This window comes from Caballeronia mineralivorans PML1(12) (assembly GCF_001028175.1).
Taxonomy (GTDB): domain Bacteria; phylum Pseudomonadota; class Gammaproteobacteria; order Burkholderiales; family Burkholderiaceae; genus Caballeronia; species Caballeronia mineralivorans.
Genome location: NZ_AEJF01000115.1, coordinates 1 through 57,671 on the forward strand (window position 1 = coordinate 1; position 57,671 = coordinate 57,671).

Below are 57,671 nucleotides of genomic sequence, written 5' to 3' on the forward strand. Positions count from 1 at the left end.
ATCGAAGCCGGCGAACGCGCGCAGCGCGGCTGGCGCACGCTCACCGCGGCGCAGCGCGCGGTGGTCCTGAAGCGCTGGTACGCACTGATAGTCGCGAACACGGACGACCTCGCGGCGATCATGTCGGCCGAGCAAGGCAAACCGCTCGCGGAAGCGAAAGGTGAGATCGGTTATGCGGCGTCGTTCATCGAATGGTTCGCCGAGCAGGCCAAACGGATCGACGGCGACGTGCTCGCCTCGCCGGCCGCCGACAAGCGGATGCTGGTGACGAAGGAGCCGATCGGCGTCTGCGCCGCGATCACACCGTGGAACTTCCCGGCTGCGATGATCACGCGCAAGGTCGCGCCCGCGCTCGCCGCCGGCTGCGCAATGATCGTGAAGCCGGCTGAAGCCACGCCGTTATCGGCGCTCGCGCTGGTCGAGCTTGCGCATCGTGCGGGCGTACCGGCCGGCGTGTTCAGCGTCGTCGTCGGCGACCCGCACTCGATCGGCACGGAGATGACCAGCAACCCGATCGTGCGCAAGCTCTCGTTCACGGGCTCGACGCCGGTGGGCCGCATGCTGATGAGCCAGTGCGCGCCGACGGTCAAGAAGCTCTCGCTCGAACTCGGCGGCAACGCGCCGTTCATCGTGTTCGACGATGCCGACCTCGATGCGGCGGTCGAGGGCGCGCTCGCCTCGAAGTACCGGAATGCCGGTCAAACCTGCGTCTGCACGAACCGCTTCTACGTGCAGGACAGCGTGTACGACGTGTTCGCAGAAAAATTCACGGCGGCGGTCGCCCGAATCATGGTCGGCAACGGTTTCGAGGGCGGTGTCACGCAAGGCCCGCTCATCAACGAGGCCGCTGTCGAGAAGGTCGAAGCGCATATCGCCGACGCGGTGGCACACGGCGCGCGCGTGCTCACTGGCGGCAAGCGTCATGCGGCCGGCAAGCTCTTCTTCGAGCCGACTGTGGTGGATGGCGTCACTGCTTCAATGCGCTTCGCGACCGAGGAAACCTTCGGCCCCGTCGCCCCGCTTTTTCGCTTCCGCGACGAGCGCGAGGCAATCACGGCGGCGAACGCCACCGAGTTCGGTCTCGCCGCCTACTTCTACAGCCGCGACATCGGCCGGATCTGGCGCGTGTCCGAGGCGCTCGAATATGGCATGGTCGGCATCAACACGGGCCTGATCTCGAATGAAGTCGCGCCGTTCGGCGGCGTCAAGCAATCCGGCCTCGGGCGCGAAGGCTCGAAATACGGCATCGAGGAATATCTTGAGATCAAGTACCTGTGCATGGGTGGCCTCTGAGCGATGCCGCTTCGGCAGCCGGCTACCAGCCGCATTCATCACGCCAAAATCGACGTACAGCAGTCGTTCGACAGTAGTCCAAACGTCACCAGGGGCACCACGCGTCAGTGGGTAAAGCCGCGTTGACACTCGTAATACTGTTATGCAATCATACAATCACACTATTCTACCCGCCCACTGGGTCTCATATTAAGGAGACAGAATGTCATCATCGCCTCACGATCTTTCGCGAACGGAAACTGCCGGCGGTGCCCCGCGCGACCTGCAGGAACATATCGCCCGGCTGGAGGCAAAGGGGCTGCTGATCCGCATCGAGCGGCCGATCAACAAGGATACGGAGCTGCACCCGCTGGCGCGCTGGCAGTTCCAGGGTGGGCTGCGCGAAGATCAGCGCCGCGCTTTCCTGTTCACCAATGTGGTCGACAGCGACGGCCAGACTTATGACATCCCGGTGCTGATCGGCGGCCTTGCCGCCTCGCCGGAGATCTACGCCACCGGCCTCGGCCTGCCGGTCGAGCAGATCGGCCGCGCCTGGACGGACGCGATCGCCGAGCCGGTTCCGCCCGTCATGGTGGCGCAGGCGCCCTGCCAGGAGGTGGTGATCAGCGGCGATGCGCTGAAGGAAAAGGGCTTGTCGCGCCTGCCGGTGCCGGTTTCCACGCCAGGCTTCGACGCGGCGCCCTATCTCACCGCGACGCTCTGCGTGACCAAGGATCCCGAGAGCGGCGTCCAGAACATGGGTACCTACCGCGCCGCGCTGAAGTCGGAAAATCGGCTGGGTGTGCGCATGGCGAGCCGCCTGTCGGGAGCTGGTGGTTATCTCCATTGGGAGAAATATCGGGCCAAGGGCCAGCAGATGCCGTGCGCTATCGTGCTGGGCTGCGCGCCCGCCGTGCTGTTCACCGGGCCGCAAAAGCTCCAGATCGACCAGGACGAGATGGCTGTTGCCGGCGGCTTGATGCGCGCGCCGGTCGAGGTGGTGCGCTGCAAAACCATCGATCTCGTCGTTCCCGCCGATGCCGAAATCGTGATCGAAGGCCTGATCGACACCGATGCGCTGGAGCCCGAAGGCCCGTTCGGCGAAAGCCACGGCCACGTCGCGCTCGAAGACTACAACATGTCCATGCACGTCACTGCGATCACGATGAAGAAGAAGCCCGTCTTCGTCTCGATCATCAGCCAGGTAACGCCCAGCGAAAGCTCCGTGCTGAAGAAAGTGGCCTATGAGCCGATGTTCCTCGAGCATCTGCAGAAGGTGATGGGCGTGCGCGGCATCGAGCGGGTGGTGATGCACGAGCCGTTGACCAACCTGCGCAAGGTGATCTTCCTCCAGTTTGCACGCGGCACGCAGCAGGCGGAGGTCTGGCGTGGCCTGCAAGGGGCCGCAACGCTCCAGGCGCAGTGCGGCAAGCTGGTCATCGCCGTCTCCGAGGATATCGACCCGGAAAACGCCGATGCCGTCTTCTGGTCGCTGGCCTATCGCTCCGACTTCACGCACGACGTGCATGTGACGCCCTATCGCACCAGCGGGCATGGTCCCAAGTCCGGCCGCGCGCCGCTAGAAAGTACGCTGCTGATCGACGCAACGCTGAAGCACGCCATGCCGCCGCTGGCCCTGCCGAAGGAGGAATACATGACCGCGGCACGCAAGATCTGGGAAGAGCTGGAACTCCCCCGCCTCACGCCGCAGCCGCCATGGCATGGCTATCACCTGGGCGACTGGGACAAGCGCTGGGATGAGTATGCAGAAGCGGCTACCTCTGGCGGCTGGCGCGAGACGGGCGAGCGCACCTGGGCCAACCGGCGCGGCGGGGTGAAGCCGGAAACACCGGTGCGCGAAGCCTCGGGCGACCACAGCGAGTGAGCGCCAACGCGCCAGCCGCATGTAAGCAACCCCAGGAGCAGAGGCATCCGGAGACCGCCATGACCCAAAACAATACCGTCGATATCGCCCAAGTCGTCGAGACGCAGGAGCGCAGCTGGTTCACCGTGACCCTCTTCGTTCTGTGCGCCGTCGTCATGCTGGCGGACGGCTTCGACAATCAGGCTTTGAATTACGCCGCGCCCGGTATCATCAAGGAATGGGGCATCAACCGGGCCCTGATGACGCCCGTGTTTAACGTCAGCATCATCGGCTGGATGGCGGGTTCGGTCTTTTTCGCCATGCTGGCCGACCGCATCGGCCGGCGGCGCGCCATCCTGCTTGCTACCGCGCTGTTCGGCGGCTTCACTTTCGCCGTGCCCTTCGCCCACAATCTGGTCGAACTGTCGATCCTGCGCTTCTGCGCCGCGCTCGGCATCGGCGGCGGCATGCCGATGGCGGTCTCGCTGATCACAGACTATGCCCGCTCGGGTAAGCGCGGGCTGATCATTACCCTCCTCTATCTCGGCTACACCGCCGGCTCGTCCGGCGGCGGTCTTCTCGCGGCGGAGATAATCCCGGCGTATGGCTGGCGCTCGGTCTTCTATGTCGGTGGCGCCGGCGCCGTGGTGGCGGGCATCATCCTGTTCGCCGGCCTGCCTGAATCCATCCGCTACCTGATCCTGCGCAACCCCACCAGCGAGCGCATCCTGGCCTATGCCCGCAAGCTGAAGCCCAGCGCGCAATTCGCGGACGACACGCGCTTCACCATCCAGGAGCAGGCGCGCACGGGTGTGCCGGTGACGCACCTCTTCACCGAGGGCCGTTCGGCCATGACCGTCTTCCTGTGGCTGGCGCTTGGCTTATCCTTCGTCACCCACTTCTTCCTGTCGCAGTGGATGACGACGCTGCTGACCGACGAAATCGGCTTCGCCAATGCGGCCCGCAGCCAGGCTCTGTTCCAGCTTGGTGCCGGCTTCAGCTGGTTCTTCGGCTGGATGATCGACAGGAAGGGCGTACGGGTGATGACGCTGACGATGATCCTCGGCGCCATTCCGGTGGCGGCCCTGGGGCTGGCCGTCGGTACGGGCGCCGGTCTCACCATGGCGATGGCGCTGGTCTCGGGTCTGCTGGTCCTGGGTGGGAATATCGGCCTCAATGCCATTTCGAGCATGATCTATCCGACCTTCATCCGCTCTACCGCGACCGGCGCCTCCTTCGCGGTGGCGCGCATCGGCGCCATCGTCGGCCCGCTGCTCGCCGGTGTCCTGATCTCCATCGGAACGCCGATCGGAACGATCTTTCTTCTCGGTGCGTTGCCGATGCTGGCGGCCGGTGTCGCCTGCTTCATGCTCAACAGAACCATCACGCCAGAAGCAGCGCAAGAAATGTCCTTGCGCTCGGCGCTGTCGCGACACTGACGGGTTTCTTCCGAAGCCCAGGTTATGGTCAGGCAACCACTCGGTATTTTCATGGATAGCGTCAATCTCGAAGTGCTGAAGGCGAGCGTTCGCTGGATCGAGAGCGGCCATCGCGTGCTGCTCGTCACCGTAGTCAGGACGTGGGGTTCGTCGCCGCGGCCCGAAGGGGCCATGCTGGCGATTTGCGAGGACGGCTCGGTGGTCGGCTCGGTATCCGGCGGCTGCATCGAGGACGACCTGATCGACCGCGTGCGCCGGCTCGGCATTCAGCAAACGCTCCCGGAAGCCATGAAGTATGGCATTTCCGCCGATGAGGCGCATCGCTTCGGATTGCCGTGCGGCGGCACGATCGAGCTGGTGCTCGAACCTCTGACGCGCGCGAGCGGCATCGACGATTTGTGCCGTCGGGTCGGTGCCGGCGAGCTCGTCGCGCGCTCGCTCGACATGGAGAGCGGCGCGGCGAGACTCGTGCCAGCGCACTCGGCCGATGGCACCGATTTCGACGGGCACCGGCTGCTGACCATTCACGGTCCGCGTTACCGGATGCTCGTGATCGGTGCCGGTCAGCTCTCGAACTATCTTTGCCAGATCGCACTCGGGCTCGACTATCAAGTGACCGTCTGCGATCCGCGGGAGGAATACACCGACGCCTGGTACGTACCAGGCACGACGCTCGTACGTACGATGCCGGACGACACCGTACTCGACATGAAGCTCGACGAGCGCTGCGCGGTAATTGCGCTGACACACGATGCGAAGCTCGACGACCTCGCGTTAATGGAGGCGATCAGAACGCCCGCATTCTACGTTGGCGCGCTGGGCTCGCGCCGGAACAATGCCGCAAGACGCGAGCGGCTCGAGACGTATTTCGATCTCAACAAAGATGAACTCATCCGGTTGCGCGGGCCCGTTGGTATTTATATCGGCAGCCGTACGCCGCCGGAAATCGCGGTGTCGATACTCGCCGAAGTTACGGCGGTTAAGAACGGTGTGGCATTGCCGGGCGAATTTCGGGTCGAAGAGGCAAAAACTACGCTGGATATCGCGGTGAATGGACAGACGAGCTGCGCCGTAGTGAAGCGTCATTGATTCACCTCGATAGCGGATCTTCCGCGGTCATTGCGTTGCGATTGAGATCACGAACAGCCTGGCAATGGGGAACAGTTGGGCGGTTCCAGAAGAAACTCAAACTAAATAATCGGGGGCAGCATGCTTTCTCGTCTCTCCATTTCCGGCCGACTGTGGGCCATGATGGCCGTGCTGAGCCTGCTGATCATCATGGTCGGCGTGCTCGGGCAGATCGGCATGAAGCGTTCGAACGATGCGCTAAATTCCGCCTACTCGAACCAGCTGGCGGCATCGATTTCCGTAGGGCAATCCAATCTGGACCTAGAGATCGCGCGCGTGGTCCTGGATCGTGCCCTGATGCACCCTGAGGCAGCCGATCTGTCGGCGGCCATCGCGAAGTCGCTCGGCCATCTTTCGGACTCCGATCGCGCGTGGCACACCTACCGGGCAATCAAGCTTGGGTCCGACGCGCAGGTGCTCGCGGACCGCGTGGATGAGGCGCGCTCTGCACTGGTACAACGCGGAATCGTACCGTTGGCCGATGCACTCAAACAAGGCGATCGCGAGACGGCGGATCACATCGCGACGAAGACGATGTCGCCGCTCTCGCTTGCGCTCTCGACCAGCACCGACTCGCTTGACCATTGGCAGAACGAGCATGGCAAGCAGGCGTTCGCCGCCGCGCAGCATTTCAATGAACGGTTGCGCCTCGTGGGTGTGGTGCTGATCGCGTTCGGGCTGGCCGTGTGCGTGGGCTGCGTGTATGGCTTGCACCGTTCGATCGCAATGCCGCTCGCCAACCTGCTTTCGGCGCTCCAGCGCATCGCACAAGGCGATTTGACCGTGCCGCTCAAGGCACGCACGAGCGACGAAATGGGACAGCTCGTCGAAGGACTCGAACAGATGCAGGACGGCCTCCAACAGATGGTCCGGCAAGTCACACGCAGCTCCGATTCCATTGCCACCAGCACGCAGCAGATTGCTGCCGGCAACAACGACCTCTCGCAGCGCACCGAGGAGCAGGCGGCATCGCTGCAGGAAACGTCGGCCAGCATGGAGCAGCTCACTTCGACAGTCCGGCAGAATGCGGACAACGCGCGCACCGCGCAAACGCTGACCGAATCAGCACATAGCGTGACCGCGCGCGGCTCGCAGGTCGTGGGCAACGTCGTGAATACGATGACGGAAATCCACCGCAGCTCGCAAAAGATCGCCGACATCACGGGCGTGATCGAAGGCATCGCATTTCAGACCAACATCCTTGCGCTCAATGCCGCGGTGGAAGCCGCTCGCGCCGGCGACCATGGACGCGGATTCGCCGTGGTCGCGTCCGAGGTGCGTTCGCTCGCGCAACGCGCCGGTATGGCCGCAAAGGAAATCAAAACGTTGATCGACGATTCGGTCGAACGTGTGGCGTCGGGCTCGCAGCTCGTCAACGTCGCGGGCGAAACGATGCAGGAGATCAGCGACTCGATCACTCGTGTCACGACGATCATGCGGGAGATCGCGAACGCGTCCGACGAGCAGCGCGATGGCATCGAGCAGGTGAGCCTTGCCGTGTCGCAGATGGAACAGGTGTCGCAGCAGAACGCGGCTCTGGTCGAGGAGGCGGCGGCCGCAGCCTCCTCGCTCGACGATCAGGCGAATATGTTACGCGACGCGGTCTCGGTCTTCCGGCTGAAGTAATCGGCGGGAACGAGACTTGATATTGAGGAGCTTGGTGGTACAACGAGGAGTGCGCGCGACCTACGAGACCATTCGGCGCCGGTGTGACAGATCAGTCTCCCGCGTTCCCGCCCGACACCCGAGACCTTAGCCGACGGCGAGGCGTCAAGGGGCGAGGGGCCGTGTTGCCCCCCCGGCGTTGTCAAGTTGGCGGCCGCCGATCGAGTGTGCGGCATACTAGTAGCTATCCTGATCAGATAGCCGTCTCGACTGCGGCAGAGACGGTCCAACCATGCCATGCACCGAGACGTTCTTTTAGGATGGCGCGATGACGTGCAGCGTTCATCTGATGTCTTGGAAGGGCGGAGTGCTGACGGATCGGGCCGAAGCATGAAAGAAAAGCCTGCGTGCGACGCGAATCGCGAAAGCCACACATCTGTCGTTCGCGCCTACGGGTTGGCTGGTGGCTGTTCTCGGCGCGGTTGTTTACGCGTGCGGCCGCTTTGACGAAAACGTGCTTTACCTGGGCGAGCTAAGGAATATCAGCCTTCGCGGCCGGATAACTGCGCAGTTGGTCGGTAACGATTCTGCGCGGCACCGGGTTTGAACGCAGTACCCACAGAAAGAAGCGCTTTGCCGCGGCCTTGTCGCGACGCTTTTGCACCAGCACGTCGAGTTCGGCGCCATGCTCGTCGACCGCTCGCCACAACAGATGCGGCTCACCGCGCAGCGTCACGAACATCTCATCTAAATGCCAGGTGCTGCCTGGCTTCCGCCGCACCGCCTTGGCGCACCGAGCGAACCTCGCGCCAAATTTTTCGCACCAGCAACGGATCGTCTCGTACGTGACCACGATACCTCGCTCGAGCAACAACTCCTCGACGTCGCGTAGGCTCAGGCAGAACCGGAAATACCAGCGAACTGCGCAACTAATGACGACAGCAGGGAAGCGGCGGCCGTGATAAAGCGTTTTTGTCTTCTTCATCGTTTCATTCTACCGCCGCATCTTCATCAACCTGACAGTGCCCTCAAAGTGACCAGGCCACGCCCACGGTCGCTGTTTGCGTCCAACTGCGCGATTCCGGCTCAAACCATTGCCCGTATCGTCCTGCAAAGTACCCGTTCGCGGGCGCCGACTCCCCATACGCAAACGTCGCGGCACGATAGTCCAGCGTAACATGCAGGCGACGGGTTACAGCTATGTCGAGCCCGAGCCCGAGCGCCTCCGTCGGGCGTGAGCCCAGAACTGCCAGAGGCAGACCCGGTGTGCGCATCCTCGCATCGAACGTGCGGCCCACCATCACGTCGGCCTGCGCAACCATTGCCGGAGTCAACGCAACCTGACACAGCACCCCCGCGCCAGCGACCTGGTGTTCGTAGCGCTCCAGACCATTGCGCGTCCGGTGATGAAACCCGTAGGTCAGATAGGGCGTCACCTGCAGCACGGGCAGCATCGCGAAGCGAAGGGCCCGCCCAAGCCTGACATCCGCATCGAACGTTATGTCGGACATGCGCTCCGTCTGCGGTGTGCCAACGCCGGTCGGCGAGGCTAGGTCGATCGCGTAACCGTTGTAGGTCGTGTGTCCGCGCGAATAACTTGCGTCGATCGACGTGTAAATGTCGTCGAGGCCGAAGAGCGTTGCTTGACGACGCCACATACCCTCGACCACAGGCTGCGTACCCTGCTCCGAATCCAGGTAACCCGAGTCGACCTGATGATGGGTGTCGAACTCGTGGTACTTCAGGTGCGTGGCGCCCACAGCGACCCTCAGTTCGTTGTTCGCCGCGCGGATCGCAGCATCCACGCCAACTCCTTCTTGCGTTGCTTCTGCGAAAGCCATGCCGCACGCAAGCAGGCCCGGCAATGCAATGGCCCACCGCGGCAGTATCAGTTGCCTCGTGTGCAAAGGCTGCCCGCGAAGGCACAACCTAAACAGGCAGACCGGTGTCCCGCATGCGGTCATGGGTGAGCCCCTGCCTGCTGGCTAGGTCGAAAGCCGCACCACCGCACGCCGTCACACATCCCGACTTACCGGTTGACGTTGCTCACTAACGGCAAAGATGTCCCTTGTCCGTTTGTCGAACCACGCCGGAGGTCGCCCGCGACCGGACCAGGTCTCGCCGGATTTGGGATCGCGATACCTTGGCGCGTGCCAAACTCGAGTGACGTCCCGAGCCTCGTGTCTCTCGAAAAGGTCTCTGAATGTGAAGCCGTATGCCGCAATTTGCTCCCTGATGCCCGCGATGACCAAAAGGATCTCTTCCTCACGCTTCTCCGCGATTCGCTGCTCAAGCTCATTCTTCTGGACCAGCAGTTCCTGATACGTTGCCATGCTATCCATCACCTCCTCAGGATATAAACCGCATCGAAGTCAGGAAAGCGGACGTTCCCTCGGTCACGATGCCCACTTTCACAGTCACCCGTCACGCCTGTTTATGCACGTGAACTCCAGAAACCGGGCCGGCATGATCTTGCTCAGCAAACTCGCCGCGTGACATCGTGCTCATAGCACTCAAGGACGTCACGAATCCAGAGTGGACTCGTACGCAAGATATGGTGTCGTTGCAGGCCACGTAGGTCCTGAACTGATTCCTCCAGCCTCCCCCGAACCCAACATCGAACTGCGTGAGGTACATATGCTCCCCCTAACGTTTCGCGAAAATACTGCGACAGCCCCGTATAAGTCACTACTATGGTTGGCGCTCTCACTTGGGAGCGCCCAACAGGGCGATATCGTTCGAGGATGAAAATGGCATTAGCACCAGGAGCAACGGCGAAGATAGGTGAACTCTGCCCTCAAGGAGGAGATTGAGCGGTCCATTGGGATAAACAACAAAACGCCACCGAACGACTACAGAGTTGTATGGGTTCTCGCAAGAACCACTAGTAACAAATAACATCTGGTGTGTGAGAGTCCGTGCTGTATGGACAATCCCGTACGGCGTGGCCTCTCTTCGAGTCGTCTGTATGCGCGAAGATTCAAAACGATACGCCTAACGATGCCGCGAAATTATCACGTGTCCTCATTCCGGGCGCTCTTCAAATCATCATTAATCGCGCGCCCGCGTGCGGTCATCTGGTCGATTGATTCAACTGCGGGAAGTGGCGCACCCGACACCGTGCCCTGCACGGCGTAGAGTCCGGCATACCGTATCAAACGCGCACGTACTCGCGGAAACCGCGCCAGCATATTCGCGACACGCTGCTTGAGAACAGGTCGGCAACGCACGTAAGCTACCGCATGCTGTAACCCCAATCTCTGCATCCGCTTGACGGCGCCCGATAAGGTCCCCAGTTTGCGCGCCACCCTTCCCACGGACCGGACCGGCAACGACAGCCGCCAGCTACTGCTGCTAAGCAACGCGATCACATGCTGCTGCGACTGATGCACAAGGTCTTCCGCCACGGCTGCACGCGCCTGCATCGCCACCATTCGCTCGAGAGCGTCGCGCAGTTGCACTTGCACGCTGGTAAGTTGCACTTGCACGCTGGTAACGTCGGCCCGCAACGCCGCCCGCTGCGCCTCAGCCTCGAGCACCCACTCTAACAACGCATTCACGTCTTCAGTCTCTTTCGCCGAGATCGGCAACGGCGAGTCGCCCAGAAGCGAGTTGGCAACCTCAACCAATTCATTGCCTGCCTTCTTGAACGCAATGACTGCGTAATCCGGTGCCTGCATGAAGTTCTGATCGAGCGACGACACCACCTTGTTGATGACGCTCGCACCGGGCAACTCGGTAGGTAGCAGCTCGAGGTTGTTCTGCAGAAAACCGCGATTGACCGGCACGATGACGACCTGCTCGAACCCCGAAAACTCCGCCGCGAAACTCAGGAGACTCGATGGAATGGGGTGCTCATGGGTCGGGTCGAGATAGAAGTTGCATGCGCCGACCAGCAGGTTCGCCGGATTCGGTGTCTCTAGCAAGATCGCACCACCGTCGTCGACAACTCGATACGCCTCCCGCAAGAACTGCAGCAAGTTCTCAAACCCAAGATGCTCGACTACATGGAACGCGCTGATCAACCCGTACGACTGATCCGGTTGCTCGCCGAGGTATTGCATCGCATCGGCGCTGAATACGTTGAGTCCAGCGCGCTTCCCGTCCGCTACGAAGTCCTCGTTGAGATCAAGACCTTGCGCAGGAACACCGCGCTCGCCGAGCAACTCGAGCCATTCCGCACGCCCGCACCCCACGTCCAGCACCTTCTTCTGCACTCGGTTAGCAAGCGCTTCGACGAGCGGCAAATACACGCTCTGCCGAAACTTGATCAGCTCTCGACTGCCTCGAAAGCGATCCTCAAGGGCTCGATAGAAATCGTCCGATACCATATTCATGGTTCTGTCACAGTAAGTAAATCAAGAAGAGTCAGTTCGGAATGGATAGGAATGCTTATCCCGCAAGCTCGTAAAACTGTTCGGCAGCCGAACGTTGCCGTTTGCCATCACTTTTCATCTGCCCCTTCGCGATCACGTGCATTAATTGATAAAAGCGACTTGCACGCCTCGATCACGTGGCGTGCGGTCAGCACGTCGCCACCATCGTTCATCAACAAACCGGTCGCGTTCGATTCGAGCGCGAAGGTGCCGATTTTCTTCGACAGCGCAATCATTACCGGCTCACAGATCGTTTACGCGATCGCACTACTCGAAACGATTGCGGATAGCGCGATGGCAATCAGATGATTCACGCGAAAGCAGTCGCGGCACATCCCGCCAGCGCATCGCTCGATGCACTGGCCGGCGTGCTTTTGTCTGGATTCGCTTCCATATGCAAGCGCACGCGCAAGGGCTGCGGCATGTCGGCAGGCGGTGGCTCGGTGATTGGGTGTTGCGTGAGCAGTTGACGCAGAATCGCGTCGGCCTTTGGATCGCCTAGCGACTTAAATTCGACTTTGGTCACCGCACCATTCGCGCCGATCCATGCACGAATAACGATCGCCGGCGGCGGCGCATCGTCCTTCGCGTTCAGAATCCGGTCTTCGAGAAACTGGTGTAGCTGGTTCGCCGCGTCGTCGTCCGCCTCCAGCCATGTCTGGAATTGCCGGCTGGTTAGTTGGGCATAGCTGAGCCACGGTTGTGCCACGTCAGGTGAGGTTGATTGTGCCCATGCCGGCTCCCAACAACATAGTGTCAGCGCCAACAGCCAGGTAGCCAGAGTGCCAAAATTTTTCGCGTTCATTGGATATCCTCCAAAAATCTCTTGCGGCGAACGCTTCACGCCCCCGCGTCACGCCATCGAATCAACCATCGTTGCCGTTCATGACGAAAAACATGGCCTTCCATAACCCGCCAGGAGCCTGTCGCTGCATTTCGCTAACCCAGATCGATCGGCACGTACTGTCTGGTCGTCCCACGCTGGATCAGCAATGCAACATTACCTCGCGCCTGCCTGATCGCCTCAGCGAGCTGATTGATCGTGGCAACCGGCGTTTCATTGACCGACAGCACAATATCGCCCGGCTTGAGACCGACGCTCGCAGCCCGGCCCGTCACCTGCTGGACCAGCAGGCCATGATCGCTGCCGACCTTCTGTTGCTCCTGCAGTGTGAGCGGGCGTACCGTCACGCCCAGACGGGGAGGCGCCTGCGTGGTGGCAGGCGAATCGCCGTTACTATCCATCGCGCCAACCGTCACGGTCATATGAGTCGCGGTATTTGAGCGCCAGACCAGTAGGTCCACCTGCCCCCCCGGCCTGATTTTCGCCACCGTCGTCAGTAAATCGACCGAGTCGCTGACCGCGGCGCCGTTGACCGCCAGTACCACGTCGCCCGGCTGCAGTCCCGCCTGCGCGGCCGGGCCGCCCGCCTCCACTGTGCCGATCAACGCCCCGTCCGGTTTCGACAGCCCGAACGAGCGCGCGAGCGACTGGCTCACCTCCTGGACCGCGACACCAAGACGACCGCGGCTCACCTGACCGGTCTTGAGCAACTGCTCCTTCACGTCCAAAGCGACGTCGATTGGAATCGCGAACGACAATCCTTGATAGCCACCCGTCTTCGAATAGATCATCGAATTGATCGCGATCACGTGGCCGTTCAGGTCAAAGAGCGGTCCGCCCGAATTACCTGGATTGATCGGCACGTCGGTCTGGATGAACGGGATGTAGGTCTCGCCCGGCAATGACCGCGATTTCGCGCTCACGATGCCTGCCGTAACCGTGTTGGCAAAGCCATAGGGCGAACCGATCGCCATCACCCAATCGCCCACCTCGGTGCGGTTCGGGTTGCCGGTCACCACCACCGGCAGATCCGTGGCATCCACCTTGACGAGCGCAACATCGGACAGGGCATCACTGCCGATGACTTTGCCCTTGAATTCGCGTTTGTCGGTGAGCTTCACATCGACCACGGCCGCATCGCCGACGACATGCCGGTTCGTCAGGATGTAGCCGTCAGCGCTCACGATAAAACCCGAACCCAGGCTCGTTTCCTCACGATTGCCAATCACGCGGCGCGCGAGAAACGGTGCCAGCGGATTGCCCGGCTCGATGCCCGGCGGCAACTGCACACCCATCTGCGCCACCTCGCGCGTAACGCTGATGTTCACCACCGCCGGGCCGTAGCGCTTGACGAGGCTCGCGAAGTTCGGCATGGCGAGTTGCGGCACCGTCGCAGGAACAACTGCCTGCGCATGCACGGTGACGACGAGAGCGCCGTCGCCCAGCACCGCCATGCCACAGATCATCGCCATCCGGGCCGTGGCCCAGACCGCTCTCTTGATTCCCCACGCCCAGTCTTTCATATCACCGCGCAATGTCCTTGCAGATAATAGGCACCGCATTCACCCCGCAGGCCTGCCGTGTCGTTCAAGCCTGCCGCAGCCTAGCGTTCATCCCACAGAATGACGTCTCGATACCTCGATCCTTCGGATTGCGAAATCGTTGATTGCGCGGGGGGCACATCGTCTTCAATCGTCCCCTGCGGATCAGCCCTCCGATCGCAGATAGCGCCACCATGCGAACCGTGGATATAACTGAGCAGGACCAGCGCATGCCCGTTCAGCATCGTCGGATTCGGTGCAGCCACGATCCGGCGCCGGCCCGGCAGTTCAGCCTCACCCACTACATCCGGCGTCCCACCGGCCTGCGGTAGCACGCAATAGCCGACGACGCCACAGCTGACCGCTCCACCAATCAGCATGGTTTTCCGCAGCAGCCGTTTATCGTCGTCGCGCATGCGCTCATCGTCCAATTGGCACCGCCTGCAGCCAGTCATCCATTACCATCCTCCGGCGGCGCACGTCGTGCCGATGCATTGCGTTCTACAAAGCGAGCAAAAGCCTTGACATCCGCCCGAGTGACACCCGGACTCGTCAAGTCTTGCAGCCGCTCAATCCTCACGATCGGCGCCCAGTGCAGGATCTCCGCGGAGGTCGGAAACGGGGTACGGAGAGAATCGCGATACTCCACCCTAAACAACTGCGCCGCGCCCGCATCCGCGCGCCACAAGTCGCCCGCATCACGCACACTCCCGTCAAACCAGTAACGCACCCAAGTCTTGTCTTCCCCCTCACCGCGCACTGCCATGAAGCCCGCCATCACGAGCAGCACATACGGCAGGTCCCGCAACTCCAGAAGCGGATACGACCACAGATTCAGCACATCGGCGTACTCTATCAGCTCGGTAAAGCGCTTGACCGTCAGCGACGACACCATGCTGCGAGCGAGCCGATAATGCCGCTTCCAGTTGAGCAAAAACCGCGCACGATGCGTGTGCGCAACCAAAGACTCCTGCGGCCCTTTGACGACGAGCCCCTCGGGCTGATAGCTCGTCGTCGCAAGCGGGCATCGCGCTGCGTCCGCGTCAGACTCGTGTCTGAAATAGCCGTAGCCGCGACGCTGGCGATGGGTCGAAATCAGTACGCCCAGGCACAGGGGGCATCGCAGCGGCGAGACGTCCTGCACCGCTGCAGCCGATTCACCCGATTCACCCGATTCACCCCGCCATGCATATGCGCCGATATAGCGCTCGTCGAGCGGATGTAGCCCTTTGACCAAGCTCACCGCGTCGTTGCTAGTGGCGCTCATTGCGCCTCGCTGAGCGCCTTTTTCAAGGCATCCTCATTGATCGCCACCGTGTTCGGCCCTACCGCCTTGGCGAGATATTCCTGCGCGTTTTGCTGCGCACGCTGCTGCCGTAACGTTGTCCGGATCTGTTCCTTCACCTGTGCGAACGGCCGCACATTCGCCGGACGCTTTTCGATCAGTTTGATCACGTGAAATCCCGCTGAGGTCTCGATCGGCTGGGAGACCTCACCCAGCGTCATCCCGTCCGCAACCTTGCGGACTTCCGCAAGCAGCACGGTATCCGGGACAAATCCCATGTCGCCGCCGTTCTGTCCGCTCGCCTTGTCCTGCGAGCTGGCCTTCGCGATTGCGGCAAAATCCGCGCCGCTGGCGTGCGCCTGCCTTGCCAGATCCGCAGCCTGCTTGCGAGCCTGGTCCAGTGCCGCCTTGTCGGCGCCCTGCGAGGCTGCAACGAAAATCTGCGCGAGGTGCAGCGAACCGGGAACGGTGAAGATCGACCTGTTCTGATCGTACGCAGCCTGCATATCCGCATCCGAAGGGAAATCAGCCGGCGGCGCACTGAGCGAGGCCAGATAGCTGCGCGCCACCGCGTCACGCTGCGCCTGCTCGACCAGTTGCTTCACCTGCGGCTGCTTGTCCCAGCCCTTGGCTTTCGCCTCAGTGAGCACGGCGGCCTGCGCAAGCCTCGCGCGCACCAGTTGATCCAACCTAGCGGGGTCCGCCGCAAGTCGCGCGCGCGTATCCGCGTCCAGCGATTTGAGCAGATTCGTGATATCGGACTGTGTAACCGATGCCCCTCCGGCGCTCGCGATCACGCCGTCCTGTGCCCATGCAACGAGCGGCGCACACACCATCAGACCGCTCAATACCAGTGCAACTGTCTTCATCAAAATACTCCCACTACGTTGACTATTAAACGCTCGCGCCACAAGCCTGCGTCGCAAGAGACCGCCCGACGGCTACAACCGCGCGTCAAGGGTCAAGCGCACCGCGACCGGCTGCAGCATGTCGCGCGGCGGCACGCGCTCGACTGCTTGCGCCCGCAATAGCTGCCGCAGATCAGACTCGGCCTGCGGGTCGCCCAGTGGTGTGAACTCGATCTGCGTCACACGCCCCGCGGCATCGATCCACGCGCGGATGCGCAGCACCATCGGTACGTCCTCGGTGCCAATGCTCCCGTCTGTCCGAGTCCGCTGGTCCAGGAACGCATGAAACCGCCTGGCCGCTGCACTGTCGCCTTCAAGTGCTGCCTGAAAGCACGCCGACACCCGCTCGGCATAGACGACCCATGCTTTCGGTGCCTGATTCGCAGGGATTGTCCGGGCCTGCTTCGATGCGCCTACGCGCAGAAGCGAAAAGAGCGTCGCCGCCCAAGCTCCGATTCGGGTGCCGACCCGGACGCGTGCCATCACTGCAGAGTCGCCTTGTGCTCGCTGCCTTCGTCGCCGGCGAGCGTCTGAGTACCCGCGGATACCGGCGCCTGTTGCTTCATCGCCTCAGCCGCGAGCGCGGGGCGATTGCGCAAATGCAGCAGGAACTCCTGGATCAACCGGTCCCACAACTCGATCGTCGAGCGCAGATGACGACTGGTGACACCACCGCCGACCACGATGTCCATTTCCAACACGAGGAACTGCGCCTGCACCCATAGCCGCGCGAAGCGCTTCGCGCGGTTCCAGTCAGAAACGATCTCTGCAGGCAACTCGCCCTGCACCTGCAATGCGCAACTGAGCGTGTAGTCCAGATATTGACCGTCCACAACACTGCGGTTGCCAAAGCGAATCGCGAATCCCACTCCCTGGCTCGCGCTCATCAGTTGCACCATGCCGTTTTGTTCGGCGGCCGTTACGCGGTAGCCCGCCGTCTTGAAGATGTCGCCCAACTGCTCGACGCTGACGGCTTCCAGGACTGCTTCATGGACGACGTCCAGTCCTTCACTCGCCGGGACTTCGCGGCGGCTCGATTCGTCGGTTTTCATTGCGCTTTTCATGATGATTTCCTTGTCGATTCCGGTTACTTCGATGCTGATGCTGGGGCCGATGCGCCGTTCACGGGTGAGATAGCGCGCGGATCGAATTTGCCGTTATAGAGTTTGTCGCCGTAGTCCTGCGCGATCTGGTCGTATTTCACCCGTGCGCCCTGCGCAACCGGCTCGCGTGATTTCAGGAAGGTGCCAAGGCCCACGTGCTCGTAGGCGTCCAGGATGTCGTGACCAACCTGGTACAGCTGGGCGTTCTTTGCCTCACAGTTTTGCAGCTGAGCATCGCGCGCCTTCACTTCTGTCTGCGCCTGGGTTCGCTCTGCGTCACGCGAACGCGACAAGGCCAGCAACTCTTCGTATGCCGACTTGTATTTCGCGAGCTGTTGCGTGTCCTGCGCGTGACTCGACTTCTCCGCCGCAAGCGAGCGTTCGGCCGCGACCTCGGCGCCAGACTTGCCCTTCGCCGCCGCCACATCCGCCTGCGCCTGCTTCAGGTCTGCAAGCGCCTTGTCACGCTGCTGCTCTGCTGTCGTTTTATCCGCCTGCAACTGCGACTGCGTATCCTGCAGCGAGCGCAGTTGCTCCGTCGTCGAACGCAACTGCGTGCGCAGTTTGTCGTCGATACTCTGCGCCGACGCCGGCGCCGTTGCGCTCAACCACACGGCCCCGGCTAGCGCCGCTACGATCACCCGATCTTTTCGCATGCTCACCTCAGAATCGTGCGTTCAGTTCAAGCTGCAGCACGTCGATCGACACGGGCGGCCCGTACACTTCCTTCGCGCTCAGATAGCGCGCCGAGAGCCACGTGTCGCGTGCCACCGCATACGCCGCACCGAGGATGTAGCCGCGCGCGTTGGTGCCGCCGAGGTGGAAGTCCGGGTCGTTGAACGCATCAAGCGTCGCGTCCGGCTGCAGGTACTTGTAGGCGATCGTGAAGTTCCACTGCCCCTTGGTCTTCGGATCCGGCTCCCCAATCGTCGCCTTCGCCATGTATCCGTTCGGCCCGCTCCTGAAGTCGGAACGCGTCACATTGGCCGAGTTCGAATCGAAGTTGTTCACCGGCAGCGTGGCCGCGCTGAACGCCTTGTTCTCGTCGTAGGCCAGGTTGCGCACGTATTCGCCATCCAGACGCAGCTTCACCCGGTCGGCCACCACCGTATCCCATTGCAGCTTCGCGTCGAAGAGCCGGTAGTTGAACGCCAGACCGAAGAGTTGCGGGTCAGGTGTCAGGCCAGGTGCCAGGTTCGGGTTCTGCACGATGTTTCGCAGCGCAATCAGCGTGTTGCCCCCCTGCATGAACGCAGGCGCTTCGTTGTCCGTGCTGCAGCTCGTCTGTCCCAGGTACAGCGCGCAAGGCGAGGACAGCGTGCCGCGCATGTTCTGGAAGTCGTAGTAGGCAATCGCCCCCTTAACCCGGTTCTGCGTGTTGATCTTCCATTCCGCCCCCACTTGGCCGCCAAACATCCACTTCGTATCGGTGCTCCCCTTGCTGAGGCTGTTCGACGGGAAAGTATCGGCCGTGTACTGGATCGGGAACACGCCGAGCGTGCCGAACAATGTCACGTCGGGGTCGGCCGGCAACGCATGGCGGAAGTTCGCCGCAAGGCCATCCATCTCGAGATCGTTCGAGAACAGCAGATCGGATGAGAAGAACGGATTGTCGAAACGCCCCGCTGTGATGTTGAGCCACGCCGTCGGTTGATAGGCGATATAGACCTTGTTCAACCAGATGCTCTTCTTCGCGAAGCCGCCGCCCGCGGTCGAGGTGGTCGACACCGGCCCGTTGTCGTTGCCGCTCGCGAGCTGGATGCCGGCCGTGAACTCCTCCGAAAGAGTCGCCGTGACCCCCAGGCGCGCGCGGTAGCGCTCCAGGTTGTTACGGTTCTGCGTCGTGTTGAGCGTCGGCGGCAGCGTGTTATTGGTGTTCGGGTTAAAGTCGAACGGACCATTCGCATTGATCGCCGCGAAGTTTGTCTGGCCGGTTGCGTTGCGTGGCGAGTAGAAGTGGAACTCGTCGCGTACGCGCACGTCGCCATCTATCTTGATGCGCGAGACCCACTCCGGGAACGTGTTGGGTTGTGCCCAGTTCTCCGCTTTCGCCTGGGCCACCACTTCCTGCTTGACCTGGTCGCGGATCTGGTCACGCACCACCTGCGGCACATACGGCACCGCGACGTCGCCCGGCTGGGTCGGCGCATTTACAATAGCCGCCCCTGACGGTGCCGGGCGGCTATTCGACGCCGCCTTCGCCTGCGCGGCTTCTGCCTGCGCCTGCGCAACGAGGCTGTTCGCACTTGCTTTCGTCAGCACCCCCTGCTTGACCAGCAGATTGATCAGGTTGATCACCGTGCTCTCGGTGGGCGCAGCCGTCCCGGCCGCTGCTTGCGTCTCGAGTGACTGTGCCTGCGCGCCCGCCGCGCATGTGACACCCAGTGCAAACACCGCGACGCTGATGCGGGAACGATGCAACGCAGTGCCCCCGTCGCGCTGGCTCACGTATCCGACGCCACCGGCACCACCCCGACTCTTCATCTTCCTTATCATTCTTTTCTCCACAAGACTGCTGGTTTTTTTGCTGGCACCGCCCCGGCGAGGGACCTGCCCGTGTGTTCGTGTCTGCGCGTGATTTCGCCCGTCACGCCGGCTTGCGTCCCTGCAACTTGACGAGTACCGGATACGACGCGGCCGGTGGGGGCGGCTCATCCACCTTGCCGAGCGCCTCAACAGCGTTCACCACGGCAGCATCGATCTTCGCGTCGCCTGTCGACTGAACAATCGCCACCTTCGTGATACGCCCCGACGGCTCCATCCACAGGTTCAGGCTGCCGGTAAAACGGGCTCCGCCCGCGTCCTGCACCGCCTTGTCCTGCTCGATCGCCCGCTGCAGCGTGTAGACCATGTACTGCGAATAGCCGGCGTTGCCAAACCTGCCACCTCCGCCGCTACCAACCATGCCGCTGCCATCACCCGCGCCAAGGTTGAAGCTGTCGGTGCCTGCCTGGGCAGGCGCGTTCATCGTCATCTGCTTCGGCTGGTTGTCCGACGGCTTCGGCGCCTCGGACGGCTTGGGTGCGACCGTCGGCTTGTCCACCGGCGTCTTGGCCTCCTCCTGGATTTTTTCCGGAGGAGGTTTCACTTTCGGTGGTGGCGGGGGCGGGGGCGGCAACGGAATGACGGTGGTCACCTGCGGCGCCGATACGCGCTTCACGCCCGCCGTGTCGCTCGCGAAGTGCCACACCAGCGCCGCGACACCCAGCAGCACCGCGACCGTGACCACCGGCTTGAGCCAGCGCCGCGGCTCCTTCTCCGGATCGTCGCCGCGGCCATTGTTGTAGGTCATCTCCATAGTGGGTCTCTAGCCGCCTTGATGCGCCTTGCCCGTCACCAGTCCCACCTGCGACAGGTCCAGGCGGCGCAAGAGGTCGAGCACGTCCATCACCTTTTGGTACGCCACGGCCGAATCGCCTTTCAGCACGATCGGAAACTCCGGCGTGAGGGCTTTCTGCGTACGCAGCCGGTCTTCCAGTTCGGTCATGCTCACCGGGTATGCATCGAGGAAAATCTGCCCCGAGTCGGACACCGTGATCGCCTTGGTCTGCGGTTTCGCTAGACTCGTCGACGAACTCGCTTTGGGCAGATCGACCTTGATGCCCTGTACCGAGGCGGTCGTCATGATGATAAAAATGATCAGCAGCACGTACGCGAGATCGAGCATCGGCGTGATGTTGATGTCGTCGTACGGTTTGTCGTCGTCCTGAACCTGCATCTCGCTCTCCTTGAGTTCAGTCCGCAGCCAGCGCGTGATCGGGGTTGCGATGCGCTTCGGCCAGACGCGTGACGAACTCGTCGACAAACACCTGCATGTTCGCGGTGACGTTCTTGTTGCGGATCAGCAGGTAGTTGTAGCCAAAGAGCGCGGGAATCGCGACGAACAGACCGGTGACAGTAGCGAGCAACGCCGCGGCGATCCCTGGAGCGATCGCGTTGACGTTCACGTCGCCGGCTGCGGCGATCGCAGCGAACGTGATCATGACGCCCACCACGGTGCCCAGCAGGCCGAGAAACGGGCCACCCGAGATTGCAATGGTCAGCACTACCATCGATTTCGACAGGCGCTGGTTTTCGCGCACGAGCGTGGCGTCCATCGTCGCGCGGATCGCTTCGATCGACTCCGCGGTGATCACCGTGCGGCCGTTGCCGTCGACTCGGCTATGGATTTCCGCAACGCCGGCCCGATAAAGCCGGTACATCGACGACTGGCGCAGGCGCCGGCCCTCTTCCGACTTTTCGTCCGTGTGAGCGAGGCCCACGAGGTGTTTGCCCGCCACTTCACGGAAGCGCCGCACGAACAAACCATTGGCCTTGTCCACAGTGCCGACATAGGCGGCCTTGTTCCACATCACGACCCATGAGATCGCTGCCATGACCAGCAGGATGCCAATCACCACCCACGCATCAACAGTCACCGACTTGACGATCACGCCAAAGTAGCCGAAGCCGAAGCCCGACTGCTTCTCGTCGGCACCGTAGGCAACCAGCTTCGACTCGGCGCCCTGGCTCATCGCGTCGAGCGCAATCAGCGCCGCCGGGCGCGCTACCTTCGACAGGCGCAGTTCATCGAGGACACCGGTGAAGCCCGTGAAACCCGCCGGGGCACCTGCAACGTCACCGCCCACCGCTGCTGCGCTCGTGAGGGCTGGCAACGTTGCGGCGACTTGTGCGTATTGCTTGCCGCCCACGTACAGGGTGATGTTCTTGCCGTCTGCAGTCACGGCAATGTGGGTCCATTGATTCGCTGCCACCGGCTGACCGGCCGGCGTGCGCACGGGACCCGGGCTATTGGCACCACCGGCGGCGCCGTCCACTTCAGCAAATGGCACCCCGTTGTCGAGCCCGATCAGCAATGCGTTCGCGCTGTCGCGACGGCTATAGAGAAGCGTCTGCGGTGCAAGCGCACCCGGCTTGACCCAGACGCTGAACGTAAAACTACCCCCAGCGCTAACATTCAGCGACGGGCTCGCGGGCAGGTTCAGCGGCCCGGTCCCGTTGAACTGGGCAGCCTTGCCGACGATACCGTCCTCGACAATCCGTGCCGGCGCGTTCTGCGCGTTATTGCCGTAGGCAGTCAGATCCTTTGGCGGCGTACCGGATGCGCCGTTGAAGTGATAGACCAGCGTGTAGTCGGGATCGAACGTGTCGGCCGCCTTGCCGCCTTCGGGCGCCTTGTTATTGCCGTAGTACATCCAGACGCTCTGTGCCGCCCCGGCCGGAAACTGGGGAACGTCGACCCAGACGAGTGCGACGCCCAGCACGGCGTCGTACTGTTCGACGTGGTAATTGAGCGGCGTCTTGTCATCAGCCGCAATGAACCGGATGTCCGCACCGTTATCCTGCAGTCCGTCGAACTGGAAATTGCCTGGGTGCAGACGGATCAGCAGCGGCACGCGGCCCGCAGACTCCGTGATATTTGCACCTTTGGGCGTTGTGTCGATCGTGATCGCCTTGCGGTAAGACCAGTCGTTCTGCCACCACGCGTTGGCCACCCCCGGCAGGCACATAAATGCCGCCGTCAGTAAAAGAAACAAAGCTCGCTTCACAGTCATACTCCCCGATAGTCTTCGACAGGCCGGCCCGATCGCGCCAGCGCCATTCATGTAAAAAAGTCGCTCATCCGTTGATCGCGCAGGTTCACGCGCCGATCACGCACCATTCAGAAAGCAAGGCGCACAAAGAAGTCAAAGCGCGGGCTGTACTGCTTCGTGGTGCCCCCCGCCTTCAGCGGCCAGCCCGCCTCGAAGTCCGCGCTCGCGTATTTCAGTAGCTGCACGCGCGTACCGACCCCCATCGACAGCAGGTTGAAGCTCGCCGTCTGCTCCGGCAGTGGACTCAGCAACCACAGGTGCGCCGCATCGACGAACGCGTGAAAGCGCCACTCGTTCACTTTGCTGCCCACGGCGCCACCCAGATACTTCGCGATTGACGGGCTGCGCAGTTCCAGCGAGCCAATGACGCCGCTGTCAGCGGTGTCTTCCGCCTGCATGTAACCGCGCACGCTGTTCATGCCACCTGCGGCGAACTGCTCACTCGACACGAGTGGCGAGTTCGCGAACTGCGCGCTCACGTGCGCGTTCGCCTGGATGTCGTGGTCGAAATTCTGTGTGTGGTTGACGTCGAACTTGCCGTAGATGAAATCCGGCGTTGCGTTAAAGCGCTTGTTGTCGAATTCGTTCGCGCTACTACCCAGACCACGGATGCCGGTCGTGAGCGACGCCGAGAACGCCGTCTGCGAGTGCTGGCGGCTCAACTGCCCGTTGTATGAGAAGGTCACCGGCACATAGGTCAGCGGCGCCGTTGACGTCTGGCCAGCCAAACTCACGTTCTCGTCGTAATGCTTGCGGTCGATCTCGACACTCACGGACTGTGCGTACGTTTCTGTCGACGGCAACGCGTAGATCGCGGTGAGTCCATACGTTGTCCCTTTACCCAGCACGTTCGTACCGCCGAGCGACGCCACGTTGCTGTCGGAGTGCACGACGGTGGCGAGCAAGCTCCAGTGGGAATCCTTCAGCGGCGCAAGGTACGAGAACGAGTACACGCGCGCGTCGTTCGGATGCTGCGGCGCAAGCAGGTACGTGCCGGAGAGCACATGGCCGAGCTGCCACAGATTCGAGTAACTCAGCGATGCGGTAGTACGCAACGACGAGGTGCTCGGGCTGTTGTCGTTGTTCACTTCAAGACTGCCGTGCAGCGGGTTGTGATCGTCAACCTTCAGGTCCACGTCGACCGTCTGCGGGAGCGTGCCAGGTTTCAGTACCGGAATCACCTGGCGGTCAGCCGAGCGGTTCAGGTCCGTCAACTGCTGCTGGGCCACCGTGAAATCCGGCACGCCGCCTTCGGCGAGTGCGGGTACGGCGTCGCGGATGTTCTGCGGCGAGTAATACTTCGCGCCCTCCACTCGCAGGCGCCCGACCTTTGCTTCCACCACCTGCAGGACAATCACGCCGTTTTTGACCTGCTGTGGCGGCAGCTCCACCACCACCGACTGATACCCTTTGTCCTGATAGGCCTTCTGCAGTGCGTCGCGCGCCGCGTTCACGTCCGTAAGCGACCGGCCCGGACCCTCGAACGGATACACAGCCTTCTCGATCTCGAGACTCTCCAGCGTGGTGTTGCCGCGCACGATGTATTCGTTCACGTCAAAGCTCTGCGGCAGACCTCCCGCACTTGAGGCTGCTGTACCGGCCCCTTGCACAGGGTTTGCAGCCGACGCTGGCGATGTTGTCGCAGCAGGTGCAGGTCCCGGCTCCGCGCCCAAGGCGCGCACGGCTGCCGTGAGTGTCATCCCTCCCACCAGCAACGCGCCTGCAAAACGCTGCCCCATCCGGCCCTGCGTCTGTCCGCACGTGCGCCTGTGGGGCTGCTCGTACCCTTCCCCGTTAGATCTTGGCGTCATGCGCCACTCCCCTTTGTCTTTTCGAAATCGTTCGTCTTCTTTTCCAGCTAGCTGAGGATGGATCCGTACGCTGTACATACAGTCCATGTCATTTTCGCGACATTCGATAAGTGATCCTAAATTAATCTATGTTTGTTATTTCCTGATATCGAATTTGATCTATTGCGCTACACCGCCCACCGAACCGAAGCCGTTCTCTCCGCCCTGACGTCGCGGGTTGCCGCGAACTGCTGCTCCGTAAAGATCACCAGTTGCGTGACGCACTCGTCTACCACGCACGTTCCCGTGTCGACCACCAGGTCCGCGTGTACCGGCGGCTCGTACGGTGCCGATATCCCGGTAAACTCAGTTAACTCACCGCGCCGTGCTTTCTGATAGAGCCCCTTCGGATCGCGCGCTTCGCAGATGTCGAGACTCGCTCTCACATACACCTCGCGAAACCGCTCACCGATGGCAACGCGGACCTGCTCGCGCATCGTGGCGAGCGGCGAAATCAGTGCGACAATCGTGATCAATCCGGCGTCTGCAAAGAGCGCTGCCACCTCTCCCACACGTCGCACGTTCTCATGGCGATCGCGTGCCGAGAATCCCAGATCACGGTTCAAGCCGCGCCGCAGCACGTCGCCGTCCAGTACTTTCACGCGAAACCCGCGCGCCGTCAGTGCAAGCGCCAGCTGATCCGAAAGCGTGGTTTTGCCGGCACCTGGCAGCCCCGTAAGCCATAGCACCAGACCGTCTTCAATCAACGTGCGAGTTGAACCGCACGCGCCCGATGAACTACCCCGCATGGCTTGCTCCCTCATCCTCTTCGGCCGGCCGGGTCTGCCAGAAACCACCTTTCATCGTGACGATCGACGGCGTTTCGAACCACTGCCTGGGGTTGAGGATTTCTGCCCTCAAAATGTTCGGCAGCACCTGCACATCGAAAATCTCGTCCACGCCGTTGTAGAACTCCAGTATTCCGAGCACCTCCCCGTTGTGCGCGTCCACTGCTGCCACGCCGGCCACCAGTTCGTCACGTTCCGCTTCGATCGGCAATCCTTGTGGCCCTCGTTTGTCGCGTAGTTTCGACAGCCCGATGAACAACACGCCACCATATTCGGCAAGCCCATGCGTAAAACCCGGCAGCTTCGCGACCACGCGCTTCGAGCCGCTAGCGGGGTCTATCTGCAGCAACTGTCCGCGTCCGCCTTCGAGCACGTACAGCTGGCCGTTGATCACGCGGGGCGAATGCGGCATGGAAAGACCCGATGCGGCAATCCGCCCCGACGGCACTTCCATTACGATCCCGCTATCGGCCATGCCTTCGCGCCAGCCAAACGGTGTATCCGTTTGTCCAAGTGCGGTGACGAAGCGCACCTTGCCATCATCAAACGCCATGCCGTTCAGGTGACACCGGTCGCCCGGCCCGAAGTCCGTTACGAAGGGCGGTTGCCAGATCGGCGTGAAGTTGAAAAACCCGTCAATGACACTGATGCATGAGTAGCGCGTATTGACCGCGAGCACGATGTTCTTGTCGAACACCATGTCGTGCAGATCGAGGTCACCTGTGTAGTGCGAGGTGCGCGGCACAAAAATCGCGTCGTAGTGATCGGGGCGTGCCGGATATAGCGGTGCGAGCGACGGTACGTTCGCAAAGATCATCAACTCGTGCATCGTTGCAATCGCAAGGCGGTTGCCCGCCACCGCCAGTCCCATCGACCGCGGCAACAGGCAGGCCGAGAGGGTCGGAATGCCTTTCTCCACACCCAGCAACGCAACACCCGACGGACGCCGGCTGATCGCCAGCGTGCACTTGAGCGAAGCAAGCACCGCCAGGAAGCGTCCGGTGTCACGTAAGTTGATGAGAGGTGCCCCGGCCTCGTCCGCTGCTGCGGGGGGGACCGCTTCACCGCCCCCCGCCTGAAATGCGCCTCTCGACTCGTTGCCTTGAACCTGTTCCACGTCCCTATGCCTTTCAGAACTCCACTGCACCTCGCCGATGGGAGATACGTGGTCATGCAATAAAAAGTACGCAGCGTCAAGAAAGCGTCCGCGCGGCAAGGACCGACCCGCTCGTGGATCGACGCAAACGGCCGATCAAGATTGGGATAACAGAACAGATTTTGTGGTTCCTACCTACATAGACGAAATGAGTTGACCAATACCGCACACTTTCTTGCGTCACACTTCGCAACAGGCCGACCGCCCGGCGTCCCCGATCGCGCCCCGATCGCAAAGACCCCCTGAGCCTCACTGCGCATCGTCGACACGATCACCGCTCACTCGCTAACGCCTACACGTTCGCCGATACGACTAATCGTGAGCGTGCTCATGGTCCTCTTACAACATGTTACTTTTTGTGACACAAATTCAATGATCTGATAAATCGGTCACGTTTTTTTGAACTATCTGCCTTACCGCTTCCGGGCATTCATCCACCCGGCTTGCCTCTCTTTCCAGAACGCCTGCTCGGCGGTCAAGAGGCCCATTATCGAGATCGGAGCGAAACGAAAGGAGGGGCGCAAATGTATTGCGTCCCTCAGCGCGCCAAAGCGATCCTTCCCCGCTATTGCTCCTGCTCTACGCTGCGTCGCTCGGCATCACTCAGATGCGTCAACCCTGTCAGGCGTGTCATCTGTTGTGCGCTGAGTCGCCCATGCCCGATAACCTGAAGGGAACTGTCCGGGTTGTAGCTGACCTGTCCCGACTTCCCCTTTTTGCGATAACCGTCACCGCCCGTATCCCCAAGGCCTTCGACCTCAACCGTAATGGTCCAGCGACGCTGTCCGACTCCCGAGAGCCCTTCGTACTCCGGACCTTAAGCACCTGAATACGTAAGGAAGGACGGGCGCGGCGACGTTACCCCGGTGATGGACGGGCTATATCCCACCCAGCTTGCTCTGTTCCTCCCCGGTCAGATTGGCACGCTGGGTATCGCCCGGTGCGCCGAACCCAGGAAACGTTCCCGCTCCACGCTTTTCTCTCAAACTTTGGGATCGTCATCGCTTCCGCTCACGCTGCAAGTTAGTCGCAAAGCGGATACGTGGAGAAGATAAGCGTGGTTCGCCCGTTGATGGCGGCGCCCGGTGCCTGATTGCAAATAACGACGGCCACGATCAAACCGGCCGCGCATCATAGCGGCAATGCGTGTCATTTTTTTGCCGGATGTTCCGTACCATTTTGCGAACGACATTTGTCACGCCAGCCGGCATGTCTGCCTCTACCATAGATGCATCCACGCTACGCGCATGACACCCAGCGCGTTGCAGAGTCGATGTAGAGGAGCAACGATGCACCAGACGAACCGCAGTCAGGCAAGGGTCCCGAATCGGGAACGGGGTATCGCCATCGTAACGGTATTGCTGGTTGTGGCACTGGCAGCCACGCTGGCGGCAAACGTAGTGTGGCGTCAACTGGTCGCGGTGCGGGATCTCGAGAACCTGCGCCTGAACGTTGAAACAATGTGGGCCGAACGCGCCGCAGTGGAGTGGGCCCGCGCGACGCTACGTGCGCAGAGTGCCACCTCTAACGTCACCTACGACGGGCAGCTGTGGTCTGCCCCGGTCAAGGACGTTCAGCTCGCCGGTTTCCTGCCGCTCGAAACCATTGCGGTCAACGGCGAACTCGCCCAGGCCTGGATTTCCGGCGAGGTCGAGGATGCGCAGGCGAGATTCAACCTGCAGAACCTCGTGTCCCGGCCAGGCCCGGGTCAGCCCTGGCAGATCAATGCCGATGGCGTGCAGGCATATCGTCGCTTGCTGGGCGAGCTTTCGCTGAATCAGGGCCTGGCCCAACTCACCGCCAGCTACATATTGCGCTCGCTGGGTGACGGGAACGGCGCTGGCGGCTGGCCCATGCAACTCGTCTCAACACAGGACCTTGCCCGCATCCCAGGGTATGACGAGCAGGTCGCGCGGACGCTTTCGCCTTTCGTCACAGTCCTGCCTGACCTCACCATGGTCAACGCCAACACGGCGGCCGAGCCGACTCTCGTCGCGGCGATTCCCACCCTCTCCCGCGGTCAGGCACATGAGCTGGTCGGACGGCGCACCACGGGCTACTTCATCAGCACCTCCGACATCGCCGAGGTGCTGTCCGCAACGAGAACGACCGCGGAACTGCCATCCGGCTCGCTCGTGGGCGTCAACAGCGGTTATTTCATCGTGCACTGCAGGATTCACTCGGCGAGGATCAATACACGCCTCGACACGCTGATCGCCCGGTACGGCATTGGCAATTTCAGCTGGACCTCCGTGATCTGGGTCCATCGCCTCGCAGGCTAGTTGATCGACGGCTCACGCGCGGGTCCGCGTCCGGCCGATTGCGGTCCCGCGTGTTCGGCTGCGAGCCGATCAAGGATGTTCTCGCGTCTTTCGGCCTTCATCCGGTTCCAGTCTTCAACGGAAATCAGGAAAGCGATTGCCTGGCCATACTTCGTCACCATCACCGGCGACTCAGCGGTATCGCGCAAGACCTTCGACGGATTACTGCTGAATTCGCGCGTGGCCATCGCAATGAACCGCTGGCCGGATAGCGGCTCGTTGTCTGGATCCTCTCCTTCCTCCCTGCGAAACATGACATCGAGTGTCGCAGCCCGCAGGATGGCCTTCGTTTCCGGGGACGCCGTGGGTTCGCGCCTCTGCTTGTGTGCGCTACGAGGATCAACGTGAGCAGCAATTTTTCTCAGGATGTCGCCTAGATCGCCCGGCGCAAGTTGGTCATAGCGCCGCCAGAATTCGGCCGGCACCGCGATCATCACCCCCGCGTATGTGGCCCTGATACCCGTCGCGATGTAATGCGGCAAACGCTGGACTTCGCGCGTATCCAGTTCCTGCTCGCGGCTCACTGTGCGAACCATCGTACTCAGTACGTTATACGCAAGCGCCGCCATGCCAAGTGCCAGAGGCGCAGCCCGGGGCCGCCCCAATGAAAGGATCTCGCCCTTGAGCACCAGCTCGAGCGGTACGGACAGCATCTCGCTCCAGCTTCGGCAGGACAGGCTCGCGACTTCTTCGGCGGTGAGCTGCGAGGCCGGGACATTCGTCAGGATCCGTATGACCTCGCCGCCCTCCACACTCGAACCATTCGCACGCACTTCGATGCGTCTTAGAACGAGCGACGCGCCCGAGTCATCCGTGGTGCTGACCGGCTGTTCGTATACGGCGCCCATCTCGATACGGCCCTTTCTGACGGGACGGCCTGCCTCGATCTGGTTCGGATTGCAGCCACGCTCCTGCACGATAAAGGCGCTGCTGCGGCGCTGCCAGCCGGTCACTATCGCGTGAGTACTGAAGTTGCGATCGATGATCCAGAGCTCCCCCGGCTGGACCGAGTCCAGCAGAGCCCCTGCGTTCACCTCCTCCTGCGCCCGACCCTGCTCGCACGGCACCAGATCGACGATCATGGCGACCTCCGGATCGTAGACAACGAACGGTACTACGGTTCGTACGCCCACCCCCAACCCGGCTTGAGGCATGAGCGTGTGCACGCAGCCCGACGGGCCAGGTGAACATTTTTCGCCTTTCGGCAAATGACTTCCGTCCACAATCCTCAATCGATAACCGCTTGCCGTCACCGGCCGGTTGAACATCAACGGCTGCACTAGTGGCGACAATCGCTTGACGCTCTCACGCGCCAGTACTCGGGCCCACCCGGGCCGGGTCCGGCTGATCCTGTCGTGCAGCGCGGTGATCGCGACGGGCAATTCCGGGGCAGCTCCCGCTGCGGCACGCACCGTATACCGCAATCCCGAAGCAATCATCGACATCAGTTCCACCGTCGCGGAGAACAACGACTCCCGGACATGCTGGCCCTTATCCACCTGCACCTGCTCGAACAAACCGTCGATCCATTCAGGATCAAGTGCGCGTTGCAATGCCAGGCGCGCCATCACGGTTATCGGGCTATGCTCTACAAAGCGTTCGATTACTGTGCGTGTCACCTCGTTGCCCCGTCTCTGTTTAGTAAAGTGCGAAGGTGCTTTGGCCTGATTACTGCGACGGGGATCAGCCCTCATCCATCCGTCCAGCCCCTTGTCTGTCACATTCATTTCACGCGCCGCGTCTGGGTTCGCGCGCCATGCTCACGGGTAACCCATGCGCCCGCCCTGCGAGCGTGAGCGTACTTCCGGGGACTCCATCAAGCTCGCCGCCGCCTGCGTGCCCCGGCGAGCTTGACTATCGATTTTCAACGCCACACTATCAACCTGCGGCGCCGTACCGGGACGAGCAGAGCGACGCGGGTGCATCCGCTCAACCTGGATCTTTAAGGAGCACGCATGTTCGTCGATCCACGCGTGGCGCATGGTCGCGCAAAGTTCGAGCTCAACCGATCCCCGCGGATGTTCGCCGAGGAGCGTCGCGGGAAGATCACGGAAGTCATTGTGAAGAGTCTCGAGGACTTCACCGGGACGCCGAACCGGCGCGGCCTCATGCGGCTGCTTGAGCGTCAGGTTGCGCCCAGGCTCGAACGCCTCGGTCTGGAGCCCTATGTTGGCGCGCTCGGCAACCTGGAAGGTCTGTTCGTCAATTTCACCACCATGAGCACCGAGCACGGACTGCGCGAATTCCAGTTGCAGCTGAGCGTCCCCGACATGGCCTTGAAAAGCTTCGCGACCAATATCATCAAACCGCACGCCGTTGCGCGATGCATGCAACGCAATGGTGTGATGTCGCTCATGGAAATCGAACGCGAAACCAGCACCGCGTTCGTGTTTGCGCGCGCATTCCGCCCGCTCGCAATGCTCGAAAAATGGAAACAGGCAGCTGTTCCGACAAGCAGTGGTCTCTTCGTCGGCGAAATGTGCGACAACGACGACATCTATCTGAACACCTACATCCGGCCTGTCATCAGTGACCGTCCTTCGCGCTGGAGCAAATTCGCGGCGCTGTTTTCCACCATGCCGGACTGGACAACCGCCCAGATCCACGAGGGAAGTGATCTGCTGCAATGGATAATCGACCATATACGCGCCTTACGAGAAACCGCACCTTTGGCCGAGCGCTTTCCATTTCTGCTCGACCCTTATCAAGGCATCAACGATCCACTTGACGCAACCTGGAATGCCGCGCATGCAAGCGCCGACGCCCAGATGACCTCACCACCACAGCCAACGAACAGCAAGTAATCGAATACATTGCCTGCGCAACGCCAGCCTCCTGCGCAAAGCTTTTCTGTTTACTCAATGGCCCCTCAAAACAGCCACGATCGAACTTTCTCTCACGCGCAAACGCTGTCCACGTAAACAAGGTCGAACCGGATTGCCCTATCCCGCAGATTTTTTGAGCTGCGATAACTGGCACCCGCCAGGCACCCGTTGCCAGGCGCGCTGGACAGGCGCAAGGATGATCTCGTTTCGTTGGAGGAGGCCAGATAGCGAGGGAGAGAGAAAAGACGCGTGGCTACCCGACTAATCGGGTAACACGGAGAGGGAGTTGGCAACCTTAGGCATTCGCCGTGCACACACTGCGGTGCGTTACGCAAGCATGCCGCTCCAGGTTGGAGACAAGGGAAAAGTAAGCTTATCCGCCTCTGCGGCGGCGCGTCAGCGCCATGGCTGACCGGCACGAACGGCACGTGTAATGGTTCGACCCGTGGCCACCGTCATTACGGTTTTGAGTATCCGCCCGCCCATTCCGCCTCCCCCGAGGCTTGACGCAAGCGGCACAATCCTGGCCGCCCAGTACACCCAGTGTGTTCCATACCCACATCACGTCATGCGCAACCCGCGCATGCTCGTCACTTTGCGCACGCCAGCGCCGAAATGCATCCAGATCCGCAGGCGTGGCACCGCCCGAACGCAGCCAGAGCAGCCAGTGGATAGCACCCTCCTTGATCCTGTCGGACACCGCCTTCGTCGGACTGCGAGAAGCACTTGCATCGGGAATTCTCATGTCACTCCTCACCCGTGGAAGACCGGGCATGAGTTCGCAGGCGTCGCACACACCGTGGCGGGCCAGTCAGGCTGCTGCGTATCACATGCGAGCCGCATCAGGCACGAAGATGGAAACCGGCGCACTGATGGACCGTCGATTGACGGATCTCTATGAGGTATGTCGGAACCAGCGGCGGTAAGCCGCAAAGGTATGCGCCACTGAAGCGTCACTAAAGCGCCGCGGAGGGGCTAGCTAAGCAGCACGATATTGCCGGGCAGTTTCGTGACATGTGCGCCGTAAAGCTGACCGAGCATATTAATGACATCGTCGAGCTTGGCGATCGGGAACTGCGCCTGCATGCGATTCTCGCCCAGGGCCTCATTCCGCAAAATGACTTTCCCTCGCCGGTAGCGATTGATCTCGTCGACAACCTGCGCCAGCGGCACACCATTGAAGACCAGTACGCCTCGGCGCCATGCGGTGACGGCGCTCGGATCGACCTGGGAAACAGGGTGCACATCCCGGTCGTCGTAGACCACTTGCTGCGCGGCGACCAGGGTCAGCCGCTGGCGGGGATGCTCGAACGCAACCGAACCCGATATGCAGGTCACACAAACGTCGTTGCCAGTGCGCCGGACGTTGAAACGAGCGATCTGCGCCTGCAGCCGCCCCACGCCCGCCACCACCACGACCGGGCGCACCGGGTCGGACCGACCGATCGATGGCGCGGCAGCAACGATCTCCGCTTCGCCCGCCAGCAGATCAACGCCACGAAGCGTCTGCCGGGCGGGCAGGATATCAAGCCGGGTCTGCGTGTTCATCTCGACCACCACCCGCTGCGAAAGCGACACGCGGCGTTGCTCTCCCGTGCCGGTACGATAGTCCGCGGCGAAATCGCCCAGCGCCGGCCACAGTTGCAGCGGCGGGCGCAGCGCCAGCCACGATGCGCCCGCCGCCACCGCAAAGCCCACGAATGCCCGCCGTCCCGGGCGCAATGCTTGCGCGCGACCTGCGTTACCCGTCCACATGTTGCCGGAGGCCCGTTCCTCCTGTGCGATTTCGGCGGCTGCCGTGCGCAACGAGCTCCACGTATCGCGCAGCAGATGCGCCGTCTGCGGATTCTCGTCACACCACCGCTGGAACGCTTGCACGTCGTTCGAGCTCATGTTCCCCGAGCGCAGCCGCAGCAGCCATGCACTGGCTTGAGCATGCAATTCGCTCGCGGCGTTATCCTCAGCTTTAATCATCGACAATGTAGTCAAAATTTTCGCGGCCCGCTTCTCGAACCAGCGTGCGGATCGCCCAGTTCGTGCATATGTTCGAGACAATACTTCATCGCCGCGCTCAGCTCGCTCTCTACCAAACGTAGCGAAATACCAAAACGCTCAGCGATCTCCCGATTCAACTGCCCATCCACGCGCGCAGCCAGCAAAATCGCCCGGCGGCGAGGCGTAAGACCACGCAGTATACCTTTCAAAGTCTCGACTTTGAGACGCGCCGCCACGATCCGCTCGGGGTCGGCAAGTTCGTCGGGCAACTCGAGCAGTGCATCGACGTCCTCCTCATGGCGATGACGCCGCTCACTGCGGTGCTGGTCGATGGCAACATGGTTCGCCATCCCGAGAATATACGCATCGGCGTTCGCCACTGGCGCTGCGACATTCGCGTTTTCCAGGCGCAGCCAGGTTTCATGCAAGGCCTCAGTCGCGCCATCTTTTGATCCGGTCCCGCGCTCAAGCCGCTTGACCAGATATGCATAGCGCGAAACCAGGATCTTTTTTAGTTGTACACGGCTGCTCTCAGACATGGCCGCTAACCCTGTTTGTCAGATTGTGGGCAGTTAATATGCACGCCATTCCCAGTTGGCCGCAGCAGAATGGTGACCGGCTCTGCAAGGCCGGCCGGTGGTGCCGAATCAAGACTCAACGTGCGCATCGCCCGCAGGATTGCCGCGTCTCGCGACCCCAGGCCTGTCGACGTCACGACATCCGCAGCGACTACTGTCCCCTGGTCGTCAATACGGAGCTGCGCCACCAGTCGATACTTTCCCGGACGCGTCGTTGGCAGTGCACATAAAGCCTCCGTCAGGCGCGCCTGGACCATTGCCGCATAGGCCAGCTGGTCACCGGCGTCCGTGACACCGTCGATCGCCAGGTGATCGTCCGTTGCCTCGGGGCTGACCGCCGGCACTGCCGGCGACACCGCTGGCAGGGCAACGATGAGTGCCTCGTCGGGCCCTGTGAATCTGGCCTCAAGCCCGGTGCCAAGCAGCGCGCGCTGGAGCGCTTCCCGGGGCAAAAAATCACCCATTACCGGCGCGCTGACACGCCCTTCGAGCAGGGGCGCAGGAGCAAGCACGACCAGTTCGGTCATACGGCCAAATGCCTGAAACATCTGCGCGAGAGGCTGCATTGGGAGATCGAAATGTACCGTACCGGCGAACGAATGATCCCCTCGGCCACCCTCCTGCGCCTGCGCGTTCCGTATGATCAGGGTGCAAAGCACGAGGCATGCCGCCAGCGCCAAGACACTGGTCGGTGTCCGTGAGCCTGTCATGAATAGAATGCCGGAAAGTGAGATTGCGGCGCGCCGTCGTAGCAGTCCCCGCGATGGCACCGATAATGAAGCTGGACGACGTATGCTAGAAACAGAATGTGACAATTGCAAGTCAGTCTGTTAAGCAGTCTCCGAAATTGAAGTTCCACATCGGCGGGGCATCCGCTCCCCTTTCCGGCTCATTGATCCGCTCATTGATCCGATGCCGGCTCCAATGTCACAGACACCGTCGCCAGCCCCAGTTTCTCCTCACCGGTCACCTGTGCATTGACCACCCGAACGTGGTCTTCGCGTCGTACCTGGTCAAGCCACGACATCCACGCACCGAACGGTGCGTTCTTCACGTCGACCTGGACGCCTTTGCCAAGCACGGCAAGCTGCGCCTGCGCGATCCCCGCCTGCGAGAGCGAGGTGGCAAGCGTATCGCGCAACGCGACGCCCGCGGGCGCGCGGACTGCGGCCACCGCTTTCAACGCGCGTGCCTCGTCGGCCTGCACCTGCACCTCCGCAAGCTGCACTTCGAGCTGCGGCAGATTCGCCGCAATCTTCGCTCGCCCGTCATACGCAGGTGCCCACAGCACGTTGTAGACGAGCGCCGCGATCACGAGTGCCCCGCCTCCTGCGAGCAGCTTTTTTTCGCGAGGCGCGCGCGCCTCGAACCACTCCGTCAGCGCGGCTTTGATTGCGTGGGCCTGACTGTCCATTTGCCGTTGTCCTCCTGAGCGGACAGGCCCTGCGCCGTAAAACGGCGAGTGAGCGCATCCTTGTCGATATCGGTACCAGGTTTGAACGTCATGTCGAGCGCACCGCCGCTATAGTTCAGCCCGGCGATCGAGCTCGACGGAACCGGGCCTAGCGCGTGGGCCACGCCCGCCGCCAGCGCCAGAAAATCATCCGCACGCAGCTCGCCCACCGCGCCGCGCATGCGAGCCAACTCTGCCGCCATCTGCGCGTGTGGATCGAGAACGACGGTCGTACCGGGAAATGCGGTTTTCACCAGTTGTGTCATCTGCCCATTCAGCGCGTCTCGACGATGACGCAACTGGAACCATTGCACATTGATCGCGACGATCGACACCGCCAGCGCCGCCGCAACGAAGCCGAGCGACACACGCCAGGGCTTGAGTCCGCCCGCCCCTGTGCGACCGCGCCCCGCGTTCGCAAACTCGAACTGGCAGAGGTCGAAGCGACAGGCAAGCGCTTCGCGGGCGACAATCGTCCACGGCAACGCACGTGCCGCCAGAGGAAAGGCGGTTCCCGGGTGCCACGGCTCGCTGGCACGCACATCAGCCCCGGCCTGCGGCTCGCTATGTGACCCAAAACGAAATCCGCCACCTGCCCCGGTGTTGGGCTCACTATCCGGCTGAGTACCAGATTCCATCACAAGCGAATAGACCATTAGCGTCTGGCGCTGTGCCAGCTCGGCGATAGTCGCGTCCAGTTGCGCCGCATTGACACTCATCCCGAAACCGAGCGCGCCCTGCCTGAGCGCCAGTTCCACCCACTCTGCGTCATCGACCCACGGGTCTGCGGACGTTCCACCAATCTTGTTACGTCGCACGATTAGCGCACTCATCGCGTCAGCAGTTGCTTCCGTGCTCGCGCCTCCTGGAATATTCTCTCCGCCATCGACACTCGTGCCGCCCTCGGCGGTCACTTTGCGCTCAACGTCGATCTGCGTCGTGTCGCCTGTCCTACCGCTTGTCCTGGCGCTTGCGGGACCGCTCACATCGTGTAGTTGCGTCAGCGAGTCCGGAGCTTGCTGGGGCCGTGACACTTCAGGCAGTGGAATGCAGTGGATCAGCGGAACCGCGCGCAGCCGCCGATGCCCGTTCTCGCAGAACCGGTCGATGACCGAGGAGAACCAATCGCGATCGATAACGGCCACACACCGCTCACCGGTCGCAAGCGGCAGCGGGTCGATCGCGATATGGCAATGCTGCGCGTCCTGGATCAAATGCTCCTCCACCACATTGGGCAGCACGCGGCGCAATCGCGGGCCGGTCACCGGCGGCAGCTTTGCGTTGAGCAGCAGCGTATCGCGCGCGGCCACGACCAGCACTGTCACATCCGCTTTGGGCAACGCGTCGAGTAATGCGCTGCCGGCGCGCAGCGCTGCACCCTTGCGGTCAAGCAGCACAAACGGCATCGGCGTCGCTTCCCAGCCGCGCGGCGCGAGCGCGTCGCTGGACGGCAGCAGCACGATCAGGCTCGACATTTGCACTCCTTACTTCGATGGCGTGCACGAGTAGCGAAGCCGCAATACCGCGGCGGCCCGCTGCACTGTCGATGACCGTAACCACGCCCGCCTATCCTCTGACTCATGGCCGGTGCACAGCAAAGTTGCCAATGCCCGTTCCTATAACCTGCAGTTGAACGGCGCCTGAATCCAGCGTCACGGTAACCGGCACGTCGACGCTCTCGTCGCCGAAGACGATGCGAGGCGTCGTCTCGCCACTACCCGTGTAGCGGATCGAGACACTCGTCACGTCGGTACCCCAGCGATGGGGCGCGAGCAGTTGGTCGACAATCGGCTGCCAGGAGCCGTTCTCGGCGCGTTGATAGAACCGGTAGCCACCGTCGACCGGTTGCCACGCAATCGATGCGGAACGGATCTGCGCCTCATCGTCCGCTGCTTCAAGCATGGTCGCAAGACGGTGCGCCTCCTCGGCAAGATCGGTACGGCGGTTGCGCGTGGGCGCAAGCGCCACGACCGTCACGAGCAGCCCGGCGATCACCAGCACCACCAGCATTTCCAGCAGTGTAAAGCCTGCCGACGAACGACGCGGGCCACGCAGGAGTCCTGGCAATCCGAATGCTCCATGCCATCCCCGCGACCACGCATCGCTACTATTGCCACGAGCCAATGTCCGCATCGTTGCCCTCCCCGCCCGCCTTGCCGTCTGCGCCGTAGCTGAATATATCGATCGCGCCGTGCACGCCCGGATTCAGATACTGGTACGCATTGCCCCACGGATCGCTTGGCATCCGTTCAAGGTAGCCACCGTCCTTCCAGTTGTTCGGTATCGGGTCGGTCGTCGGCTTTTCGACGAGCGCACGCAACCCCTGGTCGCCGGATGGATAGCGTCCATTGTCGAGCCGGTACAGGTTGAGCGCCTGCATCATCGTGCCGATGTCCTGCTTCGCTGCAACGCGCCGCGCCTCGTCCGGCCGGCTCATGATCTTGGGCACAATCAGCGCGGCCAGGATCCCGAGAATCGCTATCACGACCATGATTTCGATCAGCGTAAAACCTCGCTGCGCGCGACATCGTGATCGATAGTCCAAATGATGTACACCCGGCATGTTCAAATCAGTCATCATGGATTCACCTTTCCCGTCCGAAAATGAAAAAACGCCATACGTCGTCGCGCGCGCTACCTGTGTCATCGGACGCGGCGCATCGCTCAATGTCCGATGGCACGTTACTCAACCGCATCCAGACCCGTTCAATCTCACCTAACCGGACCCGCACCATGCTTCGTTCCTTCCTGCGATCATTCCAGTCACCGACCGTACCCGCGTCGGTCGCGGCCATCGCCCTGTTCGCTGCGGTCCTCGCCTGGTGGGCCTGGATTTTCCTCGCACCGGCGCCCGCAGCGCTCGCCCGTCCGGCGCCACAGACTTCCATCGACGCCTCGGCCGGCGCGACACTGTTCGGCGCGCAGCCTGATCACGGCAAACATGACGCCGTGCAACTGCTGGGAATCCTGTCCTTCGATCCTCATCATGCGGCGGCCGTGGTCAGTGTCGGAGACGAGGCCGCACACGTCGTGCGCATCAACGGCCAGGTCGCCGATGCAACTACGTTGAGCGAAGTCCGCGCACACTCGATCGTCGTCGAGCGCAATGGCGTGCAACGCGAGATCACCCTGCCGGCCGTGCAAAACCCAAGTGCGTTCGTGCGCTAACGGTACGCGCACGGGCAAGGCACGCACCGCGGGCTCGTACACCGCAGGTGCGTGTCGCTGGACCCTGACTGTTGCCTGCGTGCCGGACACGTCACTGCACCAGGTTGTTCAGTTCGATGATCGGCATCATGACTGCAAGCACGATCACCAGCACCACCCCACCCATCGCGAGAATCAGCAACGGTTCGAGCAGACTGGTCAGAAACATGGTCCGGCGTTCAAGCTCGCGTGACTCGCCTTCGGACGCACGGTCAAGCATTGTCGTCACGTCGCCCGTCGCCTCGCCTGAGCGGATCAGATGCACCAGCACGGGTGGGAATGTCTTCGTGTTGCCCAATGCTTTGGAGAGCGAGGTGCCCTCGCGCACGCGCACGATCGCATCTTCGATATTGCCGTGCATGGCGCGATTGCTAAGGGTCTCGCCCGCCGCCTGAAGCGCCCGGAGAATCGGCACACCGGCGGCCGTGAGAATGCCGAGCGTGCTCGCAAAGCGCACCGTGTTGTAGCCACGCACCAGCTTGCCGAAGAGTGGCGCGGTCAGTACCCACCGGTCGAACCCCAGGCGCGGGCCGGGCTGCGCGAGAATCTGCCGCACGGACCAGATCACGACGACCACCGCGATCAGCGTTGCCCACCACCAGTGACGTACATAACCCGAGAGCGCCATCATCATGATGGTCAGAAACGGCAATTGCTGCTTGGTGCTGGCGAAGACGTTGACGACCTGCGGCACCACGTAGCTCAGGAGGAACGTCACGATGCCGAACGCAATCAGCGTGACGACCGCGGGATAGGTAAACGCAAGCACGATCTTCTGCTTCAGTGCGTTGCTTTGTTCAATGTAGTCGGCCAGGCGCGACAGCACGAGACCGAGCTTGCCGGTATGCTCGCCCGCGGCGACCAGCGCCCGATAGATCTCCGGAAAATCCTTCGGGTGCTGCGTGAGCGCATTGGCAAACGAATGGCCGCCAAGCACCTCGCCGCGAATCGCTGCCATGAGTTCACGGATGTATTCGCGCTCTGATTGTTCGCTGAGCACCGCGAGCGTTTCATCGAGCGGCAGCCCCGCGATCAGCAGGCTCGCCATCTGGCGTGTCAGAATCGCCTGCTCACGTTGGGAGAGCCGTTTGCTCGCGGCCAGCCGCTGCGAGTGCGTGCCGCGCGCGCGGGCGCCAGCCGCCTCGACAATCATCGGCGTCAGCCCCTGGGTGCGCAACTGGCTGCGCGCGCCACGCGCGCTGTCGGCGTCGAGCACGCCTTTTTTCGTCTTGCCCGCCTGGTCGATTGCTTCAAAACGGAATGCCGGCATCGTTATTCTCCGCCTGTCACGCGCAACACTTCTTCGAGCGAGGTAAGCCCCGATGCAAGCCACCGGTTGGCATCCTCGCGCAGCGTGCGCATGCCCTGCGCACGGCCCGCAGCCAGAATTTCCGCATCAGCCGCATTGCGGTGGATAAGCGGACGGATCTCGTCGTCGATCAGCAGCAGTTCATAGACGCCACGTCGTCCCGAATAACCCGAGCGCCCGCATTTCTCGCAGCCCACCGCATGCCACTTCGCTTGTGCCCCGTCTCCCAGTTCGATGCGGGTCGCCTTGCACGCCGTGCACAGCTGGCGCACAAGCCGCTGCGCGAGGATGCCGAGCAGAGATGACGCGAGCAGATACGGCTCCACCCCCATGTCAGCCAGGCGAGTGACAGCCGACGCGGCGTCGTTGGTGTGCAGCGTGGCGAGCACCAGGTGGCCCGTGAGTGACGCCTGCACGGCGATCTGCGCGGTTTCCAGGTCGCGGATTTCACCGATCATGATGACGTCCGGATCCTGCCGCAGGATCGAGCGCAACGCGCGCGCGAAGTTCATCCCGATGCGCTCGTTGACCTGCGTCTGGCCGATGCCGGTCAGGTCATATTCGATCGGATCCTCGACCGTCATGATGTTGGTCGTCGCCGTTTCAAGCCTCGACATCGCTGCATACAACGTGGTCGTCTTGCCTGAACCGGTCGGGCCCGTGACCAGCACGATCCCGTGCGGACGGCCTATCAGCGTGTCGAACTTCGCAAGCGTGTCGGATGCCATGCCGAGCGTTTCGAGGTTCAGGCGCGCGGCATCCTTTTCCAGAAGACGCAGCACCGCGCGCTCGCCGTGGCCGGTCGGCAGCGTCGAGACGCGCACATCGACTGGACGGCCGCCAACGCGCAGTGTGATCCGGCCATCCTGCGGCAGCCGTTTTTCGGCGATATCGAGCTGCGCCATGATCTTGATGCGCGAGATCAACGCGCCGTGCAGTGCCTTCTTCGGGCGCACGACATCGCGCAAGGTGCCATCGACACGAAAACGCACCACGGAGGACGTTTCGAACGGTTCGATGTGGATGTCCGACGCGCCTTCGCGTGCCGCCTGCGTGAGCAGTGCATTGATCATGCGGATGATCGGTGCGTCGTCTTCCGACTCGAGCAGATCCTCGATCTCGGGAATGTCCTGCATCAGGCGCGACAGGTCGACTTCGCCTTCCACTTCGCCGATGACCTGCGCTGCGCCGCCGTCCTGACGCGAGTATGCGGTGTTGATCGCTTGCGCGAGTTCGTCGGGCGGCACGCGTACGAGCGTGAGCCGTCCAAAATTTCGCGCGACTTCGGCGATCGCAGGCACCGGCGTGCGTTCGCTGATCCAGACTTCAAGCGTGTCCGCGTGCTGCTTCATGATCAGGATCTGGCCCGCGCGCGCAAAGCCATAAGGCAACATGCGCAACGCTTCGGCTGTCGCAGTCGGCCGAGATCCGCTGATGCTGTTGAGTTCGTTCACGACCGGCGTTTCGGGTGTCATGGCTGTTGCCGTCCAGGGCCCGCAGGTTGCGAAGAATCGGCGACAGGCGCAGTCGGCTGCGCCGGCGGCAGGTTCGCCGGTATTGCACCCGCCCCGCCGGAACCGCCGTTACCGGCGGGAAGTACACCGCTCACGCCGTTGTCCCCTCCTTCCGCGCCAGGCGTCGCGCTGGCTGGATCTGGCCGCGTCATCCTGTTCAGGTCGAACATGCTCTGGGCTGCCGGCACGCCCTGTCTGGGCCCCGGTGAAACCGGAGGCAGTATCGGGATATCGTGATCGCTTTCAATCCGGTTATCCGACTGGAAGTCACTGGTTTGCTGGCGAAGGTGGTCGTAACGATTTTCAGCAATGCTCGCACTCGTGCCGCTGTCGCGCACAATCACCGGGCGCAGGAACACCATCACGTTGGTCTTGGTGCGGTTCTTGTTCTCAGCCCGGAAGAGCGAACCGATAAGCGGGAGGTCTCCCAGCAACGGCACCTTGTTGTTGCCGTCCGAATAGTTATCCTGAATCAGACCGCCAAGCACGATGATCTCGCCGTCGTCCGACAGCACGGTCGACTGCACCGAGCGCTTGATGATCGTCACACCGCCTGGATTGTTCGTGGATGTCGGGTCGACCGACGAATCCTCCGAATAGATCTGCATCTTGATCACGCCACCTTTGGTGATCTGCGGCTTCACATGCAGCACGATGCCCACGTCCTGACGGTCAAACGTGTTGAAAGCATTCACGCCGGTACTCGTGTTAGCGGTAGGCGTCGCGTATGAGCCGGTTACAACCGGCACGTTCGAACCCACCACGATCTTCGCCTCTTCATTGTCGAGCGTGATGAGGTTCGGCGAGGACAGGATGTTCGCGTTGCTCGACGTCGCCAGCGCCTGCACGAGAGCGCCCAGCCCGAAGAACTTTCCGAAGTTGTGAATCAGGCCGATGTTGACGCCGTTGTTCAGCAGTGTTGTCGTCGCTGCGGCCGACAGGTTCTGACCTATCGTCTGGCCTTGCGCCGTCAGGTTGACGATGCCCTGGCTCGTCGATGTGGCGAAATTCGTGCCGCCGACAAGTGCGTTGTTGCCGTTGCTCGACTGCAGCGCACCCTGCCATTGCACACCGATATTCGCGGCCGACGTCGCGCTCATTTCAACGATCATCGCTTCGAGATAGACCTGCGAGCGCCGGGCGTCGAGCTGATCGATCACGTTGCGAATGTTCTGATATGCAGGCTCTGGCGCGGTGATGACAAGAGAATTCGTCGCCGGATCAGCCTGGATCATGCCGCCCGCCCCGTTCTCGTTGTCGCCCCCTCGCGCGCTAGCAATCAGTCCGCCCTGGCTGCCCGACGCACCACTCCCGGAGCCCGAGCCGCCAAGACCACCTGACCCGCTCGTGCCGCTCGGCAATGGCGGTAAGCCAGGCGTGCCGGTCGACGAACTGGTGCCGCTGCTTCCCCCAATCCCACCGTTGCCCTGACCGAAACTTTGTGCGCCCGATTTATCCGAATCGGAACCGGTGCCCCCCGACTGTCCCAGCATGCCCCGCAGAACCTTCGCAAGATCGACAGCACTGGCGTTCTGTAATCGCACGACGTGCATGTTTCCGGGCACGCGTGTTGGTGCGTCGAGCTCGGCAATGAACGCTTTCGCGTCCTTGATCCGCGAGGGATCGCTCGCCCGCAAGAGCAGCGCGTTGATGCGGGGGTCGGCTGTGACCGAAACCTTGAGCGTGGCGTCGGTGTTGCCGATGCCATTCGGGTCGAGCATCTTCTGCACGATCGGCGCGAGATCCACTGCGCTTTCGTGGTTGAGTGGAACCACCGCGATCTTTTGCGAAGAGCCTGAGTCGATACCCACGATGATTGCAGCAATCCGTCGCACGTTATCGGCGTAGTCGGTGACCACAAGCGTGTTGTCGTTCGCGTACGCAGAGATAGCATTGTTCGGCGTGATGAGCGGACGCAGCACCGGCATGAGGTTCGTGGCTGACTCGTTTCTCAACCGGAAAACCTGCGTGATCACATTGTCGCCATGCGCCTGCGGCGTATTGCCGACATAGGTCGGCACGCCCTGCAGTTTTGCATCGGCCTCCGGTACCACCTTGAGGATGCCGTTGTCTCTCACAAGCGCGAAACCCTGCATGCGCAGCGCGGCCTCAAGGCTCTTTAACGCCCGCTCCTTGCTGACCGGGTTATCGGACACGAGGTTGAGCTGCCCCTTGACCCGTGGGTCGACAATGATCGTTGTGTCCGTTGCCGCGCCAATCGCCTTCGCCACCTGACTGATATCGACATTCGAAAAGCTAAGATTGACCTGCGCTTGTGCCATCTGCGCAGACAGTAGGCTGGTGACCAGCATCACACAGACAACATGATGACGGCGGGAGCGGGAGCGTGTGCGTGTCATAGACCTGGGTTCGATGCCGGCACGACAGGCGGGCCGAGACGGACGCGCCTGCTGCGTGCATCGATCACCCGAAGCACACCCCGCAAGACAGCGTATGGTTTGCTGATCCGTCCCGTTGCGTTCGACACAGGCGGATTCGCCGGGCAAAGACTAAGCAGCGGACCGGATCAAAAGTGTGACAGGTGTTGGGTACCATTTTTGCGGCCGCATTGAATGCGGGGCGTTCATCCTGAATTCGCTCCTTGATTACGCATCAAAACCCAGCTTGAATCGATTTCACACAACATCGTTCGTTAGTTCTCGCTCACAAACCGGGCATCGTTGATAGGAGATTTTTTTATAAAATCACTCTCTCGCATGGATTCCGTAATTCGGTGTCGTTATTTGTATATGCATAAAAATGCTACGAACACTTTGTCGCAAAAGTGACTTAAATTATATTAGCGTCATTGATTCAAATTTCTTTCATATAGCACTGTCGACGCAGCGAATCTGCATTCGGGGCAAGGGCGTCGTTTAACGAGTCTGAGCTAAAACTATGCACAGCGTTCGGTGCGCAAGCGATCTGTCTCAACGACCTTAGCAGCGAGGCTGGAAGACTGAATCGCTTTGAAGTGTTCCAACCTCGGCATATTTTAATAAATCCTACTCACAACACGCCACCTGCAATTACCAAAAGCTCGTCAACGCCTTTTCCAATAAAGCTTCCACTGATTTCCACCCTTCTTTCGATAACGACAGCACAAAATGTTGGGTACCTTCGGTTATCAAAAATTCACACGACTAAAACGAAATACCGTCTAAATTAATCGGGCAGTCAACGCACTGACGTGACTGCAAAAGCTGGCTTCCCGTTAATCTTTGCTCGAAGGAATTCTCATGAAATCCAGTAAGCGCAAGATCTGTCAAGCTGTAGCACTTGTTATCTCCGCTTTGGCCGCTTCGGCTGCCATGGCTCAAACGGCTCCTGCCCTGCTCGGCGGTGGTTCTTCGCTGGTCGCCCCGACGATCGGTTCGGAAATCTCGGTCTTCCCGTCCACGGACGGCACGGCCCGGTACTTCTCCGTTGGCTCTGGCAAAGGTCAGACCGCCTTCCTGAAAAACGACAACACGCAGTTCGGTACGGGGCTCACAGGCGCGGTCGATTTCGCCAACAGCGACGCACCGCTGTTGGCCTCTCAGGTGTCGGCTTATACGACAACCGGCGGCCTCGGTGTCACCAACGGTCCGCTGATCCAAATCCCGTACATCGTCACGCCGATCACGATTCCGCTCGTGAACGCGCCGACGGGCACGGGTCCGGCATTCACGGGTAGCACGACGCCGACCGTCGCCCTGAACGACGACGATCTGTGCGGGATTTTCTCTGGGAAGATCGCGAACTGGAGTAATGTACGTAATCCTGACGCCACCGCCACGAACGGCATCTCGTCGTTCTATCCCGCTGGCGCAATCACGGTCGTCTATCGCGCGGACGCCAGTGGCACGTCAGACCTGTTGACGGCCCACCTTCATCAGGTCTGCAATACGACGAACACCGCCTCTACCGTTTCGTTCACGGAAACGCAGAGCTTCGCAAGCCTGTTCCCGTCGTCGACGCCGCCGAGCAACTTTGTGTCTGCAACGGGCAGCGGCGGCGTAGCTGCCGCGCTGGTTGGTTTCAAAACTACCACCACCGCCGCAATCGGCTATCTGAGCCCGGACTTCACGAATACGTTCCTGGCTCCTTCCAGCACACCTGCTCAGACCAACAACCTGTCGGTAGCCAGTCTGGCTAACTCGCACCTGACGGGTACCGGCAACGCGAACGACGTGCTTCCGACGTTCGGGAATGCGACGACTGCAGTCGGGACGGTTGCGGCTCCGGGTACTAAACTGCTTGCCAAGGTGCCGACCAACTGGGTGCCGAACGCCAGCAATCCGACGGCGGGCTACCCTGTCTCAGGAACGAGCCAGATCATCGTCAGCCAGTGCTATGCGAACGCAGGGTCCAACAGCCCGACTCCCGCGCTGGCGGTGGTGGACTTCCTGAACCTGCACTACGCAAGCCACGCCGCGATCCTTCACGGCAATGGCTTCGATACGGTGCCGTCGAGTTTTGTGACTGCGATCAACAACGACTTCCTGAGTAACGGAAGTGCGTTCAATCTCGACATCGGCAACACGACCGTCTGCTCGGGAACTGTGACGGGACGCTGATCGGCAGTCCGTAGAAACTTTCCTTTGTAGAGTTACGTTACGGCCCTGCATTTCGGGGCCGTAACTTTTATGCCGGATCTAGTCGACCAGTTCCAAATCCTACATAGAAACAGGCGTCGCCCATTCCGCAGGGTCCATCAGAGGTTAGCAGCGCGAACCATCTACTGTTCACTGGTAACCGGAGCACTTAAGAGCTCGAATTGAGCTAGTCCGAATTGACTCACCGTTCCTACCTTCCTGGCAAAGGCATTCGCGCACGACACGGCACTAACCGAAACCCGGAAACGCCCACGGATCGCGCTCAGTGCCTATGCCGTGGTATTACCTCGACCGGGATCGCCCGGCGAGTTTGCATTGCGCATAGGCGCCATGCTACAAGGCGCTAATCTGCGCCGCCTAATGGACGTTCACCTTTCGCTAGGTTAGCCGTCAGTACGCATTCGCCAAAGCTCACATCGCTCGTCAAGGCATCAATTGCGCAGCGCCCAAAAGTCCCTTGTTGCGTTAGGTTCTCACCGACCCTTTCCCTTCATTGACAGACATAGCGTTTCTCCTAGATCTTGCCCAACCGCTGCTGTTCCTCTTTGCTCAGAACGCTCCGCTGCGTCTGGCCGATCGTGTCACCGAACCCCAGGATAGAAACAGCACTTGAGGAATCGTAGCCCACCTGATCCGTTTTTCGCTTTTTGCGAACTTCGTCACCGCCTGCATCCCCGAATCCTTCAACTTCTACCGTGATGGTCCAGCGCCGCTGTCCCACACCCGATGCATTGTTCCTTGCGATGTCCTGCGCCATCTGGCTTGCCGCTGACGCGGCCGAACTCGCTGCCGTCAGCGCCCCAGTGTTCACGGCCTGCACCACCGGAATGCCCGTCGACTTCCCCTGCACCTGGATATTGTCGACGTTCGCCACATGCAGCGCCGCGACGTTCAGGTTTCCCGACACGCGGATACCGGCATCACCCGCGTCAACGGTGCCGCGTGGTGCAATCAGGTTTGCATCTCCAGTCGGTGCGCCCGGGATCGTCTGCAAGATACCGATCCCCGCACCGCTCACTTCACCGCGGGCATCGACCGTGCAGTAGTGGTTTGCATCGCACACGTAATTCGGCGCCGGTGTATCGGCAACCGATTTCGAACCCTTGCCGGCGTTGATGTCGCCATTCGAGCTCCAGATCGTCATGTTGCCGCCCTGCTCGGTGAAGATCCGGCTTTGCGCGAGCAGCACACTCTGGTCCGTGAAGATATTGATGTCGCCCTTCTCCAGCGTCAGGATGCCCTGGGTACCGGGACCAGCCACTACCTGGCCGCCGCCGTTGACGATCGCCGGCGGCGCCGAGGTGCTGCCGATGAGTGCCTGTCCGCCTGGCCCCAGGATGGCGACATTACCGCCCTGCTGGGTCTGGATCGTCGTGCTGCGGATATCGAGGTTGCCGGTGTTGACCGGCTGGCTCGCACCGTTCACTCCGCCGCCCAGGCTGTTAGCCGTATAGCCCAGCGATGCGGGGAAGAGCGTATTGATCGCCTGATACCCTCGCGCGTACTGCGAAAAGAACGGACTCGACGGATTGTTGAAGTCTTGCCCGACGGCGGTCAGCACGCTAAAGAGAACCTGCTCTGCAAACAGTTGCTGCACATAGCCAGGCAGTGCCTTGAACTGCGACCAGGCCACTGCGGCCGTCAACGTGCCCACACTGTTTTGCGCGGCGGCCTTGTCTGCCGCGAGGCCCGTATCGACGACCTGCCCAGCATCGTACTGTTCCATAAAAGCAATCAGCGCCGGCGTGGCACTCGGGATACCCGACACCGTACTGGCCGGATCAATATAGGCCGAGATGAAAGCGGCATCGTTGATGCCCGGACCCACGCCGAACAGCACCTGCACGTTCGCGCTTTCATGCGGCAGGTTCGGGTTGTTGGCGTTGCCCACCGCATCAATACCGGTGACTACGCCGGTGTTGACCGGATAAGCGGGACCCAAAGCCGCAAACGCGTTCGCCTGGCTGGTCAGTGGCCCGATATTTCGCCCCGCTTCGACGTCAAAGGTGCCGGGACCACCAAGCTGCAACGCTGGTATCACCGGCTGGTTTCGTGCCAGTGGCGTGTCGTAGATGTCACGCCCCGCGATGATGCGGGTAACATCTGCACCACGCAGGTTCTGCCCCTGGAACGCGAGATTCACAATATCCTGTCCGGCCTGGACCAGTGCAGGTTTGTCAATGCTGAGCGTGATCAGATTGTCGTAGAAGCCTGCATTCCCCGCACCGGCTGGTTCAAGAATACCGTTAACGATGCTGCCATCCAGACTGTAGATTCGCGCCGGAGCCGTATCATTCGCGTGCAGCGCACTTTGGGCATGAGCGGCCAAGGTACCTGCATCGGCGAAAGGAACATCCACATGAGGATTCTTCGGCGATGGCATCGATGACGGATCTTCGTCGAGCATACCGAACACGGGTTCGCCACCCTGTACGCTGGAAGCCAGTCCGTTCAGGCTGGAGAAATTAATCGATTGATCCGCTATGAGATTCAAACTTCCGGATGCCGAAGGGTAGAGCTCGCCGCTCGACGCTACCGTGATACCACCGGTGAAAGCTGTCAGATTCACCGATGCCGGCAATATGGATGATAGATCGACCGCACCTGGTTGGATACTGCTGGCACCACCGCCAATCAGGGCAATGGAACGCAGCGAGCCCAGAACAACATCGCCCGTCGACGCCGAAACGTTCACTGCGGAAGTCGACGAGTACCCTTGCCCGTCGGCATACGAATGGTACGTGTTAAGTAGCGTGCTGCTTTGAACGTAAGACGGATCAAACACGCCCCCGATATCTGCACCCTGTCTGGCGCTGACATTTAGCACTCCATCCTGCATCGCAAGCAGCGTGGCGACGGGCCCGCCCTGATACTGGAAATCGGGTGCAATCTGCCCACCGGCATTGATCGTCCCGGTGCCCTTCGCCACAAAGTAGTCACCGCTCAGAATGTTGCCCCCCGCGTGCACCGAGAGATTGCCACCACCGACGGTCACTGGCGAATTGCTGCTGTCCATGTACCAGGTCGTCGGCAACGACACAGCCAGATCCGAAATGTTGCCGCCCGCACTCACCGAGACGTTGCCGCCGACGCTCATCACCCCCTGGTCAAACGCCCCGAAGTTAATCGACGTACGGGTAAGCGGTACATAAGACATTGAACCGCTGTTTGCCGACGCCGTAGGACTAGCGGTAATTTGCATCCATTGCCACCAGAACTGACCGATGTTCGCACTAGCCTGGCCGCTTACCGCGCCGGTCGTATCGATCACGTTTTCCAAGCCGGTGATGTTGCCTTGCGCACGAATGGTAATGTCACCGGCCGAGTCCGGATTGACGACGGGAGAAACCAGAATGTCCGGGTTGCCTTGAGACGCATTTCCGGCCACGATCGTCGCCGTACTACCTACGGCTGGAGCGCCCGTCGCTGACATACCTGCCGTGTAAACGACCCCAGGCACGACGGTCTGTGCTGGATTTTTTTTCGCTTCTTCCGCGTCAAATAGGGCGAAACTGTTCCCGGCTGCAATATCTATTGATCCGGTACCCGTGCGAATCATCGTTGGAGCTAGCAATGTCAGATTGTTCGTGCCGGTCGGGTTATTTGCATTGCTGTAGCCGAAATACCCGTCCAAGGTCACGCTCCCTCCGCCAGCCAAAGGCATCCCGGACGATGTGGAAAACAGCGAGGCCGCTTGCACAGCTAACGGGTTGGAACTCGATACATCCGCGCCTGCAACGATTCGAAACGACGAACTCGTCCCGCCAGCCAACGAAGCAGACAACAACGGTAGCGCGTTACCGGCAACGGCGACCGGTGACGGTGAATTGTCCGTTGCGACCGTACCATTTGTGATCGTCGATGTCGTAATTAAAGGGCCAAGCACAGCTGGCGGTGGTTGTAACATCGAAAGGTGGCCTGGCACACCAGTGTTTTGGAAGGTAGTCAACAACTGATTAAAAACCGTTCCATAATCCGCCAGATACTTTAAATATAGTGTGGCATCTGATGCAGCCTGGGTTGCTGTTGGTGGCGCAACGGAGAAGGCCGGTTGACCTGCTACTGGCGTCGCACTGTTAAACTGCGACGCCATCAGAAAGGCAGCCTCAGCTCCGTTGACCGGTATTAGATGTGCAAGAAACTGGAAATAGGCGTTGTACTGCCCTTCATACTGCGCGACTTCCTGCGCATTAGCCGGCGTGACAGTAAAATTTTGCGGCGCCGTAATACCCAGGTTGTAACCATGTGCGGGAACGTAGTAACTGAGGGGAGCACCGCTTCCAAGCAGTGTGCTGTTGAACTCGGCGTACGCGGTGTTGTAATAGGACCCCGCCGGCACTGGAATTGTTGCAACACTTCCAGTGGGATTGGCGATCTGGAAGAACCCGTCCGTCAGGCTTGCATTCACCTTGACGTTGTTTTCGGCCCGGAACGTGATATCAGGTGCCTGCCCGTTGAACCGGAACGCTAGATCCGTCGGCGAGGTGCCCGCGCCGAGATTCCAGTTGGTCAGGATCGAGATGTTCCCATTGTTGATTGCCGGACTCGGGTTATCCAGTTCGATCCCCGGCACCACGTGGAAATTGATAATAGATGTGCCTGCGAACTGGTTGGCGACACCATCCAGTCCATGCTGGACGAAGCCCATCAGCGTGCCGGGCGTCGTTGTCGTACTCCCGTCGCTATTAGTCGTAGTCTGCTCACGGTAAAACAGCTGGTGATCCGCGTTGACCGCCGTTGAAGCTGGCGTAAAAAAGTCGCTGGTTAATCCGCCAAAGCCGATGGCCGCATCCCCGTTCTCGAGTTGATCCTGCGTCACCGTAGTCGTGATGCCGGTTGCGCTGCTCGTCAGTGTCCCACCGCCCGTGCCATCGGGCGCAAATGTAAACGTCGGTGGGGTACTGGCATTACTCTGGACTGTAAAGGTTCCGGCCACGAGATTACCGTTGCTGCCATACCAGCCTGCCGGATCGACGATGCCATCGAAGTGCTTCGGCCCACTGCCCGGGTCCGTCGTGCTCCATACCGCATACGCTTCCAGGTTGACTGCGCGTGCCCCGGTAATCGTCGCACCCGGCCTGATTGTCACGTTCACCGTATGGTCGTGCAGCACCGGTGCGCGGAAGCTCACCGTGCCGCCCGATAATCCGCCTGCCGTCCCGCCCGACACGTCGATCAGCGCATTCGCGCCGACCGTGATCACCCCCGAACCGGTCTTCGACATGTTCTCGTAGCCGTAGGTCGGATCCAGTTGCACCACACCGCCCACCGTATCCGGACTGCCGGTCGTGCCGATGTTGACCGTGCCGCCTCGCTGGGTCGCACTTGATCCTTTTGCGACCAGCGAGCCCTCCACATCGACGCCGTTCCTGCCATACAGATCAATCTCTCCGCCCGCGTTACCCGAAGCGTTGATCGTGCCGATCACGCTCACATTGCCGTTCGCCGGGTCTTGCCCGCCCGTGCCGGCATCGGCCGTCAGCGAGACCGTGTGCGCCGTCAGCGTGTTGCCCGCCGAAAGTGTCAGGTTGCCCGCCTTCGTCTGGATTGTGATCGACTCGTTCACGCCCCCCGACGTCAGCGTGCTCGCCAGGCTGTCGAGATTTGCCGCGCCACCCGTGTTCAGCGAGAACGAACCGCCCGCAAAGCCTGTTGCCGCACCGCCCTTGAGCGCGCCGTTCAGGTTCACCACCTGCTGTGGGGCCGACAGCGTCAGGCTACCCGCCGCACCACCACCGCTTGCGCCCGAGAAGTCCAGCGTCGAGCCCGCCTGCACGTCCACCGTGCCCGTATCGGCGGTGAGCGTGATCGAACCGGCCGGCGCATATTGCGTGGTGTCGAAGAACTGTTTCGACACGCCTGCCGAACTGACGGTCGCGCCATTGCCGATGGTCAGGTTGCCAGTCGTCGCGTCCAGACTCACATTGCCCGCGGGCGCACTGATCGTTGCGTTGTCGTTGATCGTGCCGCCTGCGAAGCTCCATGCGCCGCCGACCGGCTTGAGCGTCAGTGCTGTGCCCATTGCATTATTAAGACTCAGCACCCCGCTCGTCGTCACGGTGGAGGCCGAACTGGTATCGGCCACGAACACCGGTGCATTGAGCGTGACCGGCAGCGCACCGAAGTCGAACGTGCCCGTGTTCTGTCCGACGATGCCGCCCGTCGCGTTCATCGTCACCGCGCCGAAGCCACTTACCGTCTTGCTGCCCGTGCCGAGGTCGATCTCCTTCGCATTGACCGTCAGCGTGCCAGACCCGGATGTTCCTGCCAGTGCAGGCGCGCCTGTTTCGTTCGTGAATGCGATCTGCTGCGCGTTCAGCGTCACCGCCCCGCCGTCGCTCGTGAAGGTCCCCGCGCTCAGGTCCACGCTGTTGCCGAACGTCGCGTTAACGTCGCCGACAAAGCCGATCGCCCCGGTGCTGCGCAGCGTCACCTGCTGCGCGTTGCCCAGTTGCGCCAGTGTCGCGCTGCCGATCACGAACCCAGGCAGATTTGCTGCGGCCGTCCCGGTTTCGTTCGTGAAGGTGATCGCAGAGCCGTCCGCCGTGATGCTCTTCGCTGACAGCGTCACGCTGGGATCGACCTTGAGGTTGCCCGACGAATCCAGCGTGAGCGCCTGACCGCCCGTGAGCGCCGCGCCTGCGCCGACCGTGAGCAAGCCGGTGCCCGTCGTATCGAGTCGCGTCACCGTGATCGGTGCACCGTTGGACACGCGCAGCAGTGCGCCATCGCCTGAAATCGCTAGGGCATTGGTTGTGGCGTTCGCCAGTTGGCCGATCGTGATGGGCAGGTCCTTCGCGCCCGGATAGCTGCCCGTGGCCGTGATCACGCTGCCGGCATCGATCCGCAAGCCATTGACTGCGTTCGCGTCAGCGCCGGTCGCATCCGTTTTCGTCACCAGGAGGATCTCCGGTCCCGTCAACGCACTGCCCGCGTCGTTGGAGACGACTACGCTGTTCGCAATCGGATTGATCGTGACGCCACTCGTCGTCGCCGTGCGCGTGCCACCGATCAGCAGGCTGCCGGCGTTGAGGGAATCGAGTGCGCCCGCACCGATCTGCAGGTAGCCCGGCAAGGCTGCTGAGCCACCCGCTGCGCCGCCACCGGTAATCTGGATGTCCTGCGACGCGATGTCGACTTCAGCAGGTGCGCCACCCGTGCCCGCTGCAGTGTTCAGCGTGGCGCCGAGCGTGAGTGCGTTCGTTGCGGCAAGCACCAGTTGGCCGCCGTCCACGGGCAACGGTGGCGTGACGTTACCCGCACTGGTCGCCAGTTTCGGGAAAAAGGCATTGGCGCCCGTCAGCGTGTACTGCGAATACTGCTGCCACACCGGGCCTGACTGGACGTTAAAGAGCGTCGGCGTCGCGCTGCGGCTGCCGCCCAGCGCATTGGCGAAGTACCCGGCCGTCACCACGGTGCCGTCCGGCAGCGTCTGGCTTGCGCCTGGCGCGACCGCGCCTGTGGTGTTCGACACGGTGACCCTGAAGGCACCCGGCAGCGTCGCATATTTGCCCGGTAGCAAGGTATAGACGCCAGCGGCCAGCCCGGGCACGCCCGACAGGTAGACCGCCTGGCCTATCGCGTCCGTGAGCGACGCCTGACCGACGCCGGAGCTCAGCGTGCTAGTCCCCGCAGTTCCGTTCCCGTTGACCGACGGTTGCAGCGTCTGCGCGAACACGGGATCGTAAGCTGCCACGGGCGACTGTGCTCCCGGCAGGATGGCGTAGACGTTGCCCGCTCCCACGTTCACCGGCACTGCGACGCCGCTCGGGTTTGCCGCGAAGCTCGCGTTGTATTGCGAGAGCACATCGCGCGTACCGCCGGTGCCTGCCACCCACTCCTCGGCCTGCAGGTTACCGCCCCCGGACAGGTCGATCTTCGCCCCCGGGTTGAGCGCCACGCTGCTGCCGTTGACGCCGATGAACTTCGACGGCGGAGACGTCACATCCGGCTGTGCACCTCCAACGACCGGATTGAACTGCCACTCGACACCGTCGACGGTGGTGCCATACGGAATCACTGCGCCTTCATTGGATACCGAGGTCACGCTGCCATTGGCAAACGAGACCGAGTTCGTCGCGACCAGCGGCAACTTGTTGAACTGTGCCTTTGTCGTGGAACTGGTCGGATCGCCCACCCCGAAGACCAGGCTGCCCGAGGGCGCACGCACGACACCCGCCTGCACGATGTCCGTCGCGTCGATGAGCAGCGTGCCGCCTGCCGACAGCGGCACGCCCGATGCGCCGTTTGACTGAAACGTGATCGTCGTCGGTGCGGGCTGGCCGTTCGTCGAACCGGTGGGGCCGACTGCGTCGAGAATGAAGGTACTGCCCGTGGACGGATAGAGGTCGGCCGCGCTGAATGTCATGTTGCCCGGCGTGAACAGTTCGCCGGGCACCAGCGTGCCGATCGAAGTCGTAGAGGCATTCGTCGAGCTGAGACGGATATCGCCGCTGCTCGTGAAATTCGCCTGCCCGAAGTTGTTCAACTGGACCTGGTTCTCAAGATCAATGAACGACGCGTTCACATTCAGCGTCGCATTGGACGCCGCAGCAACCGGAGTCAACCCGGCCTGAGCGGGACCAGCGATCGCCACATAGGGCGCGTTGATCGTCACCGTCGAGCCAATCGTCGTGGGCGCCTGCGCCGTCAATTCATTGTTCAGCAGCGTACCGACCGTGACGATCGCAGCATGTCCCAACTGATCCGTTGTCCCGACCTTGAGCGTATTGACCTGGTCACCGCTCAGCGCCACGATCCGGTCCGTATGAATCTGCACCGCTTGGGACAACGTCAGGTCGACGTTGCCGGCGAAGGCCACCGGAACAATCGTGTTTGTCGTCACGGCACTGTCGCCCAACACCAGCGTGAAGATGCCCGATCCGCTCAGCCGGTCCGCCGCAAACTGCAGCACGCCGGTTGGTTGGTTTGTCGTGAGCGTGGTGGTGCTGTTGTAGGATGGTGCACCGGCAACAGCAAGAATATCCTGCCCGGGCGACAAGCCCACCGGCACCAGATTACCGCTCTGCTGCAGGATCAACACCGTCGCGCCGGGAAGGGAGGTCGTAACGCCACCCACCTCGACCGCATTGGACACGGCGGTCGCATCAGGCACGATCGATAGCGTGCCGCCCTGCGCCTGCGCGCCGCCCGGTTGCGCCCTGAGCGTACCGTCGAAGAACAGACCACTCGAAGCCGCCAGCGTGATCGAGCCTGCGTCGCTCCACACCGGCTGCGACGCGTACCCGCCGTTGGCCTGCAACTGGTCGAAGTTCGCCGAGGTACCCGACACGTCGATGCGCGAACCCGCCTGTGCGACCACATAGCCCGAGTCGTCGGAGATCGTCACCGAGCCGCCGGGCAGTACCTTGCCCGTGTTCGGGGTGAAGGTGGTCAAGCCGCTCCTGACCGGCGCGGCCAGCGGATTGGTCAGGGCCACGCCCGCCACATCGAGCACCGCATCGGGTCCCAGCCATACCGATTTGCTCGCGCTGGTGAACGTGCCCTCGGCTCCGTCGTACTGGCCGCTCTGAGCGTAGCGTCCACCATTGTCTGCGCTTAGCGTGATCGAGCCACCCGGTGCAACGATCGAACCGAGCACCGTCACCTGCGCGGGCGAGCCCAGTCCGATGTTCGCGCCCGCATCGCCGACGATCGACGCGCCCTGCTCGACAGTCACGCCGCCCGTCACGCCAGGATAGCCGCGAATCGGCTGCTGGCTGTGATTCTGGTCGGCCCGCGCCCATGCCAGATAGCCGCCCGCCGTGATCACAAGGTTCGTCGCCTGGCGGTGGTACGGGTCGATCGTCCCCACACTAGTAAGGTTGCCGGCCGCGAGGTCCGCGCCGCTCGAGGCCTGTTGCAGCGCCGGTACGTCCGGAATCAGGTTCTGCTGGGTCAGGGTGACTGTCGCGCCGGGTGCCACGGTCGCGTCAAACAGTGCGTTCAACACGTAGTTGCCGAAGCCCTGCTGCGCGAAGAAGTCCGTCGGCAAGGTCATCGCCCACGACGGCGCTGACGCCGGATCGCCGCCGATCTGGAATCCCGTTACCTGAAGCGTCAGTGTTCCGCCACCCGCGAAGCCGAAACTTCGGATCGTGCCATCCATCGTGAGATGGTCGTCGGTGGGCAACTGGTCCGGGAAGCCCGCATGGTTGGCGTAGGTGATCAGCGACAGGCTACCGCCTTTGCCGGCAGGAATGCCATTGCTCATCAGCAGCTGGCCATTGGCCAGCATTTCGCCGCCGCCCGATACGTCGATCACGCTGCCCGACTGCAAATCAATGCTGCCTCCCGCCGACAGCGTGACAGCACCGCCGTTGATGAACTGACTATCGCCTGGCGTCGTACCCGCAGTGGTCTGCGTGTCGTTGTTCACCCACTGGCCGGCGACGCTGATCTGCGCATTTGGGCTGACCGCAATGTTGCCGCCGTTCGAGATCGACACCGTGCCGGACGGCGCGATCAGCGAGCCCCCCACGACCGTGTTTCCGGTGAGAAGCGGACCACTCAATGTGATGGAACCGCCCGGCTGCAGCTTCAGCTGCGTGCCTTGTGCGACCACAAAGCCCGTGCCGATCTGCGTGTCTTCGGTAACGTTAAGCTTCGCGAACCCGCCGGCATTGAGCGTATTGACCGGCACCACCGTGGTGGCGAGAATGTTATTCGGATCCGTGCCCGCAAGCGTGCTCATCGCCGTCATATCGAGCGGCGTGCCGATCGAAAAGCCCGGCAACAGGTTGCCCAGTTGCGGCGCGCTGTCCTGCAGGATCACGAGGCCCGATTCGCCGCTCGTCGACGTATTGAGGCCCTGGGTGAGCGCAGGATTACTCCCGAGCGAGAACGTGCCGCCCACAGGCTGGCTGTTGCCCTGCACCTGCTTCGATCCACCGAACGCCTGCGCAGTGATGTCGCCATCCAGCACCATCGCCTGCGTCGCAAACAGGTTTAGCGTGCCTGCATTGCCTCCAACGATGTAGTCGGGTTCAACCACCCCTCCGGTTAAGAGCGGGTTGAACCACGTCTTCGTGATCCCCCAGCGCGGGTGGCTCTCGACGAACTGTCCGGCAACGCCCACATACGTGTCGTTTGGATTCGCCTGCCCGATAGGAACAACCA

The 57,671-nt window shown here is 61.7% G+C and carries 41 protein-coding genes and 1 pseudogene (1 of these 42 running past the window's edge); 9 read left to right on the plus strand and 33 right to left on the minus strand.

Going from position 1 to position 57,671, the window contains the following annotated elements:
* From EOS_RS17725 to EOS_RS17745, 5 genes are all read left to right on the plus strand, one after another.
* On the plus strand, nt 1–1,293 hold a 1,293-nt coding region (locus EOS_RS17725; RefSeq protein WP_047847980.1), incomplete at its 5' end, for an NAD-dependent succinate-semialdehyde dehydrogenase.
* A 202-nt stretch (nt 1,294–1,495) separates the two neighbouring features.
* Complete coding sequence (locus tag EOS_RS17730; RefSeq protein WP_047847981.1) at nt 1,496–3,157, plus strand: UbiD family decarboxylase; 1,662 nt, start codon at nt 1,496–1,498, stop codon at nt 3,155–3,157.
* 59 nt (nt 3,158–3,216) lie between these two features.
* A complete protein-coding gene (locus EOS_RS17735; protein WP_047847982.1) occupies nt 3,217–4,575 on the plus strand; it encodes an MFS transporter in 1,359 nt (452 codons plus the stop codon).
* 51 nt (nt 4,576–4,626) lie between these two features.
* Nucleotides 4,627–5,664, plus strand: a complete 1,038-nt coding sequence (locus EOS_RS17740) for an XdhC family protein (RefSeq protein ID WP_047847983.1) — start codon at nt 4,627–4,629, stop codon at nt 5,662–5,664.
* A 120-nt stretch (nt 5,665–5,784) separates the two neighbouring features.
* Nucleotides 5,785–7,329, plus strand: coding sequence for a methyl-accepting chemotaxis protein (locus tag EOS_RS17745; RefSeq protein ID WP_047847984.1), 1,545 nt, complete (start codon nt 5,785–5,787; stop codon nt 7,327–7,329).
* A gap of 232 nt (nt 7,330–7,561) precedes the next feature.
* On the opposite strand, the pseudogene EOS_RS17750 reads toward EOS_RS17745, so the two are convergent.
* From EOS_RS17750 to EOS_RS17840, 20 genes and pseudogenes are all read right to left on the minus strand, one after another.
* Nucleotides 7,562–8,293 (minus strand): annotated as a pseudogene (locus EOS_RS17750) (IS6 family transposase).
* A gap of 43 nt (nt 8,294–8,336) precedes the next feature.
* Nucleotides 8,337–9,113: a hypothetical protein gene (locus tag EOS_RS17755; protein WP_152693135.1), complete on the minus strand. Its 777-nt coding sequence runs from the start codon at nt 9,111–9,113 to the stop codon at nt 8,337–8,339.
* Nucleotides 9,114–9,323: 210 nt separating this feature from the next.
* Nucleotides 9,324–9,641, minus strand: coding sequence for an H-NS histone family protein (locus tag EOS_RS17760; RefSeq protein ID WP_047848018.1), 318 nt, complete (start codon nt 9,639–9,641; stop codon nt 9,324–9,326).
* Between the two features lie 681 nt (nt 9,642–10,322).
* A complete protein-coding gene (locus tag EOS_RS43570) occupies nt 10,323–11,645 on the minus strand; it encodes a class I SAM-dependent methyltransferase (protein ID WP_053063936.1) in 1,323 nt (440 codons plus the stop codon).
* A gap of 107 nt (nt 11,646–11,752) precedes the next feature.
* Nucleotides 11,753–11,920, minus strand: a complete 168-nt coding sequence (locus tag EOS_RS47105; protein ID WP_160312509.1) for a hypothetical protein — start codon at nt 11,918–11,920, stop codon at nt 11,753–11,755.
* A gap of 74 nt (nt 11,921–11,994) precedes the next feature.
* Nucleotides 11,995–12,489: a hypothetical protein gene (locus EOS_RS17770; protein ID WP_047847986.1), complete on the minus strand. Its 495-nt coding sequence runs from the start codon at nt 12,487–12,489 to the stop codon at nt 11,995–11,997.
* A gap of 134 nt (nt 12,490–12,623) precedes the next feature.
* The gene (locus EOS_RS17775) at nt 12,624–14,051 is read right to left on the minus strand and encodes a Do family serine endopeptidase (protein WP_235442860.1); all 1,428 of its coding nucleotides are present in this window, start codon (nt 14,049–14,051) and stop codon (nt 12,624–12,626) included.
* Between the two features lie 80 nt (nt 14,052–14,131).
* The gene (locus EOS_RS17780) at nt 14,132–14,485 is read right to left on the minus strand and encodes a hypothetical protein (RefSeq protein WP_152693136.1); all 354 of its coding nucleotides are present in this window, start codon (nt 14,483–14,485) and stop codon (nt 14,132–14,134) included.
* Between the two features lie 35 nt (nt 14,486–14,520).
* On the minus strand, nt 14,521–15,336 hold the full coding sequence (locus EOS_RS17785) for a hypothetical protein (protein ID WP_053063937.1): 816 nt from the start codon (nt 15,334–15,336) through the stop codon (nt 14,521–14,523).
* Nucleotides 15,333–16,223 (minus strand): peptidylprolyl isomerase, encoded by an 891-nt coding sequence (locus EOS_RS17790; protein ID WP_047847989.1) that lies wholly within the window; start codon nt 16,221–16,223, stop codon nt 15,333–15,335. Before EOS_RS17790 ends, EOS_RS17785 begins: the two co-directional genes overlap by 4 nt.
* 72 nt (nt 16,224–16,295) lie before the next feature.
* Nucleotides 16,296–16,748 (minus strand): hypothetical protein, encoded by a 453-nt coding sequence (locus EOS_RS17795; RefSeq protein ID WP_152693137.1) that lies wholly within the window; start codon nt 16,746–16,748, stop codon nt 16,296–16,298.
* Nucleotides 16,745–17,314, minus strand: coding sequence for a YbjN domain-containing protein (locus EOS_RS17800; RefSeq protein WP_047848022.1), 570 nt, complete (start codon nt 17,312–17,314; stop codon nt 16,745–16,747). Before EOS_RS17800 ends, EOS_RS17795 begins: the two co-directional genes overlap by 4 nt.
* A 35-nt stretch (nt 17,315–17,349) precedes the next feature.
* Complete coding sequence (locus EOS_RS17805; RefSeq protein WP_047847990.1) at nt 17,350–18,021, minus strand: hypothetical protein; 672 nt, start codon at nt 18,019–18,021, stop codon at nt 17,350–17,352.
* 7 nt (nt 18,022–18,028) lie between these two features.
* Nucleotides 18,029–19,861, minus strand: coding sequence for a putative porin (locus EOS_RS17810; RefSeq protein WP_082163403.1), 1,833 nt, complete (start codon nt 19,859–19,861; stop codon nt 18,029–18,031).
* 91 nt (nt 19,862–19,952) lie between these two features.
* Nucleotides 19,953–20,663 carry a TonB C-terminal domain-containing protein gene (locus tag EOS_RS17815; protein ID WP_047847991.1) on the minus strand — a complete coding sequence of 237 codons (711 nt, stop codon included), beginning with the start codon at nt 20,661–20,663 and terminating at the stop codon, nt 19,953–19,955.
* Nucleotides 20,664–20,672: 9 nt separating this feature from the next.
* A complete protein-coding gene (locus EOS_RS17820; protein ID WP_047847992.1) occupies nt 20,673–21,083 on the minus strand; it encodes an ExbD/TolR family protein in 411 nt (136 codons plus the stop codon).
* A 16-nt stretch (nt 21,084–21,099) separates the two neighbouring features.
* Nucleotides 21,100–22,920: a DUF2341 domain-containing protein gene (locus EOS_RS17825; protein WP_047847993.1), complete on the minus strand. Its 1,821-nt coding sequence runs from the start codon at nt 22,918–22,920 to the stop codon at nt 21,100–21,102.
* Nucleotides 22,921–23,027: 107 nt separating this feature from the next.
* On the minus strand, nt 23,028–24,698 hold the full coding sequence (locus EOS_RS17830) for a ShlB/FhaC/HecB family hemolysin secretion/activation protein (protein WP_047847994.1): 1,671 nt from the start codon (nt 24,696–24,698) through the stop codon (nt 23,028–23,030).
* Nucleotides 24,699–24,937: 239 nt separating this feature from the next.
* Nucleotides 24,938–25,558 carry an adenylyl-sulfate kinase gene (cysC, locus tag EOS_RS17835; RefSeq protein ID WP_047847995.1) on the minus strand — a complete coding sequence of 207 codons (621 nt, stop codon included), beginning with the start codon at nt 25,556–25,558 and terminating at the stop codon, nt 24,938–24,940.
* On the minus strand, nt 25,548–26,714 hold the full coding sequence (locus tag EOS_RS17840) for a TIGR03032 family protein (protein ID WP_082163404.1): 1,167 nt from the start codon (nt 26,712–26,714) through the stop codon (nt 25,548–25,550). Before EOS_RS17840 ends, cysC begins: the two co-directional genes overlap by 11 nt.
* A gap of 1,328 nt (nt 26,715–28,042) precedes the next feature.
* Between EOS_RS17840 and gspK the strand changes: the two genes are divergently transcribed.
* The gene (gene gspK / locus EOS_RS17845) at nt 28,043–29,035 is read left to right on the plus strand and encodes a type II secretion system minor pseudopilin GspK (RefSeq protein ID WP_047847996.1); all 993 of its coding nucleotides are present in this window, start codon (nt 28,043–28,045) and stop codon (nt 29,033–29,035) included.
* Here gspK and EOS_RS17850 read toward each other — a convergent pair.
* Nucleotides 29,032–30,693, minus strand: coding sequence for a type II toxin-antitoxin system Phd/YefM family antitoxin (locus EOS_RS17850; RefSeq protein WP_047847997.1), 1,662 nt, complete (start codon nt 30,691–30,693; stop codon nt 29,032–29,034). The genes gspK and EOS_RS17850 overlap by 4 nt on opposite strands.
* A gap of 489 nt (nt 30,694–31,182) precedes the next feature.
* Between EOS_RS17850 and EOS_RS17855 the strand changes: the two genes are divergently transcribed.
* Nucleotides 31,183–31,878, plus strand: a complete 696-nt coding sequence (locus tag EOS_RS17855; protein WP_235442862.1) for a hypothetical protein — start codon at nt 31,183–31,185, stop codon at nt 31,876–31,878.
* Nucleotides 31,879–32,272: 394 nt separating this feature from the next.
* Here the strand turns inward: EOS_RS17855 and EOS_RS44625 are convergent, their stop codons facing one another.
* The 8 genes from EOS_RS44625 to gspG all read right to left on the minus strand — a co-directional run bounded on the left by EOS_RS44625 (nt 32,273) and on the right by gspG (nt 38,488).
* On the minus strand, nt 32,273–32,644 hold the full coding sequence (locus EOS_RS44625; protein WP_075645364.1) for a FecR/PupR family sigma factor regulator: 372 nt from the start codon (nt 32,642–32,644) through the stop codon (nt 32,273–32,275).
* Nucleotides 32,645–32,874: 230 nt separating this feature from the next.
* Nucleotides 32,875–33,873, minus strand: coding sequence for a FecR family protein (locus EOS_RS17860; protein WP_047847999.1), 999 nt, complete (start codon nt 33,871–33,873; stop codon nt 32,875–32,877).
* An 11-nt stretch (nt 33,874–33,884) separates the two neighbouring features.
* Nucleotides 33,885–34,433: an RNA polymerase sigma factor gene (locus EOS_RS17865; protein ID WP_047848000.1), complete on the minus strand. Its 549-nt coding sequence runs from the start codon at nt 34,431–34,433 to the stop codon at nt 33,885–33,887.
* Nucleotides 34,434–34,438: 5 nt separating this feature from the next.
* Nucleotides 34,439–35,182 (minus strand): STN domain-containing protein, encoded by a 744-nt coding sequence (locus EOS_RS17870; RefSeq protein WP_047848001.1) that lies wholly within the window; start codon nt 35,180–35,182, stop codon nt 34,439–34,441.
* A 191-nt stretch (nt 35,183–35,373) separates the two neighbouring features.
* Nucleotides 35,374–35,886 (minus strand): type II secretion system protein GspM, encoded by a 513-nt coding sequence (gene gspM / locus EOS_RS17875; protein WP_047848002.1) that lies wholly within the window; start codon nt 35,884–35,886, stop codon nt 35,374–35,376.
* Entirely contained in the window at nt 35,850–37,400 is a 1,551-nt protein-coding gene (gene gspL, locus EOS_RS17880) for a type II secretion system protein GspL (protein ID WP_047848003.1), read from the minus strand. Before gspL ends, gspM begins: the two co-directional genes overlap by 37 nt.
* Before the next feature lie 103 nt (nt 37,401–37,503).
* Nucleotides 37,504–37,992, minus strand: a complete 489-nt coding sequence (locus tag EOS_RS17885; protein ID WP_047848004.1) for a GspH/FimT family pseudopilin — start codon at nt 37,990–37,992, stop codon at nt 37,504–37,506.
* A gap of 40 nt (nt 37,993–38,032) precedes the next feature.
* Nucleotides 38,033–38,488, minus strand: a complete 456-nt coding sequence (gene gspG, locus EOS_RS17890) for a type II secretion system major pseudopilin GspG (RefSeq protein ID WP_047848025.1) — start codon at nt 38,486–38,488, stop codon at nt 38,033–38,035.
* Nucleotides 38,489–38,658: 170 nt separating this feature from the next.
* Between gspG and EOS_RS17895 the strand changes: the two genes are divergently transcribed.
* On the plus strand, nt 38,659–39,093 hold the full coding sequence (locus EOS_RS17895) for a general secretion pathway protein GspC (RefSeq protein ID WP_047848005.1): 435 nt from the start codon (nt 38,659–38,661) through the stop codon (nt 39,091–39,093).
* 91 nt (nt 39,094–39,184) lie between these two features.
* Here EOS_RS17895 and gspF read toward each other — a convergent pair whose 3' ends face one another.
* The 3 genes from gspF to gspD are packed head-to-tail and all read right to left on the minus strand — an operon-like array spanning nt 39,185 to nt 44,315.
* Nucleotides 39,185–40,402 (minus strand): type II secretion system inner membrane protein GspF, encoded by a 1,218-nt coding sequence (gene gspF / locus EOS_RS17900; RefSeq protein ID WP_047848006.1) that lies wholly within the window; start codon nt 40,400–40,402, stop codon nt 39,185–39,187.
* 2 nt (nt 40,403–40,404) lie between these two features.
* Complete coding sequence (gene gspE, locus EOS_RS17905; RefSeq protein ID WP_082163406.1) at nt 40,405–41,916, minus strand: type II secretion system ATPase GspE; 1,512 nt, start codon at nt 41,914–41,916, stop codon at nt 40,405–40,407.
* Complete coding sequence (gene gspD, locus EOS_RS17910; RefSeq protein ID WP_047848007.1) at nt 41,913–44,315, minus strand: type II secretion system secretin GspD; 2,403 nt, start codon at nt 44,313–44,315, stop codon at nt 41,913–41,915. Before gspD ends, gspE begins: the two co-directional genes overlap by 4 nt.
* Nucleotides 44,316–45,194: 879 nt before the next feature.
* Between gspD and EOS_RS17915 the strand changes: the two genes are divergently transcribed.
* Nucleotides 45,195–46,514 carry a substrate-binding domain-containing protein gene (locus tag EOS_RS17915; protein WP_047848008.1) on the plus strand — a complete coding sequence of 440 codons (1,320 nt, stop codon included), beginning with the start codon at nt 45,195–45,197 and terminating at the stop codon, nt 46,512–46,514.
* Between the two features lie 553 nt (nt 46,515–47,067).
* On the opposite strand, the gene EOS_RS17920 is transcribed toward EOS_RS17915, so the two are convergent.
* Nucleotides 47,068–57,671, minus strand: partial view of a filamentous haemagglutinin family protein gene (locus EOS_RS17920; protein WP_075645366.1) — the 3' portion only. Its footprint extends 2,173 nt past the window's final position; the window shows 10,604 of its 12,777 coding nt (coding positions 2,174–12,777); the start codon falls outside the window, past its right edge; it ends in the stop codon at nt 47,068–47,070.

Excerpts from the sequence above, each read along its gene's own strand:
- EOS_RS17730 (WP_047847981.1), top strand. The coding sequence starts at position 1,496 with ATGTCATCATCGCCTCACGATCTTTCGCGAACGGAAACTGCCGGCGGT.
- EOS_RS17735 (WP_047847982.1), top strand. The coding sequence starts at position 3,217 with ATGACCCAAAACAATACCGTCGATATCGCCCAAGTCGTCGAGACGCAG.
- EOS_RS17740 (WP_047847983.1), top strand. The coding sequence starts at position 4,627 with ATGGATAGCGTCAATCTCGAAGTGCTGAAGGCGAGCGTTCGCTGGATC.
- EOS_RS17745 (WP_047847984.1), top strand. The coding sequence starts at position 5,785 with ATGCTTTCTCGTCTCTCCATTTCCGGCCGACTGTGGGCCATGATGGCC.
- EOS_RS17760 (WP_047848018.1), bottom strand. The coding sequence starts at position 9,641 with ATGGCAACGTATCAGGAACTGCTGGTCCAGAAGAATGAGCTTGAGCAG.
- EOS_RS43570 (WP_053063936.1), bottom strand. The coding sequence starts at position 11,645 with ATGAATATGGTATCGGACGATTTCTATCGAGCCCTTGAGGATCGCTTT.
- EOS_RS47105 (WP_160312509.1), bottom strand. The coding sequence starts at position 11,920 with ATGATTGCGCTGTCGAAGAAAATCGGCACCTTCGCGCTCGAATCGAAC.
- EOS_RS17770 (WP_047847986.1), bottom strand. The coding sequence starts at position 12,489 with ATGAACGCGAAAAATTTTGGCACTCTGGCTACCTGGCTGTTGGCGCTG.
- EOS_RS17775 (WP_235442860.1), bottom strand. The coding sequence starts at position 14,051 with ATGAAAGACTGGGCGTGGGGAATCAAGAGAGCGGTCTGGGCCACGGCC.
- EOS_RS17780 (WP_152693136.1), bottom strand. The coding sequence starts at position 14,485 with ATGCGCGACGACGATAAACGGCTGCTGCGGAAAACCATGCTGATTGGT.
- EOS_RS17785 (WP_053063937.1), bottom strand. The coding sequence starts at position 15,336 with ATGAGCGCCACTAGCAACGACGCGGTGAGCTTGGTCAAAGGGCTACAT.
- EOS_RS17790 (WP_047847989.1), bottom strand. The coding sequence starts at position 16,223 with ATGAAGACAGTTGCACTGGTATTGAGCGGTCTGATGGTGTGTGCGCCG.
- EOS_RS17800 (WP_047848022.1), bottom strand. The coding sequence starts at position 17,314 with ATGAAAACCGACGAATCGAGCCGCCGCGAAGTCCCGGCGAGTGAAGGA.
- EOS_RS17805 (WP_047847990.1), bottom strand. The coding sequence starts at position 18,021 with ATGCGAAAAGATCGGGTGATCGTAGCGGCGCTAGCCGGGGCCGTGTGG.
- EOS_RS17810 (WP_082163403.1), bottom strand. The coding sequence starts at position 19,861 with ATGATAAGGAAGATGAAGAGTCGGGGTGGTGCCGGTGGCGTCGGATAC.
- EOS_RS17815 (WP_047847991.1), bottom strand. The coding sequence starts at position 20,663 with ATGGAGATGACCTACAACAATGGCCGCGGCGACGATCCGGAGAAGGAG.
- EOS_RS17820 (WP_047847992.1), bottom strand. The coding sequence starts at position 21,083 with ATGCAGGTTCAGGACGACGACAAACCGTACGACGACATCAACATCACG.
- EOS_RS17825 (WP_047847993.1), bottom strand. The coding sequence starts at position 22,920 with ATGACTGTGAAGCGAGCTTTGTTTCTTTTACTGACGGCGGCATTTATG.
- EOS_RS17830 (WP_047847994.1), bottom strand. The coding sequence starts at position 24,698 with ATGGGGCAGCGTTTTGCAGGCGCGTTGCTGGTGGGAGGGATGACACTC.
- cysC (WP_047847995.1), bottom strand. The coding sequence starts at position 25,558 with ATGCGGGGTAGTTCATCGGGCGCGTGCGGTTCAACTCGCACGTTGATT.
- gspK (WP_047847996.1), top strand. The coding sequence starts at position 28,043 with ATGCACCAGACGAACCGCAGTCAGGCAAGGGTCCCGAATCGGGAACGG.
- EOS_RS17855 (WP_235442862.1), top strand. The coding sequence starts at position 31,183 with ATGCGGCTGCTTGAGCGTCAGGTTGCGCCCAGGCTCGAACGCCTCGGT.
- EOS_RS44625 (WP_075645364.1), bottom strand. The coding sequence starts at position 32,644 with ATGAGAATTCCCGATGCAAGTGCTTCTCGCAGTCCGACGAAGGCGGTG.
- EOS_RS17860 (WP_047847999.1), bottom strand. The coding sequence starts at position 33,873 with ATGATTAAAGCTGAGGATAACGCCGCGAGCGAATTGCATGCTCAAGCC.
- EOS_RS17865 (WP_047848000.1), bottom strand. The coding sequence starts at position 34,433 with ATGTCTGAGAGCAGCCGTGTACAACTAAAAAAGATCCTGGTTTCGCGC.
- EOS_RS17870 (WP_047848001.1), bottom strand. The coding sequence starts at position 35,182 with ATGACAGGCTCACGGACACCGACCAGTGTCTTGGCGCTGGCGGCATGC.
- gspM (WP_047848002.1), bottom strand. The coding sequence starts at position 35,886 with ATGGACAGTCAGGCCCACGCAATCAAAGCCGCGCTGACGGAGTGGTTC.
- gspL (WP_047848003.1), bottom strand. The coding sequence starts at position 37,400 with ATGTCGAGCCTGATCGTGCTGCTGCCGTCCAGCGACGCGCTCGCGCCG.
- gspG (WP_047848025.1), bottom strand. The coding sequence starts at position 38,488 with ATGCCGGGTGTACATCATTTGGACTATCGATCACGATGTCGCGCGCAG.
- EOS_RS17895 (WP_047848005.1), top strand. The coding sequence starts at position 38,659 with ATGCTTCGTTCCTTCCTGCGATCATTCCAGTCACCGACCGTACCCGCG.
- gspF (WP_047848006.1), bottom strand. The coding sequence starts at position 40,402 with ATGCCGGCATTCCGTTTTGAAGCAATCGACCAGGCGGGCAAGACGAAA.
- gspE (WP_082163406.1), bottom strand. The coding sequence starts at position 41,916 with ATGACACCCGAAACGCCGGTCGTGAACGAACTCAACAGCATCAGCGGA.
- gspD (WP_047848007.1), bottom strand. The coding sequence starts at position 44,315 with ATGACACGCACACGCTCCCGCTCCCGCCGTCATCATGTTGTCTGTGTG.
- EOS_RS17915 (WP_047848008.1), top strand. The coding sequence starts at position 45,195 with ATGAAATCCAGTAAGCGCAAGATCTGTCAAGCTGTAGCACTTGTTATC.